We start from the raw sequence: 57,671 nt of genomic DNA, 5'->3' as shown, positions 1-57,671 counted from the left end.
CTCCAGCAGGCGGTGGGCCGTGTCGCGCCGGAAGCCCGCGGACTCGACGATCCGCTCGGCGGCGTGCCGCATGGCATCCGCGTCCTTGAGCCAGGCCTCGCCGGAGTCCAGTTCCTTGGTGGCGTCGATCGGGACCAGGCGGCGGGCGGCGTCCAGGACGTCGGCGACCGGGCCCTGGCCGGGGTCCGCGTAGCGGACGGCGTTGGCGAGCACCGGCCGGATGCCCTGCTCGGCGGCGAAGCCGACGGTGCGGGCGGCCAGGCGCAGGGAGCCGGGGCCGGTCCCTTCACGGCCGTGCCAGACGGCCTCCAGCCGCAGGGCGTCGCCGTAGACCTCCCGCCAGGGGGCGAGGAGCCGCGCCGCGCGGTCGGGGCGGCCGGCGGCGAGGGCGCGGCCGACGTCGGAGTCGGGGCCGAGCAGGACGGTCAGGCCGTCGGCGTGGTTGTCGGCCCAGGAGAGCAGGGGCGTGTCCGGCGCGGTGTGGGCGGCGGACACCAGCCGGCACAGGTCGGCCCAGCCGCGTGCGCCGTCCCGGGCGAGGAAGGTCACCCGCGGGGCCGACTCGTCGACGAAGGCGCCTCCACGCACGGGGACGCGGCGCCGGTCCCGGCGTACGGAGGTCTCCGTGCGGTCCGCTTCGGGCTGGGGGGCGGCCACCGCCAGCTCCGCGCCGAACAGCGGGCGGACGCCCGCCTTCGCGCAGGCCTTGGCGAAGCGGACCGTGCCCGCGAGGGTGTCGCGGTCGGTGAGGGTGAGGGCGTCCATGCCCCGCTCGGCGGCACGCTCGGCCAGCCGCTCCGGGTGGGAGGCGCCGTAGCGCGCGGAGAACCCGGAGACGGTGTGCAGATGCGTGAAACCCGGCACACGCACCTCCCGATCCCATGAACCCGACGCGCTTATCGAACGTCTGTTCCCAACTACCTCACCCCCACCATAGACCAATTTTCGAATGCGTGTGCGACATCCGTTCGGCCCCGCCCCACCTGCGCAAACGCCCGTCGGCCCGGACCGTGGGGACATGTCGCACACCCCGGTCACCGACCGTCGCAGCGGCTCCTTCCTCGGTGAGGTGAAGGACGCCGTCACCCCGCGGGCCACCCTGCTCGTGCTCGGCGTGATCGCGCTCCAGCTGCTGTTCATCGCCTCCTACGTGGGGGCGCTGCACGACCCGAAGCCGAGGGACGTGCCCTTCGGGGTGGTCGCGCCCCCGGCGGCCGCCGAGCAGACGGTGGGCAGGCTGGAGCGGCTGCCCGGGTCGCCGCTGGATCCGCGCACGGTGGCCGACGCGGCGAGCGCCCGGAAGCAGATCATGAACCGGGAGATCGACGGCGCCCTGGTCGTCGATCCCTCCGGCCGCACCGACACCCTGCTGGTCGCCTCCGGCGGCGGGACCGTCCTCGCCACCACCCTGGAGGGCCTGGTCGCCAAGGTGGAGCAGGCCGAGGGCCGCACGGTGCGGACCGTCGACGTGGCGCCGGCCTCGCCCCAGGACTTCGACGGGCTGTCGTCCTTCTACCTGGTCGTGGGCTGGTGCGTGGGCGGCTATCTGTGCGCCTCGATCCTGGCGATCAGCACCGGCGCCCGGCCCGCCAACCCGCGTCGCGCGGCGATCCGGCTGATCGTGATGGCGCTGGTGTCGATCGTCGGCGGACTCGGCGGCGCGGTGATCATCGGGCCGGTCCTGGGCGCGCTGCCCGGCAGTGTGGTGGACCTGTGGGGGCTGGGCGCGCTGATCACCTTCGCGGTGGGCGCCGCCACGCTCGCCCTCCAGGGCGTCTTCGGGATCGTCGGCATCGGGCTGGCGATCCTGCTGGTGGTGATCGCGGGCAACCCGAGCGCGGGCGGCGCCTTCCCGCTGCCGATGCTGCCGCCGTTCTGGAAGGAGATCGGCCCGTGGCTGCCACCGGGCGCGGGCACCTGGGCGGCCCGCTCGATCGCCTACTTCAAGGGCAACGACACGACCGTCTCCCTGCTGGTGCTGTGGGCGTGGGCGGTCGCGGGGACGGTCATCACGATCCTGGCGGCCGCACTGCGCCGCAGGCGGCAGGAGGCGGAGCTGCCGACGCAGGCCGGCTGACCCGCAGGCCGGCTGACCCGCGGTCCGGCTGACCCGCGGGCCGGCCGGACCGCCGTACGCACGCGAGCACGCGGAAGTCCCGCCCCTCGCGCGCGGGACGGGACTTCTGCTTGCGATGCGGGTGCGCTCAGCCGATCTGCGTACCGGTGGCCGACAGGGCCTCCGTCACCGACTGGAAGAAGGTCTCGCCGCCCGAGGTGCAGTCGCCGCTGCCGCCGGAGGTGAGGCCGACGGCCTTGTCGCCCGAGAAGAGCGAGCCGCCGCTGTCGCCGGGCTCGGCGCAGACGTCGGTCTGGATCAGGCCGTTGACGATGTCGCCGTTGCCGTAGTTCACGGTGGCGTCCAGGCCGGTGACCGTGCCGGAGTGCACCTGGGTGGTGGAGCCGCTGCGGGTCACCTCCATGCCGACGGTGGCGTCGGCGGCACCCGAGATGGCCTGCGAGGAGCCGTTGTAGAGGTTGACCTCGCTCGGGTGGTCCACCTGGCCGGTGTACTTGACCAGGCCGTAGTCGTTGTCAGGGAAGCTGGACGTCACGTTGTCGCCGAGCTGGTTGCCGGAGGAGTCCTGCCAGCTGGTGATGCCCTCGGTGCAGTGACCGGCGGTCAGGAAGTGCGGCTCCCCGCCCTTGGTCACGTTGAAGCCGAGCGAGCAGCGGCCGCTGCCGTCGGTGATGGCGTCGCCGCCCGCGATGAAGGGCTTGTACTCACCCTTGGTCCGCTTGAGCTCGGCCTTGGCGCCGAGCCCGTCGACCACCTTGGTCAGCTTGGCCCACTCGGCCTTCGAGACCGTGCGGTCGGCGGTGACGACGACCTTGTTGGTGGTCGGGTCGGTCGCCCAGGAGGTGCCCGGGATGGTGGCGTCCTCGGTGAGGGTGGTGCGGGCGCTCTTCAGCTCGGCGAGCGAGTTCTCGACGACTCTCGCCTCGGCGCCGGCCTCCTCGACGGTCTGCGCGGCGGCTTCGTCGAGCACGTTGACGACGAGGCTCTTCGCCTGCGCGTCGTAGTACGTGCCCGCCGCGTCGGTGCCGAGGTCGCCGAGCAGCGTGGAGGCGAGCTTTCCGGCCGCCGTGACCGACAGGGTCTCGGGGGCGGAGGCCTGCGGGGCCTCGCTGGCGTTCGCACTCTGGAAGGTGACTCCCGCGGCGACCAGTGCGGTGATACCCGCACCTACGACTGCGGCACGCCGCCTGGGTATGCGTCGGTGCTTCAACTCACGTCCTCCTGTGGGGGGTCGGCCCGGGAGATTGTGGGGACCTCACGGGCCGGAAGGCTGGTTGACGAGCGCTAACTCTTCCAACCCCACAGGGGGCACACAAGGTCGACTTCAGGACGTGCGCACGACAACTTCAGCGCGCACACACGCCCTTCACCATTCATGTCCCTTCCAGCAGGATTCGCGCGGCGAACACTCCAGCAAACGCTACGAGCGAGTAACCGGGGACCGGGCGACAAGGTCTGGCCATGTCTTGAATTCGCCCCTTGCGCTGCGGCCTCCGAGTGTGCGTCTACACGCGGTGGCGGCACCGGTCCTCGCAAAGGGGAGGACGAAGGGCGGACAAAGGGGAGCCCCCGCACACCGGTTGGTGTGCGGGGGCTCGTCGTGCTGCCGGCTGCGCTTCGGTGTACGGACCGATACGGACCGACGGACTAGTAGACGCTGACGCCGTAGGCGCTCAGGGCCTCCGTGACCGGCTGGAAGAACGTCGTACCGCCGGATCGGCAGTTGCCGCTGCCGCCGGAGGTGAGACCGTACGCGGTGCCGTTGCTGCCGTAGAGCGGACCACCCGAGTCGCCGGGCTCGGCGCAGACCGTGGTCTGGATCAGCCCGCCGACGACGTCGCCGCCGCCGTAGTTGACGGTGGCGTTCAGGGCGGTGACCCGGCCGCTGTGGGTGCCGGTGGTGGAACCGTCACGGATGACGGTGGTGCCCACGCTCGGAGTGGCCGCACGGGTGATGTCCACGCCGTTCGCGGTGCCGGGCCGGCTGACGGAGCCGGAGTACCGCACGATGCCGTAGTCGTTGCCCGGGAAGCTGGAGCCGGCCGTCGAGCCGATGACCGAGGTGCGCCCGGAGTTGGAGTACCAGGTGCCGGCGCCGTCGGTGCAGTGACCGGCGGTCAGGAAGTACTCGGCGCCGCTGCTGCTGCGGACGTTGAAGCCCAGGGAGCAGCGCCAGCTGCTCGCGTAGATGGCATCGCCGCCCTGGATGAGCTTGTTGAACGTGCCGGGGGTGCGCTTGATCGTGAGCGCGCCGGCCTTGTCGCCGGCCTGCTCCTTGATCTTCGCGATCTCGGCCTGGGAGACCGTGCTGTCGACCGTGAGAAGCACCCGGCCGGACTTGCTGTCGACGGCCCAGGCGGTGCCCGGGACGTCGGCCTGGAGCACCGCGCCGCTGGCACTGTTGAGCTCGGCGGCGCTGAAGGTGGCCGGGGTGGGTGCGGCGTTCGCGCTGGGGATCGCGATCGCGGCCGCGGCCACGAGGCCGGAGGATACGGCGATCAGCCGAGTCCGTCTCGTGATGCCGCTGCGGGGGGTGGTGCGCTTGATCCTCACTTTTCGTTCCTCCACAAAGGAAGTCGGGGGCCCTCTTGTGGGGTTGGGGGCCCGTGAGGCGCAGCCAGGGATGGACGCCCGGGTTCCGGATGCGTCGTGGCCCTGACAAGCGCTGAGGTTGGAGTATTCGGCCGAACGACCGGTCGGCGCAAGAGTGCCTTTCGGCCGTCAATCTTTGAACGACCTTTGTACGACCTCTGTGCGACCGCTGAGAGACTCTTCGACGACCTTCACCAACCCCGGCGGCGCTCAGCGCAGTTCGCGCTCCCCCGCCTCGATGCGGACGTCCAGGGTGTTCCCCGGCGGCGGGAAGGGACAGACGAAGTGGTCGGCGAACGCGCACGGCGGCAGCAGCGCGCGGTTGAGGTCCACGACCGTACGGCCCTCGGCGTCCGGCGCGGCCGGGCGCAGGAACCGGAAGCGGTAACTGGTGCTCCCGCTGGTGGCGTCGGCGAAGACGGCCCACAGCGAGCCGTCCGCCTCCACGCTCACCTGGAGCGTCAGGTGCCGCCCCTCCAGGGTGAAGGCCAGTTCACCGCCGAGACCGAGCCCGCGCTCCCGCCCGTCCGCGTTCGGCACCCGCACACTGCGCAGCCCGGTGTCGTACGGCGTGAAGTGCCCCGGCACCGACCAGCGCGGGTCGTAGGGCGTGGCCGCGATGCCCCGGAACGCCCGGCGCGCCCCGGCGGCCGGATCGAAGTCGCGCACGCCCCAGGCGCCCTCGCGCAGCAGGACGACGATCCGCCGCTCGCCGCAGGCCACCCGGGCCGCGCTCGCCGGTCCCGGGTCGGCCGTGAGCCGTACCTCGCCGTCGAGGGGCCGCCCGTCCACGGTGAGCCCGTCCGCCCCGGTGGCCGTCAGCAGTACCGCGTCGCCGTCCGCCGTCCAGTTCCCGGGGATGTCCGGAAGTTGCCCGTCCGGATAGTCCGCCGTCCAGTACGTGCCGGTCAGCGCGAGGGGCCCATAGGGCGCCGACACCGCCGCGATGCGCTGCTCGTGCCACCGCTTCCACTCGTCGGATGCGTCCGTCGTCATGGAGACAACCCTCGCACAACGGACCGCCTCAGCAGCTGCACCCGCAGTCGCAGCCGTCGCACCCGCACCCGTCGTCACCGCAGCAGTTGCCGCAGCACTCGCAGCAACTGCAGCAGTCACCGCATCCACTGCAGTCGTAGTTGGTGCACGAGCCCTCCCTGGGCTCCCCGCTCCAGGGGTCGTGGTACGTGCCGCAGCACAGCTGGCACGTACAGGCCAGCCCCAGCCATACGGCACACCCCGCGAGCAGCCCGCGCCGGTCGCGGCGGGGCGGCTCCGGAGGCGTCGGTCCGCCCGGCCCACCCGGGGCCCCCGGGGTGCCGGGCGGGGCGTACGGGTGGCTGCCGTGGGCGCAGGAGACGGTGCCGAAGGCGCGGTCGACGGAGTTGCCCAGCTCGTGCACGAGCAGCCGGTGCACCAGCCGGCCGTCACCGAACTCGGCCTCGCGCAGTGCGAGCCGCACCCCGCGCACGGCGTCGTCCGCCAGCCGCCGGGCCTCCGCGAGCGGGGTCCCGGTGGCGGTGAGCGGGTTCCAGGCGCCCGACGCGGCGTCAGCTTCCTTGTCCTCCACGGCGTCGAGGAGATGGGCGAGCCGGCCGAAGAGGCGTCCCGCCTCGGCGAGCGGCTCCGCGTTGTACGGCCGCCCGGCGAGGTACGCGGTGTGCGCGAACGCGGCCGCGGTCGCCGTCTCGGTCGGCTCGGTGACGGTGAGCAGGGGCGTGCCGGGCCCGGCGAGCGCCTCGATGCCGCCCTGCCGGTCGACGGCGTCGACCAGTACGCCGGTGTCGAACCCGACGGCACTGCCGCCGCGCGCTCCGGCCGCGTCCCAGCCCGTGGCGACCCGGCGGGCGGCGAGGGCCACCGGCCGGCGGGCCAGCAGCCCGTCCCCGTCGGCGACGTGGTCACGCACCTTGGCCGAGGCCAGCACCAGGGAGACCGCCGCCGCGAGCCGGGCGCCCTCACCGTGCGCGACGGACGCGGTGCGCATCCCGCGCAGCGGACACGGCCCGGCCTTGCGCCGCCCGGCGCCCCCGCCGGTCCCGGCCCCGCCGTGGGCCTGAGCCTCCGTCAAAACCGATATGAGAAGCCCGTCATAGTTCGTCACGATCCGCGCGAACTGTCCATGGTCCTTGCGCAGCGCGAGACACAACCCGCACAAATGCGCCATCCACTGGCTCGTGAGGCTTTCTCCGAGCCGGTGCCTGCACGGCCTGACGATTCCGAACACGACATTCCCCCGTGGTGCGTACGACGTTGAGCTGCGGCATCGTATCGATCGCCGCGTTCACCCGTACGCACCCTCCCTCACCCGTGTGCCGGGAAGAATCATATTTCACTCACAGTCAGCATCCGTTTGGGAAAGGACCCTTGGGACACAAGGACTCTCGACGGATTCGCTGTGCACCAGTACCGTCACAAACCCCCCGGGCGGCGTCTATCCACTTGGCGCGACGTCCGCATCATGGATGACCATAGGGATGCGGAAGCACGAAAGACCGCTGTGAGAGGAGGCGTCCATGGGATCGGTACGCAAGGCGAGTGCGTGGCTCGGCCTCGTCGACGACAACGATGACGAGCGTTACTACGACGACGACTACACCGAGGGCTCCGACTCCGGGGACGCCTGGGTCACGGACCCGCGGGTGAAGGTGGCCTCGGACGTGGCGGAGGAGAAGGGCCGCCGCATCGCGACCGTCACCCCGGACAGCTTCCGGGACGCACGGTCCATCGGCGAACTGTTCCGGGACGGGGTCCCGGTCATCATGAACCTGACGGCCATGGAGGCCACCGACGCCAAGCGCGTGGTCGACTTCGCGGCCGGACTGATCTTCGGTCTGCGCGGTTCGATCGAGCGGGTGTCCACCCGGGTGTTCCTGCTGAGCCCGGCCGACACCCAGGTCATCAGCGGCGAGCCGGCCGCGCACCGTTCCGACGGTTTCTTCAACCAGAGCTGAGGCGGGGCCGCACACCACGGCCCCGCCCCCGCCGCACTCCTACGCGCTCCTGCCGACCGACTACCGGAAGGCGTCGAGTCCGGTGAGCGCCTTGCCCAGCACCAGCTGGTGCATCTCGACGGTGCCCTCGTAGGTGAGCACCGATTCCAGGTTCGTCGCGTGCCGCATCACGGGGTATTCGAGGGAGATCCCGTTGGCGCCGAGGATCGTGCGGGCCGTACGGCAGATGTCGATGGCCTCGCGTACGTTGTTGAGCTTGCCGAAGCTGACCTGCTCGGGACGCAGGCGGCCGGCGTCCATGCGCCGCCCGAGGTGGTGGGCGAGCAGAATCCCCTTGTGCAGTTCGACCGCCATGTCGGCGAGCTTGGCCTGGGTGAGCTGGAAGCCACCGATGGGCCGCCCGAACTGCTCCCGCGACTTCGCGTACTCCACGGCCGCCTCGAAGGAGCTGCGGGCCGCGCCCATCGCGCCCCAGACGATGCCGTAGCGGGCGTGGGAGAGGCAGCTGAGCGGTCCGCGCAGGCCGGTCACCTCCGGCAGCACGGCGTCGGCGGGCAGCCGTACGTCGTCGAGGACCAGCTCGCTGGTGACGCTGGCCCGCAGCGACCACTTGTGCTTGATCTCGGGCGCGGAGAAACCGGGGCTGTCGGTCGGCACGACGAAGCCGCGGATCCCGTCCTCGGTCTGCGCCCAGACGACGGCGACACCGGCCACCGACCCGTTGGTGATCCACATCTTGCGCCCGTTGAGGACCCAGTCCCCACCGCCCTCGCGCTTGGCGTGGGTGCGCATGTTGGCGGGGTCGGAGCCGTGGTCGGGCTCGGTCAGCCCGAAGCAGCCGATGACCTCGCCGGCCGCCATGCGCGGCAGCCAGGTCTGCTTCTGCTCCTCGCCGCCGAAGCGGTGGATGGCGTACATGGCGAGGGAGCCCTGCACGGAGACGAGCGACCGGATGCCGGAGTCGGCCGCCTCCAGCTCCAGGCAGGCGAGCCCGTACTGCACGGCACTCGCGCCGGCGCAGCCGTAGCCGTCGAGGGACATGCCGAGGGCGCCGATGGAACCGAGCTCGCGGGCGAGGTCCCGGATGCCGGGCAGCTCGCCGTTCTCGTACCACTCCGCGATGTGCGGCAGCACGCGGTCCGTGGCCCAGGTGCGAACGGTGTCCCGGATCGCCAGGTCCTCCGGTTCGAGGAGGTCGTCGACGCCGAGGGGGTCGGCGGGGTCGAACGCGGGCAGCTTGGGGGACGAGGCCATGGGACACCCTCCGGAACGATAAAACTAGCAGTGCTAGTTACGGCTCGGAGCCGACGTTACGCGGCAGTGTGGCGCACGTCCACCCTGCTCTCCCACCCACGCAGCGCAAGCCGCCGACGGCGGCGGCGCACCCCCACGGGCGACGTCCACCTGGTGACGGACAGCAAACGGGTGGTGCGGGGGTGGGAGACCGATCGTTCACACCGAGACGCGGGACTCCACCGCGTCCCGAGGCGCAGGCACGGCCACCGCCTCACACTGCATGACCCGCGGCAACCGCAACGCCATCACCGCCCCCAGCAACAGCAACCCCGCACTCACCACCAACGTCACATGCAGCCCGTGCACGAACGCGTCCCCCGCGGCCCGCCGCAGCGCGACCCCCGCGGGCCCGCCGAGCTGCGCGGCCACCTCGTACGCCTCCCCCAGCGAAAGCCCCGCCGCCACCGACGCCGGCCCCGGCACCCCGGGCACACCTCCCGTCAGCCCGGGCGCGTACGCCGCGTTCATCACGCTGCCCAGCAGCGCGATCCCGATCCCGGCGCCCAGCTGGTACGACGTCTCCCCGATCGCCGCCGCCCCACCGGCCTGCTCCTGCGGAGCCTCGCTCAGCATCGACTCGTACGCCCCGAAGAGCGTCGTCTCCAGCCCGAAGCCGAGCAGCACGAACCCGGAGAGCATCAGCGCGCAGTTGTCGGTCCGCCCCAACGCGGTCAGCAGCACCACCGCGAAGGCGGTCAGGCAGAACCCGGCGCACACCATCCGCCGCGGCCCGAACCGCCGCAGCATCCGCGCGCCCGCCAGCCCCGCCGCCATCGCCGCGAAGGTCAGCGGCAGCAGCCGCAGCCCGGTCTCCAGCGGGGACAGCCCGAGCACCAGCTGCAGGTACTGAGCCGCGATCAGTTCCAGTCCCACCAGCGCCAGCATCGCCAGCACGATGCACCCCACCGACGTACTGAACGCCGGCCGCCGGAACATCTCCAGGTCCACCAGCGGGTGCGTACGCCGCCGCTGCCGTCGCACGAAGCCGACCAGCAGGGCCGCGCCCACCACCAGCGGCAGCACGGTGAGCACGCTCGCCACCGGCTCCCCGCCGCCCAGCCGCTTCACGCCCAGGACGACGCCGAACAGGCCGCCCGCCGCCATCAGCGCGCCGACGACGTCCCAGGGCCCGCGGCCGTCGCCCTTCGACTCGGGCAGCAGCAGTCGGCCCACCGGGAGGCTGACCAGCATCAGGGGGATGTTGACGAGGAAGACCGAGCCCCACCAGAAGTGCTCCAGCAGGAAGCCGCCGAGCAGCGGGCCGACCGCCGCGCCGACCGCGGCCACGGCGCTCCAGATGCCGATGGCCATCGCCCGTTCCCGCCGGTCGGGAAAGACCTGGCGCAGGATCGACAGCGTCGCCGGCATGATCATCGCGCCGCCGACGCCGAGCAGCGCGCGGGCCACGATCAGCAGCTGGGCGTTGTCGGCGAGGGCCGCCAGCGCGGAGGCGACGCCGAAGAGGGCGTAGCCGAGCAGGAGGATCCGTCTGCGGCCCACCCGGTCACCCAGCGTGCCGAACAGGATCAGCAGCGAGGCGCAGACGAGCGGGTAGATGTCGACGATCCAGAGCAGTTCGATCGCGCCGGGCCGCAGGTCCTCGGTGACGGCGGGGACCGCCACGTGCAGCACGGTCGCGTCGACGGCGACGAGCAGCAGGCTGACGCAGAGGACGACCAGAACCACCCAGCGGTTGGCACCGGCCCCGGCCGCCCGACGGCGCAGCGCGGCGGCAGCCGTGGTCGTCCCGGACATGTACGTACCTCCAAGATGTTCCCTCGCGTCCGGCGGGCCACGCGGGGTGGGGACTCCCCTGCGGCTCGGCCGGAGAGGAGCGGGGTCTCCGGGCCGTGCTACGGAACGCGAGTGACTCGCCAGAGTACGCGAGAGAGCGCACCGCACACGTGGCGGGCCTCACACATTCCGCGTGACCTGTGCGGCATCCACCACCGCGTCCGCCGACCCGCCCGCCCCGGCCTGCGGGGCCCCACCGCGCCCGGCAGATAATCGAGCCCGTGACCGATCTTGAAACGCGCACGGCGGGCCGCGCCGGTGCCCTGCGCCGGGCCGCCCCGGCGCTCCTCGGCTACGCGGCCGTACGCGCCCTGGGCCTGCTCGCCCTGGCCCTGTGGAGCGCCGCGCGCGACAAGAGCGCGTACACGCTGCTGACCGCCCGCTGGGACTCCCTCTGGTACACCAGGGTCGCCGACCTGGGCTATGGCTACGAGGTGCGCCTGCCGAACGGCGACGTCCACTCCAACCTGGCCTTCTTCCCGCTGCTGCCCTGGCTGGAGCGGTTCGGCGCGGCGATCTCGCCCCTGTCGTACGCGGCTGCGGGCTTCGTCGTGAGTCTGCTCGCCTCGCTCGCCGCGGCCTGGGGGATCTTCGCGGTGGCCGAGCACCTGTACGGCCGCCGGGCCGGGGTGTGCGCGGTGCTGCTGTGGGCCGTGCTGCCGGTCGGGATCGTGCAGTCCATGGCGTACAGCGAATCCCTGTTCACGGCGCTGGCCGCCTGGTCGCTGTACGCGGTGCTGACCGGGCGCTGGGTGACGGCGGGGGCGCTGGCCGCGCTGGCCGGGCTGACCCGTCCGGTCGGGCTCGCGGTGGCGGCTGCGGTGTGGGCGGCCGCGGTCGTGGCATTCGTGCGAAGCCGGAGCGACGCCGTCCCGGACGGCGCCCACGGCCCAAAGCGCGCCCCCGGTGACGGCGCGCGGCGTGTGCTCGGCATGCTCCTCGCGCCCCTGGGCGCCGCCGGGTACGTGCTCTGGGTCGGGCACCGCACCGGCCAGGGCCCGCTCGGCTACCTGGACGTCCAGGCCGGCTGGCGCAACGGGTTCGACGGGGGCGTGGCCTTCGCCCGTTTCGTCGCCGGGAGGTTCACGGGGTTCCCGTCGGCCCTGGCGGGCGTCGGGCTGGTCGTCGGGGTCGCGCTGCTGGTCTGGCTGTACGTCGTGTGCGTACGGCAGCGCCAGCCGCTCGCGCTGCTGGTGTACGCGGGGATCGTCACCGTCCTCGCCCTGTGCGCGTCGAGCTACTTCGGCTCGAAGCCCCGGCTGCTGATGCCCGCGTTCCCGCTGCTGCTGCCCCTCGCCGTCGCTCTCGCCCGGCTGCGAACGTCCAGGTCGGCGCTGATCGTGGGCGGTGTGGCGGTGGCTTCGGCGGTGTACGGGGCGTTCTGGCTGAACGGCTCCGGCCCGCCCTGACCGGCCCGGGCCGTCCGATGGCCGCCGGGAGAATTCCGTACCAGCATTCGGTTAACGAATTCATAAGCACGATAAAACCGCCGACCGGGCCGATCAAAGGAAATGAAGTCCACAGTCGCCCCGGATTGCGGATTCCTCGGAAATAAACCACTCCCTGAGAGGAATCCCACATCACATCGTCATCACAAAGCCGTTGATTCGGCCGGGATCACTCCTCACTCGCTGTAACGTCGATTGGGTGCGTACCGAACGGAACCTCACCCGTCTGGACCGGGTGTTCGCGAGACTGGACCGGGAGCCGGAACGACCGGCCCACCTAGATGTGCCGGTGATGAGCCGGCACAGGATTGCGCTGTTCGCCGGGACCCTCGCGTTCTATATCGCGATCGTGTGGGCCGTGCTCATCACCTCGTGGCTGGTCCGGCTCGACTGGCAGGTCATGTTCTTCCGGCCCTACCAGCAGTGGCCGGAGATCCACGCGTTCGTCGACTACTACGTGGTGCTCGGCCAGCGCGGTCCCACCGCAGTGATGGTCGCGGCGTGGCTCGGCTGGCGCTCCTGGCGGCAGCACACTCTGCGCCCCCTGCTCGCGCTCGGTGTCTCCCTGCTCCTGCTGAACGTCACGGTGGGAGCCGCCAAGATCGGCATGGGCCGGCTCGGGCCGCACTACGCGACCACGGTCGGCGCCAACGAGATGTGGCTCGGCGGCGATATATTTCCGAGCGGTCACACCGCGAACGCCGTCGTGACCTGGGGCATCCTGGCCTATCTGGCCTCGACGCCGAGGGCGCGGCGCTGGCTGTCGGCCCTGTCGGCGGTCGTTTCACTCGGGGTGGGCATGTCCACCGTCTACCTCGGTACGCACTGGCTCAGCGACGTGCTCCTCGGCTGGGCCGCGGGGCTGCTGATCCTGCTGGCGCTGCCGTGGTTCGAGCCGCTGATCACCCGGGCCGAGGCCTGGATCCTCGGCGTGCGCGACCGCTGGCTCGCCCGCCTCGGCCGTAGGGCGGCGACGAAGCCGCCGGTCAGCCCGCCCGCGGTCCCCACGCCACCCGTCGCCGACCCGGAGAAGACCCCGCTCCGCGAGCCGGTCGCCGCGCCCCGCACCCGGACCCCGGCATACCTCGCCCCGGGCCCGCACACGGCCCGCTCGGACCGTACGCCGGTGACCCCGGCCGGCAGCCGCAGGCCGCCGCACGCCGACCGCCACCCGCGAGGCGCGGCCCCGGCCGCACGCCCCGTGTCGGGCGGCTGACCCGGCGCGGGGGCCGGTACGCACAGCCTCTCCCCCGCGCGTCAGCCCTTCCAGGCCCGCGCCACGCGGCCGTCCTTCACCTCGAAGTTGAGGCGGCCCACGCGGTACTCCATGGTGATGACCGTCCCCGGCGCCAGTGACCGCACCGTCGACCAGCCCCGCTCCCGCGCGAGCCGTTCGGCCGCGCCGGATTCGAGGCCGACGTATGCGTCCGGACTGTCCTGGGGTTCGGCCGGTGGTGTCGGAATCGGTGCCATGCCGCCACGCTATGCCCTGCCCCACGACCGGGGAAGCCCAGGCCGGTAACACGGGCCACAGATGGACCTACGGTCACATTTCTGTCACAGGATCACGGGCCCTGTTTTGGTCGAACTCCGTCACCCGGACGGACGGTTTTGTACACCTTCCGTGGACCCGGCAGGTGAATTGCCGCGTGCCGCATCACCCCATCGAATAGGCGGACGGAAAAGGCCTCCAAAGCGACCCGGACGCTCCCCCGCATTTCACGTTCGAACACCCCCGAACGGACTTGCGGATGACTTGCGGAGATCGGACATCGGCACAGGAAACACATCGCCCGCTCACAGGTACGGCGGCTGTCCGCGGCCGTCAGGACTCCAGCGGGGTGACGGACAGCGACAGGTCGTTGTCCCGGGTGTAGTACGGCCCGGCCGCCACGGCGCCATGCGGCGTCCGCACGCGCGCGCGTGGATAGGTGAAGACGGGGTGCTTGTCGGCGACGTCGTCCAGCAGCCGCGCGAGGCGTACGACCGGACCGGGCTCGCCGGCGGGCCGCAGCCACAGGTCCCACTCGCCCGGCGCGAGGGTGTCGTAGGGCACGGTGAAGCCGAACTCCGCCCGGTCGGCCGCGACCTCCAGCCGGCGTACGGCGCCCTCGCCGACGCCGGACCGGGCCCGCACCTCGGCGTGGGCGCCGGAGGCCAGCTGCGTGCCGTACACCCGCCCGCGCACCGTCAGCCCGCCGTCCGCGAAGCCGAGCTCGCCCGTCTCCGCGTGCGGGGCGCGCAGCCAGCTGCGGACGGTGAGGTTGCCCTGCCGGGTGGCGTACGGGATGCGGACGGCGACGTGGCCGAGCAGTCCGCCCGGGGTGCGGTCGGCGAGGGAGCGCAGGTCGGTGACGCCGGGCACCAGGCGCCGCGGTTCACCGGCGGACACGCGCGCGTAGGCGTCCCAGCGGCCCTCGGGCAGGGCCACGCTGCTGGGCAGCGCGGCGCGCAGCCGGCCCTCGGCGGCCGGGGCCAGCGGCAGGCTGACCGTGTCGTCGGCGGAGTCGGCGGAGTCGGCGGAGTCCGCGCCGGCGGCGCGGCGGCGCAGTATGAGGAGGGCCGCCTCGGTCTCCCCGTGCGCGGCCACGTCGAAGGTCAGACCGCCCGCGGAGTCGCCGACGCAGTCGGCGCGCAGCGGGGCGGCCGATGGGGCCGACGGCGTCATGCGGTGCGGTTCCTCCCTGGGCTGCTCGTCGTCCGGTTAGACCCGGAACCCTGCCTTCTGGTTGTCCGTGTCCGATTGCGATGTGGTCACGACCGGAAGCGGGCCCACTGCCGGAGCGCCTTTTCCGGACACCCGCTTCATTCGCTGATTTCCTGATTTGTCGACCAACTGGTATGGCGATCCCCGACCCATCACACTGAGCCAACACCCTTGCGTCGCAAACGAGTTGCCGACGATTGGGCGGTTCCGCCCGGCGGATGACCGTGCGCGCCGGATGGTTCGATTCGGTTGGCCATGGGGCGTGACTCCCGCCACAGATCGCCCGTTGTCATCTGCATGAGCCGGGGATCCGCCCGGACCACGGCCCGGGAGCCACCCGGTCCGGTCACGCACCGCATCCCGAGGGAGCCACCCGTGCCGCGCATGCTCGACGTCAGCGACGACGTACGCGCCGAGATCGGCGACGAAGAAGCCGACCGCCTGCTCGCCGGGGAGTCCGCCCCGGGCAGCTACGACTGCACGTCCTGCCGCACCCCGGGCGACTGCGAGCAGGAGCGCACCAGCACCGTTCTCTTCATCGGGGACGAGACCGCCGTCCTCGCCTTCGCCCACGCCGGCTGTCTTCCCTCGCAGGTCGTGAAGGTCACCGAGGAACAGCTCCAGGGCGCCGTGAAGTCCATCCACGCCGACAACGCCCGCCCCGAGCCCGAGCAGGCCGCACCCGAGAAGGTCGCGTCCGAGCAGGCCGTGCTCGGCGTCACCAGCGGACTGATCCTGATCGCCGGGGAGCTGCACCCGGCCCTCGTGGTGGAGCCGACCGGCCCCATCGCGCGGCCCGGCACGTCCGGCGCCGGCGACGACTTCCTGCCGCTGCTCATCGAACAGGGCTTCATGCCGGTCACCGAGCTGTCCACCACGCCGGCCGTGCTGCACGGCTGGTCGGTACTGCTCGCGATGGGCCAGCTGCACGCGGTGCTCCAGCCGGGGACGAACGGCGGCCGGCCGGTGGCCTGGTGGCAGGCGCACCAGCCCCTCCAGGTCACCGAGGGCTGGCGCACGGCGGCCAACAAGCACCAGCAGGTGCTGATGTTCGCGGCGCCCGTCGGGACGATCGGACGGCAGCCGCGCGAGGACCTGCTGCGGGACGCGCTGGACAAGGCGGCGGCGAACGGGCAGCTGGTCGCGGCGGCGCTGCCGCTGGCGGGAACCTGAGCCTTCTCCGTGCGGGCGCCGGACGCCCACGGCCCGGGCCGCATCTCTTCCAGTGCAAGGTCGTTTGGACATACGTGTACGCATACGACGCCTTCCACCGCCAGGGCGGCCCCTCGGCCACGCCGATCTACGACGCGCTCTACGCCGAGTACGTCAGGTCCTTCCGATCACTGCCGGGGGATCGCAGCGGCGAGGAGGAGCTGGGGTTCACGTCCTTCCGGAGCATCCCGCGCAGCAGGGGCACGTACAGCGCCTACAGCGCGGGTGCCCACAGCGCCCGCGTCGGCCAGCAGTCGATGTGGCAGCGCGTCGGCACGCACCACGTCCCGGCCGCGCTGCCACCGGCTCCGCGCAGAGGTGCCTGACAGCCACCTGAGCGACGAGAGAGGGCGACCCCGGCCGGGGTCGCCCTCTCTCGTCGCTCTCATCGCTGTCTCAGCCGGTGCCGCTACTTCTTCTTCGCGCCGCGCTTCTCGCGCACCCGCACCGAGATGTGGATCGGCGTCCCCTCGAAGCTGAACTCCTCGCGCAGCCGGCGCTCGATGAAGCGCCGGTAGCCCGCCTCGATGAAGCCGGAGGCGAAGAGCACGAACCGCGGGGGCTTGGTGCCCGCCTGCGTACCGAACAGGATGCGGGGCTGCTTGCCGCCTCGCACCGGGTGCGGGTGGGCGGCGACCAGCTCACCGAGGAAGGCGTTCAGCCGGCCCGTCGGGACGCGGGTCTCCCAGCCGGCCAGCGCGGTCTCGATCGCGGGGACCAGCTTCTCCATGTGCCGGCCGGTCTGCGCCGAGACGTTGACCCGCGGCGCCCACGCCACCTGGCCGAGCTCGGTCTCGATCTCCCGCTCCAGGTAGTAGCGGCGCTCCTCGTCGAGGGTGTCCCACTTGTTGAAGGCGACGACGATCGCGCGTCCCGCCTCGACGGCCATGGTGACGATCCGCTGGTCCTGGACCGAGATCGACTCGGAGGCGTCGATGAGGATGACGGCGACCTCCGCCTTCTCGACGGCGGCGGCGGTGCGCAGCGAGGCGTAGTAGTCGGCGCCCTGCTGAAGATGGACGCGCTTGCGGATGCCCGCCGTGTCGACGAACTTCCAGGTGACGCCACCCAGCTCGATCAGCTCGTCGACCGGGTCGCGGGTGGTGCCGGCCATCTCGTTGACGACGACCCGGTCCTCGCCCGCCACCTTGTTCAGCAGCGAGGACTTGCCGACGTTGGGCCGGCCGATCAGGGCGATGCGGCGCGGACCGCCGACGGCGGTGCCGAAGGTCTGGGCCGGGGCCTCGGGCAGGGCCTCCAGGACCTTGTCCAGCATGTCGCCGGTGCCGCGGCCGTGCAGCGCGGAGACCGGCTGCGGCTCCCCAAGACCCAGCGACCACAGGTAGGCGGCGTCGGCCTCGCCGCTCGGGCCGTCGACCTTGTTGGCGCACAGCACGACGGGCTTGCCGGCCTTGCGCAGCAGCCGTACGACCGCCTCGTCGGTGTCGGTGGCGCCGACCTTGGCGTCCACGACGAAGACGACCGCGTCGGCGGCCTCGATCGCGTACTCGGCCTGCGCGGCCACGGAGGCGTCGATGCCGAGGACGTCCTGCTCCCAGCCGCCGGTGTCGACGACCTTGAAGCGGCGGCCGGCCCACTCCGCCTCGTAGGTGACGCGGTCGCGGGTGACGCCGGGCTTGTCCTCGACGACGGCCTCGCGGCGGCCGATGATCCGGTTCACCAGGGTCGACTTGCCGACGTTGGGGCGGCCGACGACGGCGAGGACGGGCAGCGGGCCGTGCCCGGCCTCCTCGATCGCGCCCTCGACCTCCTCGGCGTCGAAGCCCTCTTCCGCGGCGAGCTCCATGAACGCCTCGAATTCGGCGTCGCCAAGCGCCCCGTGGTCGTGCTCCTCGCCCGAGCCCTCGGAGTGGATGTGGTCGTTCATGAAGTCCGTACCTCGTTCATCGTGGTGATCGTGGCGCACCCTGCTTCGCCGGGCGGGCCACTACTCAGTGTCGCCTAGCGCCCGGTGAGGCGCCTGGCGTTTTCCAGGTGCGCGGTGAGCTGCTTCTGGATGCGTTCGGTCGCCTCGTCCAGCGCCTTGCGGGTCCGCCGTCCGCTGCCGTCGCCCGCGTCGAAGGGGCCGCCGAAGACGACGTCGATGCGGGAGCGCAGCGGCGGCAGCGCCTTTATCAACCGTCCGGGCCGGCCGGAACTTCCCAGCACCGCGACCGGGACGATCGGGGCTCCGCTGCGGACCGCGAAGTACGCGAGCCCGGCGCGCAGCGCGGCGAAGTCGCCCTCGCCCCGGGTGCCCTCCGGGAAGATGCCCAGCACGCCGCCGTTCTCCAGGACGCCCAGCGCCTGGGTGATGGCGGTGCGGTCGGCGGTCGAGCGGTCCACCTTCAGCTGGCCGATGCCGAGCAGGAAGGGGTCCAGCGGACCGATGAACGCCTCCTTCTTGATCAGGAAGTGCGTCGGCCGGGGCGCCACGCCCATGACCATCGGGCCGTCGACGTTGTGCGAGTGGTTGACGGCGTAGATCACCGGACCGGTCGCGGGCACCCGCCAGGCGCCGAGCACGCGCGGCCGGAACAGCCCGTACATCAGGCCGACGCCGATGCGCCGCCCGATCTCGGCACCCTTCTCGGAGGGTACGGGCGGGGTGGAGGGTGCGGTCACTTCCCCGCCCGCTTCTCCTCGACGAGGGTGACGACGCACTCGATGACCTGCGCGAGGGTGAGCTCGGTGGTGTCCACCTCGACCGCGTCGTCCGCCTTGGCCAGCGGCGACGTCTTGCGGCTGGAGTCGGCCGCGTCCCGCTTGATCAGGGCCTCGCGGGTGACGTCGACGTCGGCGCCCTTCAGCTCGCCGCTGCGGCGGGCGGCGCGGGCCTCCGCCGAGGCGGTGAGGAAGATCTTCAGGTCGGCGTCCGGCAGCACGGTCGTCCCGATGTCCCGGCCCTCGACCACGATGCCGAGCGGCGCGGCGGCGGCGATGGTGCGCTGCAGCTCGGTGATCCGGGTCCGCACCTCGGGGACGGCGCTGACCGCGCTGACCTTGGAGGTGACCTCCTGGGTGCGGATCGGGCCGGCCACGTCCGCGCCGTCCACCGTGATGGTGGGGCCCGCCGGGTCGGTGCCGGAGAGGATCTCGGGCTTTCCGGCCGCGGCGGCGATGGCGTGCGGGTCGTCGGTGTCGATGCCGTTGTTGACCATCCACCACGTGATCGCCCGGTACTGGGCGCCGGTGTCCAGGTAGCTCAGGCCGAGCTGTGCGGCGACGGCCTTCGACGTGCTCGACTTGCCCGTGCCGGAGGGGCCGTCGATGGCGACAATCACGGCCGGGACGGTCGGGGCGGCGCCGTTTTCCACGAGGGGACACCTTCCTGGTGCGGTGCGGTGGGTGGTGTGCGGGACGCGAAGGCGTCCCGCACAAGGTTACTGGCTCTCCGGGACCCGTCCGACAGCCGCCCGGAACCCGGGATCGGCGGCGGGACCCGGGTACCGCCCCGGGGACCACCCGCAGGACCCGGGGATCACTGCCGGATCGCCCAGCCCCGCTCCTTGAGGGCCGCCGTCAGCACCGGAGCGGCCTTCGGCTCGACCATGAGCTGCATCAGACCGGCCTGCTGTCCGGTCGCGTGCTCGATCCGTACGTCCTCGATGTTGACCCCGGCCCGTCCCGCGTCCGCGAAGATGCGGGCCAGCTGGCCGGGCTGGTCGTCGATGAGGACCGCGACGGTCTCGTAGACGCGGGGCGCGCTGCCGTGCTTGCCCGGCACCCGCACCTGCCCGGCGTTGCCCCGCCGCAGCACCTCCGCGATGCCGGTGCCGCCCTCGCGGCGCTTGTCCTCGTCGGAGGACTGCAGGGCGCGCAGGGCCCGCACCGTCTCCTCCAGGTCGGCGGCGACGTCGGTGAGCAGGTCGGCGACCGGCCCGGGGTTGGCGGAGAGGATGTCGATCCACATCCGGGGGTCGGAGGCGGCGATCCGGGTCACGTCGCGGATGCCCTGCCCGCACAGCCGTACGGCGGCCTCCTCGGCGTGCTCCAGCCGGGCGGCGACCATGCTGGAGACCAGGTGGGGCATGTGCGAGACGAGGGCCACGGCGCGGTCGTGGGCGTCCGCGTCCATCACCACGGGCACCGCGCGGCAGTGCGAGACCAGCTCCAGGGCGAGGTTCAGCACCTCGGTGTCGGTGTCCCGGGTCGGGGTCAGCACCCACGGGCGGCCTTCGAAGAGGTCGCCGGTGGCGGCCAGCGGACCGGACTTCTCGCGGCCGGACATGGGGTGCGTGCCGATGTACGCCGCGAGGTCGAGCCCCCGCGCCTCCAGCTCCCGCCGCGGGCCGCCCTTGACGCTGGCCACGTCGATGTACCCGCGGGCGGCGCCGCGCCCCATGACGTCGGCGAGCACGTCGGCCACCAGGGCCGGCGGGGCGGCGACGATCGCGAGGTCGACCGGCCCGTCCGGGGCCGCGTCGGTGCCGGCGCCCAGTGCGGCGGCCGTACGGACCTGCTCGGGGTCGCGGTCGGCCAGGTGGACGGTGACGCCCCGCTGGGTCAGGGCGAGGGCGGCGGAGGTCCCGATGAGGCCGGTGCCGATGACGAGTGCGGTTCTCACTGGGCGATGTCCTTGCGCAGGGCCGCGGCGGCGCCGAGGTAGACGTGGGCGATCTCGGCACGCGGCCGGTCGGACTCGATGTGGGCGAGGACCCGGACGACGCGGGGCATGGCGCCCTCGACGTCCAGTTCCTGGGCGCAGATCAGCGGCACGTCGGTGATGCCGAGCTTGCGGGCGGCGGCGGCCGGGAAGTCGCTGTGCAGGTCGGGCGTCGCCGTGAACCAGATGCTGATCAGGTCGTCGCCGGTCAGGTCGTTGCGCTCCAGGACGGCGGTCAGCAGTGCCGCGACCTGCTCGTCCATGTGTCCGGCCTCGTCCCGCTCCAGTTGGACGGCGCCCCGGACCGCTCGTACCGCCACGGCGATGCTCCTTGCTGACGTGCGTATCGGTTGTTGGTCCGTCCAGCCTAGTCAGCCCGCCGCGTACGGGCCCGGGGCGCCCGTCTCCTGAGACGCTGGCCCCGGCCGGAACCTCCCCTTCCCCGGAGCTGCGACATGACCCACACCCCGACCCGCCGTACGGTCCTCCTCTGCACGGGCGCCGCCGCGCTCTCCGTGGGCTGCGGCGGCCGGGACGGCGACGGCGGCGACTCCTCGGCCGCCTCGCCCGGACAGGAGCTGGCGCCGACGAGCGACATCCCGGTCGGCGGCGGCAAGATCTTCGCGGACCGGAAGATCGTGGTGACGCAGCCGGAACAGGGCGAGTTCAAGGCCTTCTCGGCGGTCTGCACCCACCAGAACTGCCTCGTGTCGGACGTGCGGGACGGCTCCATCGACTGCGCCTGCCACGGCAGCAGGTTCAGCATCACCGACGGCGCGGTGGAGCAGGGGCCGGCGACCGAGCCGCTGCCGGAGGAGCGGATCGCGGTGGACGGAAATTCGGTCCGGCTGGCGTGAGCCGCCCGCGTACGCTCCGGGCATGAAACCCGAGACCCTGGTACGCGACCACACCGTTTACGCCTGTGTCATGGGTTCGCGCGCCTTCGGTCTGGCGACGGAGGACAGCGACACCGACCGCCGGGGCGTGTTCCTCGCTCCGACCGAGCTGTTCTGGCGCTTCGAGAAGCCGCCGACGCACGTAGAGGGTCCCGCGCAGGAGCAGTTCAGCTGGGAGCTGGAGCGCTTCTGCGAGCTGGCCCTGCGCGCCAACCCGAACATCCTGGAGTGCCTGCACTCCCCGCTCGTGGAATCCGTGGACGACACGGGCCGCGAACTGCTCGCCCTGCGCGAGGCGTTCCTCTCGCGCCGGGCCTTCGAGACGTTCACCCGCTACGCGCACGGCCAACGCCGCAAGCTGGACGCCGACGTGCGCACGCACGGTGCCCCACGCTGGAAGCACGCGATGCACCTGCTGCGGCTGCTGGCCTCCGCCCGGGACCTGCTGCGCACGGGCACGCTCACCATCGACGTCGGCGACCGGCGCGAGTCGCTGCTCGCCGTGAAGCGCGGCGAGGTGCCCTGGCCGGAGGTGGAGGCGCGGATGAACCGCCTGACGGCGGAGGGCGAGGAGGCCGCCGCGCGCAGCCCGCTGCCGGCCGAACCGGACCGGCGCCGCGTCGAGGACTTCCTCGTCCGCGTCCGACGGACCTCAGCGCTCCAGCCGGATCCGTACGACGAAGTCGTGCAGGGCGTCGTACGCGGTGGGGGCGTCGGGCAGCGCTGACGCCGCCTGCGCCTCGTCCAGTACGCCGTGCAGCCGCTCCACGTCGGCGCGCACGCGCGCGTGGTCGACACCGGCGTCCCCGTGCTCGCGCTCCGCCTTGGCGGCGATCAGCTCGGGCAGGTAGTCCGGGGCGGCGTCGACCTCCCCGAGGAGCGTGGGCAGATGGGGCTGCACCTCGCCGCCGCGCATCAGGTGGATGCCGGTGAGCAGCACCCGGAAGGTGTACAGGAGCGGCTTCCCGACCAGGTCGGCGGCGGGCAGCAGGTGCACGCCGCGCAGATCGACGTCCGAGTCACGGGACGGGAAGCCGTAGAGGTGGGCGCCGGAGACGGTGGCGAACAGCACCGGGAAGGGCTGCTCGGCCACCACCGAAGCCAGGCCGGTATCCAGGGCGTCGGTCATGCGCTCAAGCGTCCCAGAGCGCTCCGAGGGCCAGCAGGTCGCCCCGGTACTCGATGCGGTCGGCCCACTCGGCGGGCCAGGCGTCGGCGCCCAGGTGCGCACCCGCGAAGGCACCCGCGAGGCAGGCGATGGAGTCGGAGTCGCCGGCGGTGCAGGCGCCGCGGCGCAGGGCGGTCAGCGGCTCGTCGACGAAGAGCAGGAAGCAGAGCAGCCCGGCCGCCATCGCCTCCTCGGCGATCCAGCCCTCGCCCACCGCCAGGCACGGGTCGGTCTCGGGCGAGACGGTGCGCACCGCCTCCTGGAGCCGGTCGAGTATCGCCAGGCACTCGTCCCAACCGCGGGCGATGAAGTGCTCGGGCGTGGGGTCCTGGGCGCGGGTCCACAGGTCGCCGAGCCAGCGCTCGTGGTAGCGGGTGCGGTTGTCGTAGGCGTACGACCGCAGCAGCCCGACCAGTCCGGTCGGCTCGGCTCCCTCGGCGAGCAGCCGCACGGCGTGCGCGGTGAGGTCGGAGGCGGCGAGCGCGGTGGGGTGCCCGTGGGTGAGCGCGGACTGCAGCTGGGCGGCGCCCGAGCGCTGTTCGTCGCTCAGACCGGGGACGAGCCCGACCGGCGCGACGCGCATGTTGGCGCCGCAGCCCTTGGAGTGGACCTGGCTGGCGTCCTGCCAGGGGCGGTCAGGGCGGTCCAGGAGGTCGCAGGCCGTGAGGCACGTGTTGCCCGGGGCCCGGTTGTTCTCCGGCGACCGGTTCCAGGCGATGAACTCCTGCCGTACCGGCTCCGCCATCGCCTCGGGCGCGAGGACGCCGCGGTCCATCGCCGTCCGCAGCCCCTTCCCCAGCGCCAGCGTCATCTGGGTGTCGTCGGTGACGATCGCGGGCCGGGGCAGTTCCATCTCCCGCCAGGGGCCGCACTTGGCGAGGATCGACGGGACGTCGTTGAACTCGGTCGGGAAGCCGAGCGCGTCGCCGAGGGCAAGGCCGGTGAGGGCCCCGGTGGCGGCGCGCTTGGTGACGGTGGTCGTGGTCATGCGGGGCGTCCTTCCCGAGGGGTGCGGAGCAGGGGCGGGTGCAGGGTGGTGGCCGGGCCGGAGCGGTACAGCGCGGCCGGTTTGCCGCGGCCGCCGGTGAGGCGGGCGGCGCCGGGGACCGCTTCGACGAAGCCCGGGGTGGCGAGCACCTTGCGGCGGAAGTTGGGCCGGTCCAGGGCCGTGCCCCACACCGTCTCGTAGACCTGCTGCAACTCGCCGAGCGTGAACTCGGCCGGGCAGAAGGCGGTGGCCAGGCAGGTGTACTCCAGCTTGGCGCCGACGCGTTCCCGGGCGTCGGCCAGGATCCGGTCGTGGTCGAAGGCGAGGTCGCGGGCCCCGTCGTACGGCACCCAGCGGGCCTCGGCCGCGTCACCGCCGCCGTGCGGTTCGGGAGGGTCGGGCAGCAGGGCGGCGAACGCGACCGACACGACCCGCATCCGGGGGTCGCGGCCGGGTTCGCTGTAGGTGCGCAGCTGCTCCAGGTGCAGCGCGCTCACGTCGGCCAGGCCGGTCTCCTCGGCCAGCTCCCGGCGGGCCGCCGCCTCCGCCGACTCGTCCGGCAGCAGAAAGCCGCCGGGCAGTGCCCAGCGGCCGGCGTACGGCTCCTGCCCCCGCTCGACGAGCAGCACGTGCAGCGCGTCCGCGCGGAGGGTGAGGACGGCGAGGTCGACGGTGACGGCGAAGGGTTCGAAGGCGTGCTTGTCGTAGCCGTGCAACACAGGCGGCCACCCCCTTAATAGTCATCTCGACTATAAAGGGGGTGGCCGGCCCGTCACAACCCTCGCGGCGCCTGAGCGCCTAGAGCTCGACCTCCTGCATCAGCATCCCGACCTCCGTGTTGGACAGCCGGCGCAGCCAGCCCGACTTCTGGTCGCCCAGGGTGATCGGGCCGAAGGCGGTGCGCACCAGCTTGTCGACGGGGAAGCCCGCCTCCGCGAGCATCCGGCGGACGATGTGCTTGCGGCCCTCGTGGAGGGTGACCTCGACCAGGTAGTTCTTGCCGGTCTGCTCGACGACGCGGAAGTGGTCCGCGCGCGCGTACCCGTCCTCCAGCTGGATGCCGTCCTTGAGGCGCTTGCCGAGGTCGCGCGGGATCGGGCCCACGATGTGCGCGAGGTAGGTCTTCTTCACGCCGTACCGGGGGTGGGTCAGGCGGTGCGCCAGCTCGCCGTGGTTGGTGAGCAGGATCACGCCCTCGGTCTCGGTGTCGAGCCGTCCGACGTGGAAGAGCCGGGTCTCGCGGTTGGTGACGTAGTCACCGAGGCACTGCCGGCCGTCCGGGTCCTCCATGGTGGAGACGACACCGGCGGGCTTGTTGAGCGAGAAGAACTGGTACGACTGCGTGGCCACGGTCAGGCCGTCGACCTTGACCTCGTCCTTCTCCGGGTCGACCCGCCTGCCCTGCTCCAGCACGATCTCGCCGTTGATCTCGACCCGGGCCTGCTCGATCAGCTCCTCGCAGGAACGCCGGGAGCCGTAGCCCGCGCGCGCGAGGACCTTCTGCAGCCGCTCGCCCTCCTGCTCGGCGCCGGGGAAGGTCTTGGGGGGCTTGACGTCCTTCTTGCCCGCGTACCGCTCGCGGTTGCGCTCCTCGGCACGTGCCTCGTACTCGCGGGACGTGGCCGGGACCGAGCGTCCCCGCTGCAGGGGCTTCTTCGGCCCGCCCTTGGCGCCGCCGCGGGCCGCCGGGCCGCGGCCCGACTTCGGGCCCTCGTGGGTGGCGCCGGGACCCACGTCGTAGCGCCGCTCCTCGGGGCGCGGGTTCTTCGGACGGCCGCCCTGCTTGTTGTCGCGGTTGCCACCGGCGCCGCGGGGGTTACCGCTGCTCCCGCCGCGGGGGTTACCGCGGCCACCGCTGCTCCCGCCGCGGCCGCCGCTGTTGCCACCACGGCTCCCGCCGTTGTTTCCGCTGCTGTTCCTGCCGCTGCTGCTTCGCATCAAAGTTCCGTCTTGTCGTCTGCGTCCTCGGAATCCGGGGCGTCCGGATCGAACGACGGGACCCCTTCCAGTGTCTCGGCCTCGATCGCCGCCGCCTCCGGGAGGAAGGGCGCGAGCTCCGGGAGCTCGTCCAGGCCGCGCAGGCCCATCCGCTCCAGGAAGTAGTTCGTCGTCACGTACAGGATCGCACCTGTTTCGGGTTCCGTGCCCGCCTCCTCCACCAGGCCCCGCTGGAGGAGGGTGCGCATCACGCCGTCGCAGTTCACGCCGCGCACCGCGGAGACGCGGCCGCGGCTGACCGGCTGGCGGTAGGCGACCACGGCGAGGGTCTCCAGCGCGGCCTGGGTGAGGCGGGCGTGCTGGCCGTCCAGGACGAAGCCCTCGACGGCCGCGGCGTACTCGGGGCGGCTGTAGAAGCGCCAGCCGCCCGCGATCAGGCGCAGCTCGAAGCCGCGGCCCTGGACGGTGTACTCGTCGGCCAGCTCGCGCAGCGCGTCGGCGATCTGCCGCCGGGGCCGCTGGAGTATCCGGGCGAGGTGCTCCTCGGTCGCGGGCTCGTCGACGACCATGAGGACGGCTTCGAGGGCGGGCCCCAGTTCGAGGCCGGCGACGGCCTCCGGCCCGCCCACGGCCTCCGTGGTCTCCTCACTCACGCCTTCCGCTCCTCCTCGGTCTTCTCCGGCGGCCGGTCGAACTCGTCGGTCACCACCGGCTCGGTGTCCGCGTTCCCGCCCGTCCAGCGCACCAGCAGGTCACCGAGCGCGGTCTCCTGGTCCAGCTCGACGGCCTTCTCCCGGTACAGCTCCAGCAGGGCGAGGAAGCGGGCGACGACGGTCAGCGTGTCCTCGGTGTCCTCGACCAGGAGGCGGAAACTGGCCTGTCCCAGCTCCTTCAGGCGGGCGACGACGATCCCGGCCTGCTCCTGCACGCTGACCAGGGGCGCGTGGATGTGCTCGACGTAGACCTGCGGCTTGGGCTTGGGCTGCATCGCCTTGACGGCGAGCTTGGCGAAGCCCTCCGGCCCGATGCTGATGACGACCTCGGGCAGCAGCTCGGCGTGGTGGGGCTCCAGCCCGACGGTACGGGGGTAGCGGCGGGCCTCGGCCTCGAGCCGTTCGTTGAAGATCTCCGCGATCTGTTTGTACGCGCGGTACTGCAGCAGCCGCGCGAAGAGCAGGTCGCGGGCCTCCAGCAGCGCCAGGTCGGCCTCGTCCTCGACCTCGGCGGCGGGCAGCAGCCGGGCCGCCTTCAGGTCGAGCAGCGTGGCCGCGACCACCAGGAACTCGGTCGTCTCGTCGAGGTCCCAGTCCGGCCCCATCGCCCTGATGTGGGCCATGAACTCGTCGGTCACCTTGGAGAGCGCGACCTCGGTGACGTCCATCTTGTGCCTGGAGATCAACTGGAGGAGCAGATCGAACGGCCCCTCGAAGTTGGCGAGCCGCACCTTGAAGACACCGTCGCCGCCGTCGTCGTGCGGGCCCTCGGGGAGCGCGTGGGTGGACTGCGCCGCCGCCGCCGCGGCGGGCGGCTGCGGGGCGGTCTGCGGACGAGGGCCCGTCAGGGCTTGCGGTTCGACCCGGGCACCGGTCCGTGGTGAGGCGTCCGACGCCGGGGTTCGCGGCGGCTCCTCGGAGGGCGCCGCCCGCGCGACCGCGGGCTCGGGGCCGGACGGCACCGGCTCTGGTGCCCCGGGCGTCTCGGGGAGCGGCGGAACCGGCGGAGCCGCCCGCTCCCCCGGACCTCGCCCCAGCGCACGCCGACGGCCGGCGTGGGCGCCGGGGCGGGGGGCGTCGTTCGAGGTCATGGCCCCCGCAGGCTACCGCTAGCGCCCGCGCAGCCGTCGTACGAGGATGCTGGCGTCCCCGCGGGTCTCCAGATCGGCGAGGACCACGGCGACCGCCTCGCGGACGATGCGGCCGCGGTCGACGGCCAGTCCGTGCTCGCCCCGGAGCACCAGGCGGGCGTGCTCCAGGTCCATCAGCTCCTCGGCGGAGACGTACACGGTGATCTTCTCGTCGTGGCGCTCACGACCGCTGGGGCGGCGTGAGGGGGACCGCCCACGCTTGCGCGGCTGGGCGGCGGCAGAACCTTCCTGCGCGCCCACGCCCGGCACGGAGCCCCGCGCGGAGCGCTCGGCGCCCCGGCTGCGCGACTCGCCCGCCGAGCCCGGTTCCGCGTCCGCCGCGGCGTGCTCCGCGCCCTCGCCGTCACCGCCCTGCGCGGGCACCGACTGCGGTGCGTCCTCGGCGGCGGCCTGGTCGCTCTCCCCCGCCGGCGCCGGCACCCGGGCCTCGCCGTTGGCCGGTCGCCGCGGAGAGGACGCCTGGAGCCCCATCCCCCCTGTCGTACGGAAGAGTTCGTCGGCCCCCGGCAGACTCACTCGGCGTGACACCGGGCGAGCACCTCCCTGGCGAGCTGGCGGTAGGCGGCGGCACCGACGGAGTTGGAGGCGTACGTGGTGATCGGCTCACCGGCGACCGTGGTCTCCGGGAAGCGGACCGTACGTCCGATGACCGTGTGGTAGACGTGATCGTCGAACGCCTCGACGACACGCGCGAGCACCTCACGGCTGTGGACCGTGCGCGAGTCGTACATCGTGGCGAGGATGCCGTCGAGCTCCAGGTCGGGGTTGAGCCGCTCCTGGACCTTCTCGATCGTCTCGGTCAGCAGCGCCACACCGCGCAGCGCGAAGAACTCGCACTCCAGCGGCACGATCACCTTGTGCGCGGCCGTCAGCGCGTTGACCGTGAGCAGGCCGAGCGAGGGCTGGCAGTCGATCACGATGTAGTCGTAGTCGTCCATCAGCGGCTTCAGCGCCCGCTGCAGCGTGGACTCGCGCGCGACCTCGCTCACCAACTGCACCTCGGCCGCCGACAGGTCGATGTTGCTGGGCAGCAGGTCCATGTTGGGGACCGCGGTCTTCAACAGCACCTCGTCGGCCGCCATGCCCCGCTCCATGAGCAGGTTGTAGACGGTGAGGTCGAGCTCCATCGGGTTGACGCCGAGACCGACCGAGAGCGCGCCCTGCGGGTCGAAGTCGACGAGCAGCACCCGGCGCCCGTACTCGGCGAGCGCGGCACCCAGGTTGATGGTCGACGTGGTCTTGCCGACGCCGCCCTTCTGGTTGCACATCGCGATGATCTTCGCGGGGCCGTGCTCGGTCAGCGGGCCCGGGATCGGGAAGTAGGGCAGCGGGCGTCCGGTCGGTCCGATGCGCTCACGGCGCTGGCGGGCCGCGTCGGGCGCGAGCGTGGCGGCGTACTCGGGATCGGGCTCGTACTCCGCGTCCGGGTCGTAGAAGTGCCCCTCGGGCAGTTCGTCGTAGTCGGCGAAGTGGTTGCGGGACGCGCCACTTCCGTTGCCGGCCATGGCGTTCACGTGTTGGCCATCCATACTCATGTGTGCTGTCTGAGTTGCCTGCGGACTCTGGTGGGCTGCGAAGGTGCGTACAGCGACGGAGCCGACAGCCTCGAGACGCCCGGGGCCGTGGGCCCGTGCAGGCGTTCCTGGTTGACCACCCCCGGGAGTAAATGTCGACTCATTCACAAGTCGTCTTACCTCCTTGGTGACCAGGAAACTTCTAGACAGGTCAGCGTGGCACCATGCCGACGTTCGGCGACTCTATGGCGTGTCGGGCGTCCGCAGCAACACAATCCGCCGGACCCGGCCCGATGTGTCGGCAATGAAACATCCCTCTGTCAAGGGCGTACGGCCGTCGCACAGCAGGTTTCACCGGTGCGCGAATCGGTTGAAGCGTTACGTTCGAGGCGAGTTGGCCGAGAATCGCAAAGTGACCATACACACACCCGGCCGGACCTTGTCGGGCAAGGTCCGGCCGGGCGTGTGGGGTTGACGGCGACTGTTGACGTATCGCCTTTTCCGGTTGGTGACTTAGCCGAGCAGGGTGGCCGGGTCGACGTACTCCAGACCGTGCGCCTCGGCGACCTCGCGGTAGACGACCTTGCCGTCATGCGTGTTGAGGCCCTTGGCGAGGGCGGGGTCGCGGCGCAGCGCCTCGACCCAGCCGCGGTTCGCCAGCTCCACGATGTAGGGCAGCGTGGCGTTGGTGAGGGCGTTGGTGGAGGTGTTCGGCACCGCGCCCGGCATGTTGGCGACGCAGTAGAACACCGAGTTGTGGACCTTGAAGGTCGGCTCGGCGTGCGTGGTCGGGTGCGAGTCCTCGAAGCAGCCGCCCTGGTCGATCGCGATGTCGACAAGGACACTGCCCGGCTTCATCCGGGAGACCAGCTCGTTGGTGACCAGCTTCGGGGCCTTGGCGCCCGGGATGAGCACCGCGCCGATGACCAGGTCGGCGTCGACGACGGCCTTCTCCAGCTCGAAGGAGTTGGACATGACGGCCTTGACCTTGGTGCCGAAGATCTTGTCGGCCTCGCGCAGCTTGTTGATGTCGCGGTCGAGCAGGGTCACGTCGAAGCCCATGCCGACGGCGATCTGCGTGGCGTTCCAGCCGGAGACGCCACCGCCGATGACGACGGCCTTGGCCGGGGTCACGCCGGGCACGCCACCCGGAAGCACACCGCGGCCGCCGTTGGGGGCCATCAGGTGGTAGGCGCCGACCTGGGGGGCCAGCCGGCCCGCGACCTCGGACATCGGGGCCAGCAGCGGCAGCGCGCGGCTGGGCAGCTCGACGGTCTCGTAGGCGATCGCGGTGGTGCCGGACTCGACGAGCGCGTCCGTGCACTCCTTGGAGGCGGCCAGGTGCAGGTAGGTGAAGAGCGTCTGGTCCTTGCGGAGGCGGTGATACTCCTCCGCGATGGGCTCCTTGACCTTCAGCACCAGGTCGGCGGTGGCCCAGACCTCGTCGGCGGTGTCGAGTATCCGCGCGCCGGCGGCGACGTACTCGGCGTCCGGGATGGAGGAGCCGACGCCGGCCTCGCGCTCGATGACGACCTGGTGACCGTGGCGCACCAGCTCGTGCACGCCGGCGGGGGTGATGGCCACCCGGAACTCGTTGTTCTTGACCTCGCGGGGGATACCGACCTTCACGTCGATCACGGTCCTTGGCTCAGAGGGTTGGGCTATTTCTACACGTACCCGCGTACACGTGGGCACAACGGGAGAGACCGCAAGAACGTGCGGCAGAGCCAGTCTAATGAAGGTGTTCCCGCTGTCCAGCCTTTCAAAGCATCAATCTTCAGACGATGCGCTGCGGATTTCGCAGGCCTCGGCGGGATCTTCCCTCAGCATGCGATCCGCAGCGCTCCGCTGCAGGCCGGCAGCGGTGGGATCGCCGAGGTGGTCGAGCGTGTCCGCCAGCCGCAGGTGCAGCGCGGCCTGGAGCCGGACGTCCTCGGCCCGGCGGGCCCACTCGACGGCCTCCTGGCAGGTGCGCAGCGACTCCTCGGGGCGTCCGGCGTACTCCTGCACGCGGGCCAGCTCGCTCAACGCCCGCGCGTGCGCGGCCACGTCGCCCGCCTTGCGGTACCCGGCGACCGCGGCGCGCCAGCCCCGCTGCGCCTCGCCGTAGCGGCCGGCGTAGGTGTGGGCGGTGGCGAGCCGGCCGTAGACGCGGGCGGCGTCGGCGCGCTCGGCCCGAGCGAGGCGCTGGGCGAGCGCCCGGCCGAACCAGTCGGCGGCCCGGTCGTAGTCGCCGAGCTCCAGATGGGCGCCGCCTACGGATTCCATCGCGCGGCCGGTCGCGTACGGGTCGTTCGCCTCGCGTCCGGCGTCCAGCGCGGCCCGGTAGCGCACCAGGGCCTCGGCGGTGCGGCCGGTACGGGCGTCCAGGTCGGCCAGGTTCAGCAGGGCCGCCGCCTTCTCCCGGGGCAGCTCCCGGCGCTCGGCCACGTCGAGGACGAGGCGGTGGATGCCGTACAGGTCGGGCGCCGCCGCCTCGGTGCCGAAGTGGGCCACCATGGTCCGCACCAGCTGGGACATCAGCCTGCGGGCGAGGGTGTCCAGCTCCCCGTCGGCGACCGCGAGCCGCGCCGCGGCCAGCAGGGCGGGCCGGCGGACCCGCAGCCACTCGGCGGCGGCCCTCGGGTGGGGGAAGCGCAGGGCCCGCGGCATGCCGAGGAGCTTCTCGCGGGCCTGCGGGCTGTCGGTCTCGGTGACCGCCCGGCAGGACTGGAGCAGCCGCACCGTCCGCTCCAGCATGCGGGCGCGGGCGAGCTGGAGTTCGGCGGGCCGGTCGTGGGTCTCGGCGAGGGCCTTCAGCTGGGCGTGCAGGCAGCCGGGGACCTCGTACTCGGGCAGCGGCGAGTCGACCGCCCGCAGCACGCCGAGGGCGACGAAGTCGTCCAGGGTGGTGCGGGCGCCGTTGACCGAGCAGCCGGCGAGCGCGGACGCGGTGTGCGGGTCGACCAGGCCGGCCGGGGCGAGGGAGAGCAGGCGCAGTATCCGGGCGGCGGGGCTGGGCAGGGACGCGTAGGCGAGGCGGAAGACGCGGCTGAGGGCGGTGCCCTCGTCACCCTCCGCGTGCACGTGCTTGGCGAGGTCGGCGACGGCCGCCTGGGGCCGGGCGGCGAGCCAGCCGCCGGCCAGGGTCAGCGCGGCGGGCTGGGCCTGGCAGACCTCGACCAGGTGTTCGGCGGCCCGGGGGTCGACGGTGATGCGGACCGAGCCGGTGTGCCGGGACAGCAGCTCCACGGCCGACTTGGTGTCCAGGCCGCCCAGCGTGCACGGGCGGACGTCGGCGATGCCGGTCAGCGGGCCCTCGGCGACGACGACGGCCAGGCAGTCCGGGGTGTCCGGCAGCAGGGCGTCGACCTGCTCGGTGTCGGCCGCGTCGTCGAGCAGGAGCAGGACCTTGCGGTCGGCGAGGGCGGTGCGGAGCGCCTCGGTGAGGTCGTCCTCGTCGGCCCCGGGCGGGTTGGGGCGGTCCAGCTCGCTCAGCAGTTCCCGGGCGAGCCGCCCGACGGGCACGCGCGTGCCGTCCGGTTCGCTCAGCCGGGCGCGCAGCACGCCGTCGGGGTAACCGTCGGCGACCTGGGCGGCCAGCTCCTCGGCGAGCGCGGTACGGCCGGAACCGGGCCGGCCGGCGATGAGCAGCACGCGCGCGCGGGGTGCCTTGCGGCCGGAGAGGGTGTCCAGGCCCGCGCGCTCGATGTCGGCGCGCAGCTCCTTCAACTCCCGGGTGCGGCCCAGGAACCGACTCTCCTCAGCAGGGTCCTCCGACAGCCGTACGCCGTCCGTGTCCACCGCCTGATCCGTCACGGGCCACACTCCCGATCCCACCGCACGCCGGCGCCCGCCGGAACCCCGGTTCGGGCGTTTCCAGAGCCTAGTTCACGCTCTGCTACGTTCCCTGCGGAGCGCGGCGGGCACATCCCTCGATCGGATCAACCGATGGTCACACCACGGCGGGCGAGAGAGTGGTTCTCAGGCCTCGAACGGCCGCGCCGGCCACGGCGCCTGAGCCGGGCGGAGCGCGTCGAGCCCGTCGCCCTGCTCCGCCGCGACCAGCGAGAGCACGCCCACGACCAGGCAGTTGTTGTGCAGCTCGCCCGCGAGCACGCCCCGGACCAGGTCCGCCACGGGCACCCGGGCCAGCTCCATGTCGGCCTCTTCGTCCTCGACCTCGAAGCGCTCGCCCTCGGCCTCCGACAGGTTCCGGGCGAGGAAGATCCGCACGGCCTCGTCGCAGCCGCCGGGGGTGGTGTAGACGTCGGTCAGCACCCGCCAGTCCTCGGCCTTGACGTGCGCCTCCTCGTACAGCTCGCGCTGGGCGGCGTGCAGCGGGTTCTCGCCGGGGACGTCGAGCAGACCGGCCGGAATCTCCCACAGCTTCTCGCGCACGGGGTGCCGGTACTGCCGGATGACCAGGGCCCGCCCCTGGTCGTCCAGGGCGAGGACGGCCACGGAGCCGGGGTGGACCTGGTAGTCGCGGGTCACCACGGAGCCGTCGGGCATGACCACGTCGTCCGTGCGGACGGAGGTCTTCTTCCCCCGGAAGGGGGTCTCGGTGCCCCGGACCTCCCACTCCTCGGGGATGTCCTTGATCGTGCTGCCCGTCATGCCTGACCTGCCCTTCCAGACGTACGCGAAAAGCCGGGGCCCGCGCCGTTGAATGCGCGCGCCCCGGCCACCGTACAACTGGTGTGTTACTTCGACGTCTTCCGCTCGACCGCGGCCTTGACCAGCCCGGCGAAGAGCGGGTGCGGGCGGGTCGGGCGCGAGCGCAGCTCCGGGTGCGCCTGCGTGGCGACCAGGTAGGGGTGCACGTCGCGCGGGTACTCGACGTACTCGACGAGCTTGCCGTCCGGGGAGGTGCCCGAGAAGAGGATGCCCGCCTTCTTCTCCAGCTCCGCGCGGTAGGTGTTGTTCACCTCGTAGCGGTGGCGGTGCCGCTCCTCGACGTACTCCTTGCCGTCGTAGACCTCGCGCACGATGGAGCCCTCGGCCAGCTTGGCCGGGTACATGCCGAGCCGCATCGTGCCGCCCATGTCGCCCTCGCCGGCCACGATGTCCAGCTGCTCGGCCATCGTGGAGATGACCGGGTGGGCGGTGGCCGGGTCGAACTCGGTGGAGTTGGCGTCCGTGATGCCGGCCAGGTTGCGCGCGGCCTCGACCACGATGCACTGCAGGCCCAGGCAGAGGCCGAGCAGCGGGATCTTGTTCTCGCGGGCGTAGCGGATCGCGCCGACCTTGCCGAGCACGCCCCGGTCGCCGAAGCCGCCCGGGATGCAGATGGCGTCGACGTCACCGAGCTGCGCCTTGGCGCCGGCCGCCGTCTTGCAGTCGTCGGACGTGACCCACTTGATCTTCACGCGGGCCTTGTTGGCGAAGCCGCCCGCGCGCAGCGCCTCGGTCACCGAGAGGTAGGCGTCGGGCAGGTCGATGTACTTGCCGACCAGGGCCATGGTGATCTCGTGGTCGGGGTTGTGGACGCGGTCGAGCAGGTCGTCCCAGGTCGTCCAGTCCACGTCGCGGAACGGCAGGTCCATCTTGCGGACGACGTAGGCGTCCAGGCCCTCGGTGTGGATGACCTTGGGGATGTCGTAGATCGAGCGGGCGTCGGGGCAGGCCACCACGGCGGCCTCGTCGACGTCGCACATCAGGGAGATCTTGCGCTTGATCGCGGTCGGCACCTCGCGGTCGCAGCGCAGCACGATCGCGTCCGGCTGGATACCGATGTTGCGCAGCGCCGCGACCGAGTGCTGGGTCGGCTTCGTCTTCAGCTCACCGGAGGGGCCGATGTACGGCAGGAGCGAGATGTGGACGACGAAGACGTTGTCGCGGCCGACCTCGTGCCGCACCTGGCGGACGGTCTCCAGGAACGGCAGCGACTCGATGTCGCCGACCGTGCCGCCGACCTCGGTGATCACGACGTCCACCTCGTCCGTCGCCATGCGGCGGATGCGGTGCTTGATCTCGTTGGTGATGTGCGGGATGACCTGGACCGTGTCGCCCAGGTACTCGCCGCGCCGCTCCTTGGCGATCACCGTGGAGTACACCTGGCCGGTGGTGACGTTGGCGGAGCCGTCGAGGTCGCGGTCGAGGAAGCGCTCGTAGTGGCCGATGTCCAGGTCGGTCTCGGCGCCGTCGTTGGTGACGAACACCTCACCGTGCTGGAAGGGGTTCATCGTGCCAGGGTCGACATTGAGGTACGGGTCGAGCTTCTGCATCACGACGCGCAGACCCCGTGCCTTGAGCAGCATGCCGAGGCTGGAGGCGGTCAGCCCCTTGCCGAGCGAGGAGGCGACACCCCCGGTGACGAAGATGTGCTTGGTCGTCGAAGCTGTGCTGTTTCGAAAAGCAGCGGGCGGCATGGCCAAAGGGGGGCTCCCGTGGTCGCGGTCTGGGGTGCGGTGCGCTCGTCGTCCGACCCGGTCGTACCGGGTTGTCGTCGGTGGCGCCGTCGCTGCGGTTCCGGGGTTTTTCTCCCACCGGTCCACGGGCTACCAGCGTATCAGCGCCTCGGGGCGATGGCTTCCGGCCACCCTCCGCGCACGCTCGGACACTCAGGCGCGCGGCTCACCGTTTCCTCACCCGTTGGTCACTCGTTCGGCGGACCCGGGTTGCCCGGAGCGGCACACAGATCATCTACGTGCGACGTATCCTGCTCGGACGTTCGCTGCCGAGCCTGCCCGGCGACACGGCACCACCCCTCGCCCGTCAGCGCCGGAACAACGAGAGCTCGTCAGTTCGTTGAGCAACAATTGTCGTTTGCGGCACAGCGTTTGGCTTCACGGCCGAACGGCTGCTTTGCTTCATGGCTCAACGACGCATGACAAACCCCCCTTGACCGCACCAGCGACCGCCCCCTCGTGGGGGTGACGTGGCCGTTCGACTGGAGTTGCACGTGGCCGGGCGCATCGAAGACTACGCACTCATCGGAGACATGCAGACCGCCGCCCTGGTCTGCCGGGACGGCACAGTCGACTGGCTGTGCCTGCCCCGCTTCGACTCGCATGCCATCTTCGCCGGTCTGCTGGGCACCGGGGAACACGGCTTCTGGCGGCTCGGACCCGCCTACGCCCCCGGCGCCGAACCGCCCACCGCGGCCCGGCGGACCTACCGCGGCGACTCGCTGATCCTGGAATCCGAGTGGGACACCCCGCGCGGCACGGTGCGAGTGACCGATTTCATGCCGCCGCGCGACGGCGCGCCGCAGGTGATCCGGATCGTGGAGGGTGTCTCCGGCCGGGTGCCGATGCGCTCGGAGCTGCGGATGCGGTTCAGCTACGGCCGCGTCGTCCCGTGGGTGCACAAGCACGAGGGCCGCACGGTGGCCGTCGCGGGCCCCGACTCCGTGTGGTTCGACACAGAGGCCGAGACCTACGGCAAGGCGCTCACCACGTACGCGGACTTCACGGTCTCGCCGGGTGAGCGGATCGCCTTCACCATCTCCTGGGAGCCCTCGCACAAGGAGCCGCCGGCGCTGCCGGAGCCCGAGCAGTCGCTGGAGGCCACCGAGGACTTCTGGCGCGACTGGGTCGAGCACTGCACGTACCACGGTCCCTACCGGGAGGCCGTGGTCCGCTCCCTGATCACACTGAAGGCCCTCACCTACGCCCCCACCGGCGGCATCGTCGCCGCGCCGACCACCTCCCTGCCGGAGGACATCGGCGGCGTCCGCAACTGGGACTACCGCTACACCTGGCTGCGCGACGCGGCGATCACCCTCTCCTCGCTGCTGCGCACCGGCTACCGCGAGGAGGCCCGCGCCTGGCGCGAGTGGCTGCTGCGCGCGGTCGCGGGCGACCCGGAGAACCTGCAGATCATGTACGGCATCGCCGGCGAGCGCGAGCTGGGCGAGGCGGAGCTGGACTGGCTGCCCGGTTACGAGAACTCCACCCCGGTCCGGGTCGGCAACGGCGCCGCCCACCAGCTCCAGCTGGACGTCTACGGCGAGGTGACCGAGGCCCTGCACCTGGCCCACATGACGGGCCTGTCCCGCAACGACTACGCCTCGCTGCTCCAGCTCAAGCTGATCCGCTACCTGGAGGACCACTGGCAGGAGCCGGACGAGGGCATCTGGGAGGTGCGCGGCCCGCGCCGGCACTTCGTGCACTCCAAGGTGATGGCCTGGGTCGCCGTCGACCGCACCATCAAGCTGATCGAGTCCGGCGACGCCGACGGCCCGCTGGAGCGCTGGAAGCAGCTGCGCGACGACATCCACCGGGACGTGTGTGAGAAGGGCTACGACAAGGAACGCAACACCTTCACGCAGTCCTACGGCTCCCAGGAGCTGGACGCCTCGCTGCTGCTGATTCCGCAGATGGGCTTCCTGCCGCCGGACGACAAGCGGGTCATCGGCACCATCGAGGCCATCCAGCGTGAGCTGTCCACGTCGGACGGCTTCATCCTGCGCTACCCGACGGAGGGCGGCAGCGAGGGCGTCGACGGCCTGCCCGGCGACGAGGGCGCCTTCCTCGCCTGCTCGTTCTGGATGGCCGACGACCTGGCGATGATCGGCCGGGTGGACGAGGCGCGGAAGCTCTTCGAGAAGCTCCTCTCCCTCCGCAACGACCTCGGCCTCCTGGCCGAGGAATGGGACCCCCGCCTCCAGCGCCAGGTCGGCAACTTCCCCCAGGCCTTCAGCCACGTCCCCCTGATCGACACGGCACTGAGGCTGACGGCGAGCGGGGCGTACGGAGGCTGACACAACCGACTGCCCGCCGCCGCGCTGCCGCCGCCGCGGGCAGTCGTACGCCGCCGTCCCCGCTGCGGGCAGTCGTGCCGCTGGGGCGGCACGGGTGGGCGCAGCGGCACCCGGCCGGCGCCGGTACGCGTCACCCACCCCGGCCCACACCCACGCCGGGTACGCAGCTCACACAGCTCACACAGCTCACGCCAAAGGCACAAGGCACTAGGCACCGAAGATGTGCCCGCCCCACACCCCCAGGTACCGTCCGCTCCATGAACAGCCCCAGCGCACCCCCACCCTCGGGGATCACCGTGCAGCGCGCCCTGGAACTCCCCGGCCTCCGCAGCGGCCTCCCGGAGATCCTCGCCGGCGCCGACCGCCTGCACCGCACCGTGCGCTGGGTCCACGCCGGCGAGGTCCCCAACATCGCCTCCCTCCTCAAGGGCGGCGAACTCCTCCTCACCACCGGCTACGGCCTCGGCACCCGCCCCGCCGAGCAGCGCGCCTTCGTCCGCACCCTCGCCGAGCGCGGCATCGCGGCCCTCGTAGTGGAACTCGGCCCGCGCTTCACCCGCCTGCCCGCCGCCCTCGTGGACACCGCCCGCGCGGCCGGACTGCCGCTGGTCCAGCTGCACCGCGAGGTGCCGTTCGTGACGGTCACCGAGGAGATCCACACCGAGATCGTCAACGGCCACTACGCGCTGGTCCAGCGGGCCGAAGAGGTGCACCGCCGTTGCACGGAGGCCCTCCTCGGCGGCGGCGGGGTGCCCCAGGTACTCGGCATCCTGGCCGACTTCGGCGGCAACCCGGTCTTCCTGGAGACCACCGACGGCCGCCTGCTGTACGCCGCCGGCGCCGGCCCCGAGGGCGCCGACCCGCTCCAGGTGTGGGAGGGGCTGCGCGGCCCGCACAAGGAAGCCCCGCCTCCGGCGGGCTCGGTCCTGGTGGACGTGCCCGGCGGCGGCCCCGGCACCGGTTCGGTACGCGCCCGGCTCGTTCTCCTGCCCGTACGGTCCCCGCTGGCGCCGGTGCACCGGATGGCGGCCGAGCGGGCGGCCGGCATCCTCGCCGTGGTGCTGATGCAGGCCCGCCAGGAGGAGGAACTCGCGGCGCGCGGGCGCGGCGACTTCCTCACCGACCTCGCCGAGGGCCGGATCGCCCCGGAGGACGCCCCGGCGCAGGCCCGCGTCCTGGGCTTCAAGCCGGGCGCCGGCCCGCTGCTCCCGGTGGTGATGCGGCTCGGCGACACCTTGTCCCCCGCCGGTGGCGGCTGGGCGGTGCTGGCTCGCGCGGTCGCCGAGGAGCTGGCGTCGGTCGGGGTGCCGGTCCTGCTGGGCGTACGGCCGGTGGAGGGCCGGGTGCCGCTTCTGCTGGGCCTGCGCACGGAGTCGGAGCGGACGGCGGTCGCCGACCGGGTCGCGGTGGCGTTGCGGGCGGGTGTGGAGCGGGCCGGGATGCAGCCGCCGGGGGCGCAGCCGCCCGTCGTGGTCGTCGGAGTGGCCGGCGGCTGGGCGGCGGCGTCCGCGAGTCTCAGGCACGCGGCGGAGACGGCGACCGCGGCCCAGGGCCTCACCGACCGGCCCTGGTACGACGCCCGGCGCCTCGACATCGACCTGCTGCTGTGGCGGCTGCGCGAGCATCCGGACCTCGCGGCCTTCGTGGACCGGGCGATCGGTCCCCTGCGCGACCACGACAACCGCTCCAAGCCGCCCCTGCTGCCCACCCTCCAGACGTACCTGGCGCACGCGGGCCGCAAGGCGGAGACGGCTCGCGAACTCCACCTCAACCGGCAGACGCTCTACAACCGCCTGGCACGGATCGGGGAGCTGCTGGGCACCGACCTCGACGACCCGCAGACCGTCCTGGCGTTGAGCCTGGCCCTGCGCGCCCGCCGGCACGTGCCCTAGACCAGGGCGCCTAGGGGGTGTCGTTTGGATCAGGCCGGCTCCGGGCAACGGGGCCTTGCGACTGACCCGCGACCCCGGCAAGATCCAAACGACACCCCCTAGAGCAGCGGCGTGGGCTGCGTCAACTCGTCGTAGACGCTGAGGACCTGGGCGACGGTCTCGTCCTCGGTCGGCCAGGTGGCCGCCTGCCGTACGCCCCGGTCCTTCAGCTCCTCGCACCGGCCCGGGTCGGCGAGCAGCCCGACGACGGTGTCCGCGAGGGCCTCCGCGTCCCCGTCCGGGACGAGTTCGGCGGCGTCGCCGACGAGTTCGGGGATACCGCCCACCTCGCTCGCGACGAGCGGCACGCGCGCGTGGAGCGCCTCCTGGGCGAGGACGGAGCGCGACTCCCGGCGGCTCGGCAGCAGGGCGAGGTCGGCCGCGGCCAGGAGGTCGGTGACGTCGTCGCGGCTGCCGATGAGCACCACCGGCAGGCCCTCGTCCTCGATCCGCCGCTGCAACTCCGCGCGCAGCGGGCCCTCCCCGGCGACGACGACCAGCGGTACCGGGTCGAGCCGGCGCCAGACACGGGCGGCGTCGAGCAGGACGTCGTAGCCCCGGTGCCGCTCCAGGGAGCCGACGGCGATCAGCAACGGGCGGCCGATGGCGCCGAGTTCGGCCCGGATCTTCGGGCGCCGCCGGTCGGGGTCGTCGGGTTCGGCCGGCCGGCACGGGCGGGCGGGGAGCGCGACGGGGCCGAGCCGGGCGTCCCGCGCGCCGGTTCGCCGCGCCCGGTCGACCAGTTCCGAGGTGGCGCCGAGCACCACGGTGGCGGCCTTCATCACCCGTCGTTCCAGGACGCGCAGCAGTTGGGCGCGCGCTCCTTCGGCATGGACCCGGTCGTGCCAGGTGACGACGAGCGGAGTGCGGACCCGGCGGCCGCCGAGGGCCAGTGCGGCGCGGAAGGAGGCGTGCAGCCCGTGCGCGTGCACCAGGTCGGCGTCCGCGCACACCGCCCGCAGCGCGGCAACGGAAACGGGGTCGCTGCTGCGCGGCACGTGCACGTGGTCGGCTCCGGCGCCCGTGAAGTCGTAGGTGCGTTCCGCATCGGCGGGGGCGCACACCGTCACTTTCACGCCCCGTGCGACGAGCCCCGCGGCCAGGGAGCGCACGTGCGTGCTACTGCCGGCGTTGCCGCCGCCCAGCACCTGCACGGTGCGCAGCGGCGAGTGGCCGTGCGGTGAGTGGCTGCTCACGGGGGTCACGTGGCCGGGAACTCCTGGTTCGGCTGGGGACGGTCACGAAGAACGTACAGAAGGACGGTGCGGAGAGGGCGCGCCGCGCGGTTTCCAGCGCGTTACTCCGTCAAGGATGCCAGGCCGTACGGGTGTTCCGGGAACGACGACCGTCCCGTGCGGGCGGCCCTCGGGGCAACGGGACGGGGTCGGTTCACTCACACGAGTGAGCGTGCCGCCTCGCTCACCCTCTCCCCGTACGCCGCCGCGGCCACGAGTGCGACGGCGTGCGCGGCGAGCGCCGCCCGGCCGTTCCCGGCCACCACCGCGACGCCCAGGGCCGCGCCCAGCGCGTGCGCTCCCGTGTCACCGAGCATCGTCCGCTCGGCGATGTCGTCCGGCAGTACGGCCGCGGCGGCACCCATGGCGGCGGCGGCCGTCTCCGCTTCGGGTCCCTTGCGCAGCATCCCCGGCGCCCCGAGCGCGAGGACCGCCGCTCCGGCCCGCCCGGGGCGTACGTCCACGAGGTTGACGAAGTGCGCGGCCCCCGCGATGACGACGCCCGCGAGCACCTTGTCCAACGGCCGTTCCTTCAGCACCGCGCCCGCGGCGAGCCCGGCCGCGGAGATCCCCAGCAGCTTCACCGCCCCGCTGGTGACCTCGCCGTCCCGCAGCGCCGACAGATGCGCCCGGAACCCGCGCCGGGGGTCCCCGGCGCCCACCGCGTCGTCGTAGGCCCCGCAGGCCCCGGCGGCGAGCACGGCGAACCCGGCGACGGGCCGCACCCGCGCCGTCCCCACCGCCGCCGCCACGGCGGTCGCGGGCCCGGCGTACAGATCCACGGTCCGCCCGGCGTGGTTCTTCCGTTCCCAGCGTTCCCGGCCGCCCGGCGCCGTGGCGCGCAGCGCGGACAGGCCGGTCCGCGCGAGCACGGTGGCGAGGGCGAAGGAGGAGCCGTTCCGGCGAGCGCGGTCGATCATCGGGCCACCCTACGGGACCCCGGCGACCCCCCCTTCCGCCGAAAGCACCCCAGCACCGAACCAGCGAACCGGCACCGTGCCCATCCGGAGCGGACACCCCGGAAGGGCGGCCCCGGCCCCCGAAGCCGACACTCCGAAAGCAGCCCCGGACCAACGACCAGGACCGGGCGCAGCCACAGAAATCCCAGCCATCCCGCGAAACCGGGCGCCGGATCAGCAGACCGGCACCGCCCCAATGCGGAGCCGACACCCCCAAAACGCGGCCCCGGCCCCCGAAGCCGCAGCCGCAGCCGCAGCCGCAGCCACGGAGAACCACCCCGGCCGCCCCACACCACCGGCCGCCGGAGCGGCAGCCCGCCCGGAACCCCACCCCAATCCGGCACCCGGCGCCCGAAGACGGCCCAGGCCAACACCGACAACCGGGCGCAGCCACCGGAAGGCACTGTCGCCCCACAGCCCGGTCACCGGACCCAGCGGCCCGACGGCCACCGGGCCCGACGGGCGTACCGGCTCGGCGTCGACCGCACCGCGCCGCCCGCCCCGGCGGCTGACGCCATCGCCGGCTCCACCCTGCGGGTGCGTGCACCCGGTGCCGTCCACCCGCGGCGCCGACGGGCCGCCGACCAGGCGCCGCCGACGTCCCGCGCCCCAGCCCGCCGGCCAGGCCTACGCGTCCGACCGTGCCGTCGCGAGCAGTTCCTCCGCGTGGGCCCGGGCCGTCTCCGAGTCCTCCTGGCCGGCGAGCATGCGGGACAGTTCGCGGATCCGGTCCTCGCCCTCCAGTACCTTGACGCCGGACCGGGTCACCGAGCCGTCGTTCGTCTTCTCCACCAGCAGCTGCCGGTCGGCGAACGCGGCCACCTGCGGCAGATGCGTGACGACCACGACCTGCGCGCTCCTCGCGAGGCGCGCGAGGCGCCGACCGATCTCCACCGCCGCCTTGCCGCCGACACCGGCGTCCACCTCGTCGAAGAGGTACGTCGGCACCGGGTCCGTGCCCGCGAACACGACCTCCACGGCCAGCATCACGCGCGACAGCTCACCGCCGGACGCCCCCTTGGCGATCGGCCGCGGCGGCGCGCCGGGATGCGGGGCGAGCAGCAGCTCGACCTCGTCGGCGCCCGACGGCCCGTACGCGACCGTGCGTCCGCCGACCTCCACGCCCTCCGGGTCCTCGGTCTGCCGGATCTCGAACGACACACGCGCGTGCGGCATGGCGAGCGAGGCCAGCTCGGCGGTCACCGCGGCAGCGAACCGCTCGGCGGCGTCCGTCCGCGCGTCCGTCAGGGCCTGCGCCAGTCCGCCCAGTTCCGCCCGGAGCGCGTCCCGTTCGGCGGTCAGCTCGCCGATCCGCTCGTCGTCGCCGTCCAGCTCGGTCACCCGCGCGGCGCTCTGTTCGGCCCAGGTCAGCACGGCGGCGACGTCCTCGCCGTACTTCCGCGTCAACGCGGTGAGCGCGGCCCGGCGCTCCTCGACCGCCGCCAGCCGCAGCGGGTCGGCGTCCAGGTCATCGGCGTATCCGGCCAGTTCCCCGGCCACGTCGCGCAGCAGGATCCCGACCTCGCCGATCCGCTCGGCGAGCGCGGCCAGCGCCGGGTCGTGCGACCGCACGGCGTCCAGGGCCCGCTGCGCGCCCGCGACGAGCGTCGCCGCGTCCACGCCCTCGGGGTCCTCCGGATTGCCCGCCAGAGCGGCGTGAGCGGCCGTGGCGGCCGACGCGAGCGCCTCGGCGTGGCCCAGCCGCTCCGCCTCCTCGGCCAGCTCCACGTCCTCGCCGGCCCGCGGCTCGACGGCCGACACCTCGTCGAGGCCGTAGCGCAGCAGATCGGCTTCCTGGGCGCGCTCACGCGCGCGCGTGGTGATCTCGTCCAGCTCCGTGGCGACGGCCCGCAGCCGCCGGTAGGCCTCGGCGTACTTGGCGAGCGGTCCGGCGACCGCGTCACCCGCGTACCGGTCCAGGGCCTGCCGCTGGCGGGACAGTTTGAGCAGCCCCTGCTGGTCGGTCTGCCCGTGCACGGCCACCAGTTCGTCGGCCAGCTCGGCGAGCATCCCCACGGGCACGGACCGCCCGCCCAGGTGCGCGCGCGACCGCCCCTCGGCGGAAACGGTACGGCTGATCAGCAGCGCCCCGTCGTCCAGCTCGGCCCCGGCCTCCTCGGCCCGGACGGCGACCGCTGCGTCCCCGGGCACGGCGATCCGCCCCTCGACGACCGCGTTCTTCGCCCCGATCCGCACGAGCGCCGCGTCCGCGCGTCCGCCCAGCAGCAGCCCCAGGCTGGTGACCACCATGGTCTTGCCGGCACCCGTCTCACCGGTGACAGCGGTGAACCCGGGCGACAGCTCGACCACGGCGTCGTCGATGACTCCGAGCGACCGTATCCGCATCTCCTCAAGCACGGACACGACCATACGAGGTCCGAGCGGGGAAGCGCACACAGGCCGCCCCTGTCACGCCGGGGCAGTGCACGCAGCCAGGGGCGCGGGACTGTGCTGATAGCGGCTGCGCCGCGGGGCGCGACCAGCCACGACGCGCCCGCGGCCCGCGATGTACGGAACCACCCCATCGAGTCCGCTAGTGCGGCGCCCCGCGCCACCCCGACACCGGCAACGCGAACTTCGCGACCAGACGATCCGTGAACGACGCGTGGTGCAGCCGCGCCAGCCGCACCGGCACCGCTCCCCGCCGCACCTCCACCCGGGCCCCCGGCGGCAGGTCCACCGTCCGCCGCCCGTCGCACCACAGCACGCCCGGCGGAATATGGGGCAGCACCTCCACCGCGAGCACGGAATCCGGCGAGGTCACCAAGGGCTTCGCGAACAGCGCGTGTGCGCTGATCGGCACCATCAGCAGCGCCTCGACCTCGGGCCACACCACCGGCCCTCCGGCGGAGAAGGCGTACGCCGTCGACCCGGTCGGCGTCGACAGCACGATGCCGTCGCAGCCGAACCCGGTCACCGGCCGCCCGTCGATCTCCAGCACGACTTCGAGCAGCTTCTCGGCGCCGGCCTTCTGCACGGCGGCCTCGTTCAGCGCCCAGTCGGTGTGCACGATGTCGCCGTTGCGGTGCACGACGACGTCGACGGTCATCCGCTCCTCGACCTCGTACGCCCGGTTCACCACCCGGTCGACGACCTTGTCGAGGTCGTCGCGCTCGGCCTCCGCGAGGAAGCCGACCCGGCCGAGGTTGACGCCGAGCATCGGCACCCCGGACGCGCGGGCGAACTCGGCGCCGCGCAGCAGGGTCCCGTCACCGCCCAGCACGATCAGCAGCTCGCACCCGTCGAGGCACTGCGGGGTGGCCTCCCCGACCAGCTCCACCTCGCCCGGCAGCGGCAGGTCGCACGCCTCGGCCTCCAGGACGCGCACCCCGAGCCCGGCGTTCAGCAGCCCCTTGACCACGAGCTCCGCGCTGCGGATGGCCGCGGGACGCCCGGTGTGGGCGAGCAGGAAAACAGTACGAGCTCGGTTCTGTGTCAACGCGGCCCCTCCGCCACTGCACGGTCAACGTCGGCCGGGTCCAGTTCACCGGCCCCGGCCCGCAGCCACAGAAAGTACTCGACGTTCCCGGAGGGACCGGGCAGCGGACTGGCGGTGACCCCCTTCACTCCGAGTCCCAGTTCCCAGGCCCTGCGGGCGACTCCCCGTACGGCCTCGGCCCGCAGCTGCGCACTGCGTACCACTCCCCCGCTGCCCAGCCGCTCCTTGCCCACCTCGAACTGCGGCTTCACCATCATCACCAGATCGGCGTCCGGCCGCGTGCACCGCACCAGGGCGGGCAGTACCAGCCCGAGCGGGATGAAGGACAGATCCCCCACGACAAGGTCCACGGGCTCCCCATCGATCGCTTCCGGCGTCAACTCGCGTACGTTCGTACGGTCCTTGACGGTGACGCGTTCATCCTGCTGGAGAGACCAGGCGAGTTGTCCGTAACCGACGTCGACGGCGACGACGTGCGCGGCGCCCGATCGCAGCAGTACGTCGGTGAAGCCTCCGGTGGACGCGCCGGCGTCCAGCGCCCGCCGCCCCTCGACGACGAGCCCCTGCGGTACGAAGGCATCGAGGGCGCCGGCGAGCTTGTGGCCGCCGCGCGAGACGTAGTCGGGGTCGCTGTCGTCGGAGGTCACCACGATCGCGGCGGCGGTCTCCACCTGCGTGGCGGGCTTGGTCGCGACGGCCTTGCCGACGGTGACCCGCCCGGCGGCGATCAGCTGGCTGGCGTGCTCGCGCGAGCGCGCCAGCTTGCGGCGGACCAGCTCCGCGTCGAGACGGCGGCGTGCGACTCCTGCCACGTTCGGTTCAGCTCCTGTTTTCGTGCTGCGATGGGGGCACCGGAGGTCCCGGGCGGGCGTCGAGCGCGGTGAGCGCGTCGCGCAGCCCCCGGTGTACATCCTCGTACACCTCGACATGTCCGTCCGTGGCCAGGTGGTCGGCGTCGGCCAGCCGCGCCAGCCGGGCGTCCACCTCGGCGTTTCCGGTGGGGGCGCGGGGGACGTCGAGGGGGGCGGGCGCGGCGGGGTCGTGCTCCGGCGCCCGCGCCTCGGACGGGCCCCCGTCGGTTTCCCGTGCCACCGGCTCCGGTACTGCGTCGCTCATGCCCCGACGCTACCGCGTACCGCTGCGGTACGGTCGGTCCCGATGGCGACGACTGAGGAGTGCCGCGCCGCACTCGACAAGCTCTCGGACAACATGCGCAGCGCCGAAGGGGACGCGCGGTCGGCCGCCGAGCTGGACCGCTCGGTGAGCTGCCACATCACCGACCTGGACGTCACCTTCGCCGGACGCATGGCGGACGGCCGGATCGACGTGCGCGAGACCGTTGAGGGGCCGCCGCGGGAGAAGGCCGAGATCAGGCTGGCGATGACCGGCGACGACCTGGTGGCCCTGGTCGGCGGCGAGCTGAACTTCGCCAAGGCCTGGGGCTCAGGCCGGGTGAAGCTGGAGGCGGGCCTGCGCGACCTGTTCCGTCTCAGGAAGCTTTTGTAGCCGCCACCTTCTCCGGCCGGCCGCCCGCTGCCGCGCCCCGCGTCCCGCGCGCGGCCGGCACCACGAGCGGCGTACCCGTCTCCGGGTCGTCGATGACCTGGCAGCGCAGCCCGAAGACGCGCTCGACGAGTTCGGCCGTGACGATGTCCTTCGGCGCGCCCTCGGCGATGATCTCCCCGTCGCGCAGGGCGATGAGGTGGGTGGCGTACCGGGCGGCGTGGTTGAGGTCGTGCAGGACGGCCACGAGCGTGCGGCCCTGCTCCTCGTGGAGTTCCGCACAGAGGTCGAGGACGTCGATCTGGTGCTGGATGTCCAGGTACGTCGTCGGCTCGTCGAGCAGCAGCAGCGGGGTCTGCTGGGCGAGCGCCATGGCGATCCACACGCGCTGGCGCTGACCGCCGGAGAGTTCGTCGACGTACCGCTCGGCGAGTTCCGAGATGCCGGTCTGGGCCATCGACTCCTGGACGACCCGCTCGTCCTCGGTCGACCACTGGCGCAGGATGCCCTGGTGCGGGTAGCGGCCCCGGCCGACGAGGTCGCCGACGGTGATCCCGTCGGGCGCGATGGACGACTGCGGCAGCAGGCCGAGGGTCCGCGCGACGTGCTTGGCGGGCATCGACTGGATGACCGATCCGTCCAGCAGCACACGGCCCTGGGTGGGCTTGAGCATCCGCGACAGGGCCCGCAGCAGGGTGGACTTGCCGCACGCGTTGGGGCCGACGATCACGGTGAAGGAGTTGTCGGGTATCTCCACCGACAGCTTCTCCGCGATGACCCGCTGGTCGTAGGCGAGGGTGACGTTCTCGGCGGTCAGGCGGCTCACGTTGCTCCTTTGGTTGTTCAGGCCGCTGCGGGTCCCGTGGTTGTTCAGGCCGCCGCGGGTACCGGCACCGGCGCTCATATCCGGCCCGCCTTGCGCTCGGTGACCAGCAGCCACAGCAGGTAGACGCCGCCGAGTACGCCGGTGACCACGCCCACGGGCAGCTGGTCGGCGCCGAAGGCCCGCTGCGAGATCCAGTCGGCACTGACCAGCAGGGCGGCGCCCATGCACACGGACGGCAGCAGGTTGGGGCCGGGCGAGCGGGTCAGGCGCCGGGCGAGCTGCGGCGCGGTCAGCGCGACGAAGGCGACCGGCCCCGCGGCGGCGGTGGCGGCGGCGGTGAGCAGCACGGCGGCCACCATCAGCAGCGCCCGTACGCGCTCGACGCGCACTCCCAGGGCGTACGAGACGTCATCGCCCATCTCCATCATCCGCAGCGCCCGTCCGTTGGTGAGAACGAGCGGGACGAGCACGGCGCACAGCGCGAGCAGGGGCCAGACATGGTCCCAGTCACGGCCGTTGAGGGAGCCGGTCATCCAGACGACGGCGCGGGAGGCGTCGACGATGTCCGCACGGGTCAGCAGATAGCCGTTGACCGCCGTGACGATCGCGGACATGCCGATTCCGACCAGGACCAGCCGGTACCCGTGCACGCCCCGCTTCCAGGCGAGCAGATAGATGGCGAGGCCGGTCACCAGGCCGCCCACGAGCGCACCGACGGTGACCTGCGCCGAGCTGCCGGAGAACAGGACGATCATCGTGAGGGCGCCGGCCGTCGCGCCCTGTCCGAGGCCGAGCACGTCCGGGCTGCCGAGCGGGTTGCGCGAGATGGCCTGGAACAGCGCACCGCCCATCCCCAGCGCGGCGCCGACCAGCAGCCCGACCAGGACCCGCGGCAGCCGCAGTTCGTTGACGATGAACTCCTGACTGGCGTTGCCCTCGCCGACGAGAGTCCTGAGCACGTCGGCGGCCGGTATCTCGAAGTCGCCCGTGCCGATGAGTACGACGCTCGCCGCCAACGCGACGACCAGCAGCAGCGCGACGACGACGGTGGCCCGGACGTCCAGCCGGAACGAGAGCCCACCGGGGCTTCGCACCGCACGGTTGGTCTTCACGGTCTTCCCGGTCTTCACAGCTGTGCCGTCCTCCGCCGTCGTACGAGATAGATGAAGACCGGCCCGCCCAGGACGGCGGTGACGATGCCGACCTGGAGCTCCGAGGGCCGTGCGACGATCCGGCCGAGGACGTCCGCGCCCAGCAGCAGTACGGGCGACAGGATCGCGGCGTACGGCAGGATCCAGCGCATGTCGGGCCCGGTGAAGGAGCGGACGATGTGCGGGACCATCAGTCCGACGAACACGATCGGCCCGCAGGCGGCGGTCGCTGCCCCGCACAGCACCGTCGCGGCGAGCATGGACAGCGCCCGGGTGCGGTTGAGATTGGCGCCGAGGGCCCTGGCGGTGTCGTCGCCCATCTCCATCGCGTTGAGCGGCCGGGAGAGCGCGAGGGCCAGGACCGTGCCCGCCACGAAGAACGGGAGCACCTCCTTGATGGTGCCGTTCGTCGCCGACGAGAGCGAACCGACCGTCCAGAAACGCATCCTGCCCAGCGCCGCGTCGTCCATGATCATCACGGCCTGGAGGTAGCCGAAGAGCGCGGCGCTGATCGCGGTGCCGGCCAGCACCAGCCGCACCGGCGTGGCCCCCCGGCTGCCGCCCAGGAACCAGACCAGCGCGCCGACCCCCGCCGCACCGGCGAAGGCGAACCACACGTACCCGGTCAGCGAGGTGACGCCGAAGAAGGTGATGGCCGTGACGACCGCGGCGGAGGCGCCCGCGTTGATGCCGAGCAGCCCGGGATCGGCCAGCGGATTACGGGTGAGCGCCTGCAGTACGGCGCCCGCGAGGCCGAGCGCGGCACCGGCGAGCAGACCGAGCACGGTCCGCGACAGCCGTTCGCTCACCACGACGTCGCCGTACGTGCCCGAGTCGTGGAACAGGCCGTGCCAGACCTGCGCCAGCGACAGGTCCTTCGCGCCGATCGCGATACTCGTCAACGCGATGAGCACCAGGACCGCCGCCGAGACGGGCAGCCCGACGGCACGCAGGACACGGCGCTTGGGGGGCGGCGCGGGGGCGGTCTCCGCGCGCTGTTCGGGGGGACTGTCGACCAACACGCAGTTAGGTTAGCCTACCCTGCCAATCGATCACGATCCCGAGGATCTTTCCTCGCTCCGCCCGCGGCCGGGCTCCTGCCCCGTACGACGGCTCACAACCCCAGTCGCGCCAACGCCTTCCCCGAGTCCAGTCCGCACCCGGCCTCCCCGCCCGCCGTCCAGGCCGCCGCGCACAGCGCACGCAACCCGTCCAGCGCCGCGCCGTCGCCCTCCAGCTCCAGCCGCTCCTCGCCGGCCGTGGCCGTCCAGCCACCGCAACGGAACCCGGCGTCCCCGTCTCCGCCGCCCGTGACCTCCGGCTGCCCGGTGAGCAGCCCGCGCAGATCGGCGTCGACATACGTCGGCCGGTGCTGCGGCGGTGCCGCCAGGAGCTGTGCCCCGTCGGTCACGCCGGTCAGGACGAGCAGCGAGTCCACCTCGCCGTTGAACGCGCCCTCGATGTCCGTGTCCAGCCGGTCGCCCACCACCAACGGCCGCTGCGCGCCGGTGCGCAGGATCGTCTCCCGGTGCATGGGAGGCAACGGCTTCCCCGCGACCTGCGGATCGGCGCCGGTGGCGATCCGCACGACCTCCACCGCCGCGCCGTTGCCCGGCGCGATCCCGCGGGCGCCCGGGATCGTCAGGTCGGTGTTGGAGGCGTACCACGGCACACCGCGCGCGATGGCGTAGCAGGCCTCCGCGAAGCGCCCCCACGGCAGCTCGGGCCCGCCGAATCCCTGCACGACGGCCGCCGGATCGTCCTCCGCGGACTCCACGGGCTCCAGGCCGCGCTCCCGCAGCGCCACCCGCAGCCCGTCGCCGCCGATCACCAGCACCCGCGCCCCCGACGGCACCTGCTCGGCGATCAGCCGGGCCACCGCCTGGGCCGAGGTGATGACGTCGTCGGCACCCGTCGGTATGCCCAGCTCGGTCAGATGCTCGGCGACCGCGTCAGGGGTCCGGAGCGCGTTGTTCGTGACGTACGCCAGACGCATGCCGCCCGCGCGGGCCGTGGCGAGCGAGTCGACCGCGTGAGCGATCGCGTTACCCCCTGCGTACACCACGCCGTCCAGGTCGAGCAGCGCCGTGTCGTACGCCTCGCTCAGGCCCCGCCCACTGCCCTCGGGCCTCGTCCTGACGCTCCGGCTCATTGCACATCGCTCCTCGTTCGACGCCTTTCCCCCGATCATCCCCCATGCCACTGACACACGTACGATGCCGGGATGAACACTGCAGGTCACCCGGAAGCAACGGCGCGCCGGGGCCTGGAACTCACCCCGTTCCGAGGCCTCCGCTACGACCCCGACCGGGTCGGCAGCCTGGCCGCCGTGACGTCCCCGCCCTACGACGTCGTGGTCCGCCCCGACGGCCTGCTCCACCTCGAGTCCGCCGACCCGTACAACATCGTCCGGCTGATCCTGCCCCAGGCCGCCACCCCCGAGGCGCGCAACGACCAGGCCGCCCACACCCTGCGGCGCTGGATGGCCGAGGGCGTCCTGACCGCCGACCCCGAACCGGGCCTGTACGTCTACGAACAACGCGACGGCGACGGCATGCTGCAACGCGGCATCATCGGCGCCCTGCGCGTGTCGGACCCGTCGGAGCAGGTCGTCCTGCCGCACGAGGACGTCATGCCGCACGTCGTCGCCGACCGCGCGGCGCTCATGCGGGCCACCTGGGCGAACCTCGAACCCCTGCTCCTCACCTACCGCGGTGGCGGCCCCACCGCGGCCACGACCACCGTCGTGGAACGCACCGCCGAACAGCCCCCGCTGCTCTCGACGACCACGGAGGACGGCTTCTGCCACCGCCTGTGGTCGGTGACGGACCCCGACGACCTGTCCCGCGTCCGGTCCGAGCTGGCGCGGCACCAGGCCCTCATCGCCGACGGCCACCACCGCTGGGCGACCTATCGCACGCTCCGCGCGGAGCACCCTTCCCCCAGCCCCTGGGACCACGGCCTGGTCCTCCTGGTCGACACGGCCCGCTACCCGCTCCGGGTCCGCGCCATCCACCGCCTGCTGCACGACCTCCCGGTGAGCGACGCCGTGGCGGCCCTGGACGGCCACTTCCGCGTCCGACGCCTCGACACGCCGCGGGCCGAGTCCATGGACGCCCTGGCGAAGGCGGCCGAGGCGGGCAACGCCTTCCTGCTCGCCGGCGACGGCGCCTTCCATCTCGTCGACCGGCCGGACCCCGGCCTGCTGGCCCGCACGGTCCCCACCGACCGCCCCGAGGCCTGGCGCACCCTGGACGCCACGGTCCTGCACGCCACCCTCCTCGCCCACGTCTGGCACATCCCGGACGACTCCGCCGCCCACATCTCCTACATCCACCACACGGCGGCCACCGTCGAGAAGGCCGAACGCGACGGCGGCACGGCGGTACTGATGCACCCGGTCCGTGAAGAGGTCGTCCGCGAACTGGCCCAACAGGGCGTCACGATGCCCCGCAAGTCGACGTCCTTCGGCCCGAAGCCGGCCTCCGGCCTGGTACTGCGCACGCTGGACCGGTGAGCCGACACGACGAAGGGGCGGGACCGTACGCCGGTCCCGCCCCTTCGTCATCACGCCATGGACGTCAGTCCTTCTCGCCGTCCACGTCCTTGTCCGCGTCCCTGTCCTCGGCGGAGGGGCTCTCCACGCCGCGCTCGCCCTCGCGCTCCTCGTCAAGGGCGTCCATGAACTCGACGCCGTCCAGCTCGGCGAGGCGGTCGGAGGCATCCGTGCTGCCGTCCCGGTCGGACTCGACGGCCTTCGCGAACCACTCCCGCGCCTCCTGCTCCCGGCCCGCGGCCAGCAGCGCGTCGGCGTAGGCGTACCGCAGTCGCGCGGTCCAGGGCTGTACGGAGTTGGAGGCCAACTCGGGGCTCTGCAGCGTCACGATGGCCGCGTCCAGCTGCCCCATGTCACGCCGGGCGCCGGCCGCGACAAGCCGCATCTCGACCTGACCGGCCTTGTCCAGCTTGTGCACCTCGGCGGCGCCGGCCATGTCCAGCGCCTTCTCCGGCCGGCCGAGCCCACGCTCGCAGTCGGCCATGACCGGCCACAGCTCGACGGACCCGGTCATCCGCCGCGCGGCCCGGAACTCGGCCAGAGCCTCGCTGTACTTCTGGTTGGCGTACGCGGCGAACCCGCCCGCCTCCCGTACGGCGGCGACACGGGACGCCAGCCGCAGAGCGATCTTGGAGTAGGCGTACGCCGCCTCCGGGTCCTCGTCGAGAAGCCGGGCGACCATCACCAGGTTCCTGGCGACGTCCTCCGCAAGCGTCTTGGGCAGACTCTGAAGCTCCTGCCGTACGTCCTTGTCGATCTCGTCGCCCGTGACCTCGTCGGGAATCGGCAGGCGCTTGATCGGCTCACGGTCCCGGTCCCGCTCCTCACGGAAACGGCCACCGCCGCCGTGCCGGTCGTCACGCCCACGGAAACCACCGGGACGCCCGCCGCGGTCATCACGCTGCGGCCCACGGCCCCCGCGGTCGTCCCGACCGCGGTACCCACCACGCTCACCACCGCGACTGTCGTCACGCCGACCGAAGCCGCCGCGCTCGCCACGATTGTCATCCCGCCGGAAGCCACCACGATCGCCACGGTCGTCCCGGCGGTCGTCTCGGCGGTCGTCACGACGGTAAGGGGGCCGATCACCGCGGTCGTCACGACGGAAGGACGGACGGTCGCCGCGGTCACCGCGGTCGTCACGACGGAAGGACGGACGGTCGCCGCGGTCGCCGCGGTCGCCGCGGTCACCGCGGTCACCGCGGTCGTCACGGCGGAAGGACGGACGGTCTCCACGGTCGCCGCGGTCATCGCGGCGGAAGGGCGGCCGGTCACCGCTGCGCTCATCGCGACGGAACCCACGGTCGCCACCACGGTCACGGTCGTCACGACGCGGCCCACGGTCACGGTCGCGGTCGTCACGACGCGCGAACCCACCACCACGGCTGTCATCCCGACGATCGTCCCGACGGTCGTCCCGCCGGTCGTCCCGACGGAATCCACCGCGCTGCCCGCCACGGTCGTTGCCACGGCTGTCGTCACGCCGGCCGAAGCCGCCACGGTCGTCGCGACGGTCACCGCGATCGCCGCGGTCGTCACGGCGGAAGGGGGGACGGTCACCGCGATCGCCGCGGTCGTCACGGCGGAAGGGGGGACGGTCACCGCTCCGGTCGTCGCGGCGGAAGGAGGGGCGGTCACCGCGGTCGCCGCGGTCATCGCGGCGGAAGGGCGGCCGGTCACCGCTGCGCTCATCGCGACGGAACCCACGGTCGCCACCACGGTCACGGTCGTCACGACGCGGCCCACGGTCACGGTCGCGGTCGCGGTCGTCACGACGCGCGAACCCACCACCACGGCTGTCATCCCGACGATCGTCCCGCCGGTCATCCCGACGGAAACCACCGCGCTGCCCGCCACGGTCGTTGCCACGGCTGTCGTCACGGCGGAAACCGCCACGGTCCCCGCGCTGACCGCCCCGGTCGCCGCGGTCACCACTGTCCCGTCGCCGCTGGTCGCGCTCCGGTCGGTCGTCGGGAGAGTTGGTGGACATCGGTGACTCCTGTCTTCGGTACTGCAAGTCATTCTCGCGCAACCGGGTACCCGGTGCGTCCTGGAAAAACGAAAGGACCCCTGGTCCCCAGCTGAACGCTGGGGACCAGGGGTCCTTTCCAAAGATTGTTCGGCGGCGTCCTACTCTCCCACAGGGTCCCCCCTGCAGTACCATCGGCGCTGTAAGGCTTAGCTTCCGGGTTCGAAATGTAACCGGGCGTTTCCCCTACGCTATGACCACCGAAACCCTAATGGTTTCGAGCGAACAAGCACACTCTTCAATTGTTCTGTTCAGCTCGAAAGCCGGCAACTGTTCGTTGCCTCAGAACTAACACAGTGGACGCGAGCAACTGAGGACAAGCCCTCGGCCTATTAGTACCGGTCACCTCCACACCTTGCGGTGCTTCCAGATCCGGCCTATCAACCCAGTCGTCTACTGGGAGCCTTAACCCCTCAAGGGGGTGGGAGTCCTCATCTCGAAGCAGGCTTCCCGCTTAGATGCTTTCAGCGGTTATCCCTCCCGAACGTAGCCAACCAGCCATGCCCTTGGCAGGACAACTGGCACACCAGAGGTTCGTCCGTCCCGGTCCTCTCGTACTAGGGACAGCCCTTCTCAAGACTCCTACGCGCACAGCGGATAGGGACCGAACTGTCTCACGACGTTCTAAACCCAGCTCGCGTACCGCTTTAATGGGCGAACAGCCCAACCCTTGGGACCGACTCCAGCCCCAGGATGCGACGAGCCGACATCGAGGTGCCAAACCATCCCGTCGATATGGACTCTTGGGGAAGATCAGCCTGTTATCCCCGGGGTACCTTTTATCCGTTGAGCGACGGCGCTTCCACAAGCCACCGCCGGATCACTAGTCCCGACTTTCGTCCCTGCTCGACCCGTCGGTCTCACAGTCAAGCTCCCTTGTGCACTTACACTCAACACCTGATTGCCAACCAGGCTGAGGGAACCTTTGGGCGCCTCCGTTACTCTTTAGGAGGCAACCGCCCCAGTTAAACTACCCATCAGACACTGTCCCTGATCCGGATCACGGACCCAGGTTAGACATCCAGCACGACCAGACTGGTATTTCAACGACGACTCCCCCTGAACTGGCGTCCAGAGTTCACAGTCTCCCAGCTATCCTACACAAGCCGAACCGAACACCAATATCAAACTGTAGTAAAGGTCCCGGGGTCTTTCCGTCCTGCTGCGCGAAACGAGCATCTTTACTCGTAGTGCAATTTCACCGGGCCTATGGTTGAGACAGTCGAGAAGTCGTTACGCCATTCGTGCAGGTCGGAACTTACCCGACAAGGAATTTCGCTACCTTAGGATGGTTATAGTTACCACCGCCGTTTACTGGCGCTTAAGTTCTCAGCTTCGCCCCACCGAAATGGAGCTAACCGGTCCCCTTAACGTTCCAGCACCGGGCAGGCGTCAGTCCGTATACATCGCCTTACGGCTTCGCACGGACCTGTGTTTTTAGTAAACAGTCGCTTCTCGCTGGTCTCTGCGGCCACCCCCAGCTCAGGAAGTAAATCCCATCACCAGGAATGGCCCCCCTTCTCCCGAAGTTACGGGGGCATTTTGCCGAGTTCCTTAACCATAGTTCACCCGAACGCCTCGGTATTCTCTACCTGACCACCTGAGTCGGTTTAGGGTACGGGCCGCCATGAAACTCGCTAGAGGCTTTTCTCGACAGCATAGGATCATCCACTTCACCACAATCGGCTCGGCATCAGGTCTCAGCCACAAGTGCGACGGATTTACCTATCGCACGGCCTACACCCTTACCCCGGGACAACCACCGCCCGGGATGGACTACCTTCCTGCGTCACCCCATCACTCACCTACTAACCGCTTGGTCCGGCGGCTCCACCACTTTCCTTTCCCCGAAGGGTCCGGAACGGCTTCACGGCCTTAGCATCACGATGCTCGATGTTTGACGCTTCACAGCGGGTACCGGAATATCAACCGGTTATCCATCGACTACGCCTGTCGGCCTCGCCTTAGGTCCCGACTTACCCTGGGCAGATCAGCTTGACCCAGGAACCCTTAGTCAATCGGCGCAAACGTTTCTCACGTTTGTATCGCTACTCATGCCTGCATTCTCACTCGTGAACCGTCCACAACTCGCTTCCGCGGCTGCTTCACCCGGCACACGACGCTCCCCTACCCATCACAGCCGGCGTTGGCCGTATTGCTGCAATGACACGACTTCGGCGGTACGCTTGAGCCCCGCTACATTGTCGGCGCGGAATCACTAGACCAGTGAGCTATTACGCACTCTTTCAAGGGTGGCTGCTTCTAAGCCAACCTCCTGGTTGTCTGTGCGACTCCACATCCTTTCCCACTTAGCGTACGCTTAGGGGCCTTAGTCGATGCTCTGGGCTGTTTCCCTCTCGACCATGGAGCTTATCCCCCACAGTCTCACTGCCGCGCTCTCACTTACCGGCATTCGGAGTTTGGCTAAGGTCAGTAACCCGGTAGGGCCCATCGCCTATCCAGTGCTCTACCTCCGGCAAGAAACACACGACGCTGCACCTAAATGCATTTCGGGGAGAACCAGCTATCACGGAGTTTGATTGGCCTTTCACCCCTAACCACAGGTCATCCCCCAGGTTTTCAACCCTGGTGGGTTCGGTCCTCCACGAAGTCTTACCTCCGCTTCAACCTGCCCATGGCTAGATCACTCCGCTTCGGGTCTTGAGCGTGCTACTAAAATCGCCCTGTTCGGACTCGCTTTCGCTACGGCTTCCCCACCCGGGTTAACCTCGCAACACACCGCAAACTCGCAGGCTCATTCTTCAAAAGGCACGCAGTCACGACGCAAGGACAAGTCCTTGCGCGACGCTCCCACGGCTTGTAGGCACACGGTTTCAGGTACTATTTCACTCCGCTCCCGCGGTACTTTTCACCATTCCCTCACGGTACTATCCGCTATCGGTCACCAGGGAATATTTAGGCTTAGCGGGTGGTCCCGCCAGATTCACACGGGATTTCTCGGGCCCCGTGCTACTTGGGTGTCTCTCAAACGAGCCGCTGATGTTTCGACTACGGGGGTCTTACCCTCTACGCCGGACCTTTCGCATGTCCTTCGCCTACATCAACGGTTTCTGACTCGTCCCACGGCCGGCAGACCGTAGAAGAGAGATCCCACAACCCCGCACACGCAACCCCTGCCGGGTCTCACACGTATACGGTTTGGCCTCATCCGGTTTCGCTCGCCACTACTCCCGGAATCACGGTTGTTTTCTCTTCCTGCGGGTACTGAGATGTTTCACTTCCCCGCGTTCCCTCCACACTGCCTATGTGTTCAGCAGCGGGTGACAGCCCATGACGACTGC

The 57,671-nt window shown here is 71.8% G+C and carries 50 protein-coding genes and 2 rRNA genes (2 of these 52 only partly in view); 13 read left to right on the top strand and 39 right to left on the bottom strand.

Annotated elements, in window-relative coordinates; genetic code table 11:
• Positions 1-864, bottom strand: the 5' end (the start) of a protein-coding gene (locus RI578_RS30770) for a DNA polymerase III subunit alpha (protein WP_310874111.1). 2,685 nt of this gene lie to the left of the window's left edge; the window shows 864 of its 3,549 coding nt (coding positions 1-864); its start codon is at positions 862-864; its stop codon lies off the left edge, out of view.
• Between the two features lie 154 nt (positions 865-1,018).
• On the opposite strand from RI578_RS30770, the gene RI578_RS30765 reads away from it, so the two are divergent.
• Positions 1,019-2,077, top strand: a complete 1,059-nt coding sequence (locus RI578_RS30765) for a DUF3533 domain-containing protein (RefSeq protein WP_310874110.1) — start codon at positions 1,019-1,021, stop codon at positions 2,075-2,077.
• 127 nt (positions 2,078-2,204) lie between these two features.
• Here RI578_RS30765 and RI578_RS30760 read toward each other — a convergent pair whose 3' ends face one another.
• The 4 genes from RI578_RS30760 to RI578_RS30745 all read right to left on the bottom strand — a co-directional run bounded on the left by RI578_RS30760 (position 2,205) and on the right by RI578_RS30745 (position 6,893).
• Entirely contained in the window at positions 2,205-3,287 is a 1,083-nt protein-coding gene (locus RI578_RS30760) for a S1 family peptidase (RefSeq protein ID WP_310874109.1), read from the bottom strand.
• A gap of 437 nt (positions 3,288-3,724) precedes the next feature.
• Positions 3,725-4,630 carry a S1 family peptidase gene (locus tag RI578_RS30755; RefSeq protein ID WP_310874108.1) on the bottom strand — a complete coding sequence of 302 codons (906 nt, stop codon included), beginning with the start codon at positions 4,628-4,630 and terminating at the stop codon, positions 3,725-3,727.
• A 249-nt stretch (positions 4,631-4,879) separates the two neighbouring features.
• Positions 4,880-5,665, bottom strand: coding sequence for a DUF1684 domain-containing protein (locus RI578_RS30750; protein ID WP_310874107.1), 786 nt, complete (start codon positions 5,663-5,665; stop codon positions 4,880-4,882).
• A gap of 28 nt (positions 5,666-5,693) precedes the next feature.
• The gene (locus tag RI578_RS30745) at positions 5,694-6,893 is read right to left on the bottom strand and encodes a DUF5685 family protein (RefSeq protein WP_310874106.1); all 1,200 of its coding nucleotides are present in this window, start codon (positions 6,891-6,893) and stop codon (positions 5,694-5,696) included.
• Between the two features lie 289 nt (positions 6,894-7,182).
• Here RI578_RS30745 and RI578_RS30740 point away from each other — a divergent pair, with 289 nt between their 5' ends.
• The gene (locus tag RI578_RS30740) at positions 7,183-7,620 is read left to right on the top strand and encodes a cell division protein SepF (protein ID WP_121746110.1); all 438 of its coding nucleotides are present in this window, start codon (positions 7,183-7,185) and stop codon (positions 7,618-7,620) included.
• A gap of 60 nt (positions 7,621-7,680) precedes the next feature.
• Here the strand turns inward: RI578_RS30740 and RI578_RS30735 are convergent, their stop codons facing one another.
• Positions 7,681-8,874, bottom strand: a complete 1,194-nt coding sequence (locus RI578_RS30735; protein ID WP_310874105.1) for an acyl-CoA dehydrogenase family protein — start codon at positions 8,872-8,874, stop codon at positions 7,681-7,683.
• 198 nt (positions 8,875-9,072) lie between these two features.
• The gene (locus RI578_RS30730) at positions 9,073-10,671 is read right to left on the bottom strand and encodes an MFS transporter (protein ID WP_310874104.1); all 1,599 of its coding nucleotides are present in this window, start codon (positions 10,669-10,671) and stop codon (positions 9,073-9,075) included.
• Positions 10,672-10,931: 260 nt separating this feature from the next.
• On the opposite strand from RI578_RS30730, the gene RI578_RS30725 reads away from it, so the two are divergent.
• Both RI578_RS30725 and RI578_RS30720 read left to right on the top strand, forming a co-directional pair.
• Positions 10,932-12,119: a glycosyltransferase family 39 protein gene (locus RI578_RS30725; RefSeq protein ID WP_310874103.1), complete on the top strand. Its 1,188-nt coding sequence runs from the start codon at positions 10,932-10,934 to the stop codon at positions 12,117-12,119.
• A gap of 238 nt (positions 12,120-12,357) precedes the next feature.
• Positions 12,358-13,374: a phosphatase PAP2 family protein gene (locus tag RI578_RS30720; RefSeq protein WP_310874102.1), complete on the top strand. Its 1,017-nt coding sequence runs from the start codon at positions 12,358-12,360 to the stop codon at positions 13,372-13,374.
• Between the two features lie 41 nt (positions 13,375-13,415).
• Here RI578_RS30720 and RI578_RS30715 read toward each other — a convergent pair whose 3' ends face one another.
• Together RI578_RS30715 and RI578_RS30710 are read right to left on the bottom strand one after the other, a co-directional pair.
• Positions 13,416-13,631, bottom strand: coding sequence for an I78 family peptidase inhibitor (locus tag RI578_RS30715; protein WP_121746112.1), 216 nt, complete (start codon positions 13,629-13,631; stop codon positions 13,416-13,418).
• Positions 13,632-13,983: 352 nt separating this feature from the next.
• Positions 13,984-14,826 carry a hypothetical protein gene (locus RI578_RS30710; RefSeq protein WP_310874101.1) on the bottom strand — a complete coding sequence of 281 codons (843 nt, stop codon included), beginning with the start codon at positions 14,824-14,826 and terminating at the stop codon, positions 13,984-13,986.
• Between the two features lie 414 nt (positions 14,827-15,240).
• Between RI578_RS30710 and RI578_RS30705 the strand changes: the two genes are divergently transcribed.
• Complete coding sequence (locus RI578_RS30705; protein WP_310874100.1) at positions 15,241-16,038, top strand: hypothetical protein; 798 nt, start codon at positions 15,241-15,243, stop codon at positions 16,036-16,038.
• A 74-nt stretch (positions 16,039-16,112) separates the two neighbouring features.
• Positions 16,113-16,403 carry a hypothetical protein gene (locus tag RI578_RS30700; RefSeq protein WP_310874099.1) on the top strand — a complete coding sequence of 97 codons (291 nt, stop codon included), beginning with the start codon at positions 16,113-16,115 and terminating at the stop codon, positions 16,401-16,403.
• 83 nt (positions 16,404-16,486) lie between these two features.
• On the opposite strand, the gene der is transcribed toward RI578_RS30700, so the two are convergent.
• The 5 genes from der to aroH form a co-directional block, all read right to left on the bottom strand.
• Positions 16,487-17,965 carry a ribosome biogenesis GTPase Der gene (gene der, locus RI578_RS30695; protein WP_210964352.1) on the bottom strand — a complete coding sequence of 493 codons (1,479 nt, stop codon included), beginning with the start codon at positions 17,963-17,965 and terminating at the stop codon, positions 16,487-16,489.
• Between the two features lie 74 nt (positions 17,966-18,039).
• On the bottom strand, positions 18,040-18,702 hold the full coding sequence (locus RI578_RS30690) for a lysophospholipid acyltransferase family protein (protein WP_310874098.1): 663 nt from the start codon (positions 18,700-18,702) through the stop codon (positions 18,040-18,042).
• The gene (gene cmk, locus RI578_RS30685) at positions 18,699-19,394 is read right to left on the bottom strand and encodes a (d)CMP kinase (protein ID WP_310874097.1); all 696 of its coding nucleotides are present in this window, start codon (positions 19,392-19,394) and stop codon (positions 18,699-18,701) included. Before cmk ends, RI578_RS30690 begins: the two co-directional genes overlap by 4 nt.
• Before the next feature lie 164 nt (positions 19,395-19,558).
• Positions 19,559-20,644 carry a prephenate dehydrogenase gene (locus RI578_RS30680; protein WP_310874096.1) on the bottom strand — a complete coding sequence of 362 codons (1,086 nt, stop codon included), beginning with the start codon at positions 20,642-20,644 and terminating at the stop codon, positions 19,559-19,561.
• A complete protein-coding gene (gene aroH, locus RI578_RS30675) occupies positions 20,641-21,003 on the bottom strand; it encodes a chorismate mutase (RefSeq protein ID WP_210964356.1) in 363 nt (120 codons plus the stop codon). The genes RI578_RS30680 and aroH overlap by 4 nt, the downstream gene beginning before the upstream one ends.
• A 135-nt stretch (positions 21,004-21,138) precedes the next feature.
• Between aroH and RI578_RS30670 the strand changes: the two genes are divergently transcribed.
• The gene (locus tag RI578_RS30670; RefSeq protein ID WP_310874095.1) at positions 21,139-21,540 is read left to right on the top strand and encodes a Rieske (2Fe-2S) protein; all 402 of its coding nucleotides are present in this window, start codon (positions 21,139-21,141) and stop codon (positions 21,538-21,540) included.
• 22 nt (positions 21,541-21,562) lie between these two features.
• Positions 21,563-22,306: a DNA polymerase beta superfamily protein gene (locus RI578_RS30665; protein ID WP_310874094.1), complete on the top strand. Its 744-nt coding sequence runs from the start codon at positions 21,563-21,565 to the stop codon at positions 22,304-22,306.
• Here the strand turns inward: RI578_RS30665 and RI578_RS30660 are convergent.
• From RI578_RS30660 to RI578_RS30605, 12 genes are all read right to left on the bottom strand, one after another.
• A complete protein-coding gene (locus tag RI578_RS30660; RefSeq protein WP_310874093.1) occupies positions 22,232-22,708 on the bottom strand; it encodes a DNA polymerase beta superfamily protein in 477 nt (158 codons plus the stop codon). The two genes, RI578_RS30665 and RI578_RS30660, sit on opposite strands and share 75 nt — an antisense overlap.
• A 4-nt stretch (positions 22,709-22,712) precedes the next feature.
• Positions 22,713-23,735 carry an ADP-ribosylglycohydrolase family protein gene (locus tag RI578_RS30655; RefSeq protein WP_310874092.1) on the bottom strand — a complete coding sequence of 341 codons (1,023 nt, stop codon included), beginning with the start codon at positions 23,733-23,735 and terminating at the stop codon, positions 22,713-22,715.
• Positions 23,732-24,451 (bottom strand): NUDIX domain-containing protein, encoded by a 720-nt coding sequence (locus tag RI578_RS30650; protein WP_310875904.1) that lies wholly within the window; start codon positions 24,449-24,451, stop codon positions 23,732-23,734. The genes RI578_RS30655 and RI578_RS30650 overlap by 4 nt, the downstream gene beginning before the upstream one ends.
• 82 nt (positions 24,452-24,533) lie before the next feature.
• A complete protein-coding gene (locus RI578_RS30645) occupies positions 24,534-25,673 on the bottom strand; it encodes a pseudouridine synthase (RefSeq protein ID WP_310874091.1) in 1,140 nt (379 codons plus the stop codon).
• Positions 25,673-26,326, bottom strand: a complete 654-nt coding sequence (scpB, locus tag RI578_RS30640; RefSeq protein WP_310874090.1) for an SMC-Scp complex subunit ScpB — start codon at positions 26,324-26,326, stop codon at positions 25,673-25,675. The genes RI578_RS30645 and scpB overlap by 1 nt, the downstream gene beginning before the upstream one ends.
• Positions 26,323-27,477, bottom strand: coding sequence for a segregation/condensation protein A (locus RI578_RS30635; RefSeq protein WP_310874089.1), 1,155 nt, complete (start codon positions 27,475-27,477; stop codon positions 26,323-26,325). Before RI578_RS30635 ends, scpB begins: the two co-directional genes overlap by 4 nt.
• Before the next feature lie 18 nt (positions 27,478-27,495).
• Positions 27,496-28,053: a hypothetical protein gene (locus RI578_RS30630; protein WP_121746128.1), complete on the bottom strand. Its 558-nt coding sequence runs from the start codon at positions 28,051-28,053 to the stop codon at positions 27,496-27,498.
• Positions 28,050-29,072 carry a ParA family protein gene (locus RI578_RS30625; RefSeq protein WP_079160517.1) on the bottom strand — a complete coding sequence of 341 codons (1,023 nt, stop codon included), beginning with the start codon at positions 29,070-29,072 and terminating at the stop codon, positions 28,050-28,052. Before RI578_RS30625 ends, RI578_RS30630 begins: the two co-directional genes overlap by 4 nt.
• A gap of 492 nt (positions 29,073-29,564) precedes the next feature.
• The gene (gene ald / locus RI578_RS30620; protein ID WP_193776156.1) at positions 29,565-30,689 is read right to left on the bottom strand and encodes an alanine dehydrogenase; all 1,125 of its coding nucleotides are present in this window, start codon (positions 30,687-30,689) and stop codon (positions 29,565-29,567) included.
• A gap of 132 nt (positions 30,690-30,821) precedes the next feature.
• The gene (locus tag RI578_RS30615; RefSeq protein ID WP_310874088.1) at positions 30,822-32,849 is read right to left on the bottom strand and encodes a tetratricopeptide repeat protein; all 2,028 of its coding nucleotides are present in this window, start codon (positions 32,847-32,849) and stop codon (positions 30,822-30,824) included.
• A 165-nt stretch (positions 32,850-33,014) separates the two neighbouring features.
• A complete protein-coding gene (locus RI578_RS30610) occupies positions 33,015-33,650 on the bottom strand; it encodes an NUDIX hydrolase (RefSeq protein WP_310874087.1) in 636 nt (211 codons plus the stop codon).
• An 86-nt stretch (positions 33,651-33,736) separates the two neighbouring features.
• Positions 33,737-35,404, bottom strand: coding sequence for a CTP synthase (locus RI578_RS30605; protein ID WP_310874086.1), 1,668 nt, complete (start codon positions 35,402-35,404; stop codon positions 33,737-33,739).
• 533 nt (positions 35,405-35,937) lie between these two features.
• Here RI578_RS30605 and RI578_RS30600 point away from each other — a divergent pair.
• Positions 35,938-37,740 (top strand): glycoside hydrolase family 15 protein, encoded by a 1,803-nt coding sequence (locus RI578_RS30600; RefSeq protein ID WP_310875903.1) that lies wholly within the window; start codon positions 35,938-35,940, stop codon positions 37,738-37,740.
• A 257-nt stretch (positions 37,741-37,997) separates the two neighbouring features.
• On the top strand, positions 37,998-39,632 hold the full coding sequence (locus tag RI578_RS30595) for a PucR family transcriptional regulator (RefSeq protein WP_310874085.1): 1,635 nt from the start codon (positions 37,998-38,000) through the stop codon (positions 39,630-39,632).
• Positions 39,633-39,730: 98 nt separating this feature from the next.
• Here the strand turns inward: RI578_RS30595 and RI578_RS30590 are convergent, their stop codons facing one another.
• The 6 genes from RI578_RS30590 to RI578_RS30565 form a co-directional block, all read right to left on the bottom strand.
• Positions 39,731-40,876, bottom strand: coding sequence for a glycosyltransferase family 4 protein (locus RI578_RS30590; protein WP_310874084.1), 1,146 nt, complete (start codon positions 40,874-40,876; stop codon positions 39,731-39,733).
• Between the two features lie 188 nt (positions 40,877-41,064).
• Complete coding sequence (locus RI578_RS30585; protein ID WP_310874083.1) at positions 41,065-41,826, bottom strand: hypothetical protein; 762 nt, start codon at positions 41,824-41,826, stop codon at positions 41,065-41,067.
• Positions 41,827-42,492: 666 nt separating this feature from the next.
• On the bottom strand, positions 42,493-44,235 hold the full coding sequence (recN, locus tag RI578_RS30580) for a DNA repair protein RecN (protein WP_310874082.1): 1,743 nt from the start codon (positions 44,233-44,235) through the stop codon (positions 42,493-42,495).
• Between the two features lie 163 nt (positions 44,236-44,398).
• The gene (locus RI578_RS30575) at positions 44,399-45,304 is read right to left on the bottom strand and encodes an NAD kinase (RefSeq protein WP_121746136.1); all 906 of its coding nucleotides are present in this window, start codon (positions 45,302-45,304) and stop codon (positions 44,399-44,401) included.
• Complete coding sequence (locus RI578_RS30570) at positions 45,301-46,116, bottom strand: hemolysin (RefSeq protein ID WP_310874081.1); 816 nt, start codon at positions 46,114-46,116, stop codon at positions 45,301-45,303. Before RI578_RS30570 ends, RI578_RS30575 begins: the two co-directional genes overlap by 4 nt.
• A gap of 7 nt (positions 46,117-46,123) precedes the next feature.
• The gene (locus RI578_RS30565; protein WP_310874080.1) at positions 46,124-46,420 is read right to left on the bottom strand and encodes a hypothetical protein; all 297 of its coding nucleotides are present in this window, start codon (positions 46,418-46,420) and stop codon (positions 46,124-46,126) included.
• A 42-nt stretch (positions 46,421-46,462) separates the two neighbouring features.
• Here RI578_RS30565 and RI578_RS30560 point away from each other — a divergent pair, with 42 nt between their 5' ends.
• Positions 46,463-46,810 (top strand): SCP2 sterol-binding domain-containing protein, encoded by a 348-nt coding sequence (locus RI578_RS30560; protein WP_310874079.1) that lies wholly within the window; start codon positions 46,463-46,465, stop codon positions 46,808-46,810.
• On the opposite strand, the gene RI578_RS30555 is transcribed toward RI578_RS30560, so the two are convergent.
• The 4 genes from RI578_RS30555 to RI578_RS30540 form a co-directional block, all read right to left on the bottom strand.
• A complete protein-coding gene (locus RI578_RS30555) occupies positions 46,794-47,711 on the bottom strand; it encodes an ABC transporter ATP-binding protein (protein ID WP_310874078.1) in 918 nt (305 codons plus the stop codon). The genes RI578_RS30560 and RI578_RS30555 overlap by 17 nt on opposite strands.
• The gene (locus RI578_RS30550; protein WP_310875902.1) at positions 47,708-48,745 is read right to left on the bottom strand and encodes an iron chelate uptake ABC transporter family permease subunit; all 1,038 of its coding nucleotides are present in this window, start codon (positions 48,743-48,745) and stop codon (positions 47,708-47,710) included. The genes RI578_RS30555 and RI578_RS30550 overlap by 4 nt, the downstream gene beginning before the upstream one ends.
• 14 nt (positions 48,746-48,759) lie before the next feature.
• Positions 48,760-49,806 carry an iron chelate uptake ABC transporter family permease subunit gene (locus RI578_RS30545; protein ID WP_310874077.1) on the bottom strand — a complete coding sequence of 349 codons (1,047 nt, stop codon included), beginning with the start codon at positions 49,804-49,806 and terminating at the stop codon, positions 48,760-48,762.
• A gap of 92 nt (positions 49,807-49,898) precedes the next feature.
• Positions 49,899-50,936 (bottom strand): HAD hydrolase-like protein, encoded by a 1,038-nt coding sequence (locus RI578_RS30540; protein WP_310874076.1) that lies wholly within the window; start codon positions 50,934-50,936, stop codon positions 49,899-49,901.
• Positions 50,937-51,008: 72 nt separating this feature from the next.
• On the opposite strand from RI578_RS30540, the gene RI578_RS30535 reads away from it, so the two are divergent.
• Positions 51,009-52,301 carry a DUF1015 domain-containing protein gene (locus RI578_RS30535; protein ID WP_310874075.1) on the top strand — a complete coding sequence of 431 codons (1,293 nt, stop codon included), beginning with the start codon at positions 51,009-51,011 and terminating at the stop codon, positions 52,299-52,301.
• 64 nt (positions 52,302-52,365) lie between these two features.
• On the opposite strand, the gene RI578_RS30530 is transcribed toward RI578_RS30535, so the two are convergent.
• A complete protein-coding gene (locus tag RI578_RS30530) occupies positions 52,366-53,130 on the bottom strand; it encodes a tetratricopeptide repeat protein (protein WP_310875901.1) in 765 nt (254 codons plus the stop codon).
• Between the two features lie 57 nt (positions 53,131-53,187).
• Between RI578_RS30530 and RI578_RS30525 the strand changes: the two genes are divergently transcribed.
• Positions 53,188-54,336 (top strand): hypothetical protein, encoded by a 1,149-nt coding sequence (locus RI578_RS30525; protein WP_310875996.1) that lies wholly within the window; start codon positions 53,188-53,190, stop codon positions 54,334-54,336.
• 121 nt (positions 54,337-54,457) lie between these two features.
• On the opposite strand, the gene rrf is transcribed toward RI578_RS30525, so the two are convergent.
• Positions 54,458-54,574: ribosomal RNA gene (gene rrf / locus RI578_RS30520) — 5S ribosomal RNA — on the bottom strand.
• Positions 54,575-54,681: 107 nt separating this feature from the next.
• A 23S ribosomal RNA gene (locus RI578_RS30515) occupies positions 54,682-57,671 on the bottom strand; it runs 131 nt beyond the window's last position.

Source organism: Streptomyces sp. BB1-1-1, from assembly GCF_031597775.1.
GTDB lineage: Bacteria > Actinomycetota > Actinomycetes > Streptomycetales > Streptomycetaceae > Streptomyces > Streptomyces thinghirensis.
The sequence above is the reverse complement of the archived record's forward strand: the minus strand, read 5'-3'. Positions and strand labels throughout refer to the sequence as shown.

Excerpts from the sequence above, each read along its gene's own strand:
- RI578_RS30595 (WP_310874085.1), top strand. The coding sequence starts at position 37,998 with ATGAACAGCCCCAGCGCACCCCCACCCTCGGGGATCACCGTGCAGCGC.
- der (WP_210964352.1), bottom strand. The coding sequence starts at position 17,965 with ATGAACGACCACATCCACTCCGAGGGCTCGGGCGAGGAGCACGACCAC.
- recN (WP_310874082.1), bottom strand. The coding sequence starts at position 44,235 with ATGGTCGTGTCCGTGCTTGAGGAGATGCGGATACGGTCGCTCGGAGTC.
- RI578_RS30585 (WP_310874083.1), bottom strand. The coding sequence starts at position 41,826 with ATGATCGACCGCGCTCGCCGGAACGGCTCCTCCTTCGCCCTCGCCACC.
- RI578_RS30660 (WP_310874093.1), bottom strand. The coding sequence starts at position 22,708 with ATGACCGACGCCCTGGATACCGGCCTGGCTTCGGTGGTGGCCGAGCAG.
- RI578_RS30625 (WP_079160517.1), bottom strand. The coding sequence starts at position 29,072 with ATGAGTATGGATGGCCAACACGTGAACGCCATGGCCGGCAACGGAAGT.
- RI578_RS30560 (WP_310874079.1), top strand. The coding sequence starts at position 46,463 with ATGGCGACGACTGAGGAGTGCCGCGCCGCACTCGACAAGCTCTCGGAC.
- RI578_RS30750 (WP_310874107.1), bottom strand. The coding sequence starts at position 5,665 with ATGACGACGGACGCATCCGACGAGTGGAAGCGGTGGCACGAGCAGCGC.
- RI578_RS30730 (WP_310874104.1), bottom strand. The coding sequence starts at position 10,671 with ATGTCCGGGACGACCACGGCTGCCGCCGCGCTGCGCCGTCGGGCGGCC.
- RI578_RS30610 (WP_310874087.1), bottom strand. The coding sequence starts at position 33,650 with ATGACGGGCAGCACGATCAAGGACATCCCCGAGGAGTGGGAGGTCCGG.
- RI578_RS30655 (WP_310874092.1), bottom strand. The coding sequence starts at position 23,735 with ATGACCACGACCACCGTCACCAAGCGCGCCGCCACCGGGGCCCTCACC.
- RI578_RS30535 (WP_310874075.1), top strand. The coding sequence starts at position 51,009 with ATGAACACTGCAGGTCACCCGGAAGCAACGGCGCGCCGGGGCCTGGAA.
- RI578_RS30665 (WP_310874094.1), top strand. The coding sequence starts at position 21,563 with ATGAAACCCGAGACCCTGGTACGCGACCACACCGTTTACGCCTGTGTC.
- RI578_RS30715 (WP_121746112.1), bottom strand. The coding sequence starts at position 13,631 with ATGGCACCGATTCCGACACCACCGGCCGAACCCCAGGACAGTCCGGAC.
- RI578_RS30765 (WP_310874110.1), top strand. The coding sequence starts at position 1,019 with ATGTCGCACACCCCGGTCACCGACCGTCGCAGCGGCTCCTTCCTCGGT.
- RI578_RS30710 (WP_310874101.1), bottom strand. The coding sequence starts at position 14,826 with ATGACGCCGTCGGCCCCATCGGCCGCCCCGCTGCGCGCCGACTGCGTC.
- RI578_RS30605 (WP_310874086.1), bottom strand. The coding sequence starts at position 35,404 with ATGCCGCCCGCTGCTTTTCGAAACAGCACAGCTTCGACGACCAAGCAC.
- RI578_RS30555 (WP_310874078.1), bottom strand. The coding sequence starts at position 47,711 with ATGAGCGCCGGTGCCGGTACCCGCGGCGGCCTGAACAACCACGGGACC.
- RI578_RS30740 (WP_121746110.1), top strand. The coding sequence starts at position 7,183 with ATGGGATCGGTACGCAAGGCGAGTGCGTGGCTCGGCCTCGTCGACGAC.
- RI578_RS30565 (WP_310874080.1), bottom strand. The coding sequence starts at position 46,420 with ATGAGCGACGCAGTACCGGAGCCGGTGGCACGGGAAACCGACGGGGGC.
- RI578_RS30645 (WP_310874091.1), bottom strand. The coding sequence starts at position 25,673 with ATGCGAAGCAGCAGCGGCAGGAACAGCAGCGGAAACAACGGCGGGAGC.
- RI578_RS30635 (WP_310874089.1), bottom strand. The coding sequence starts at position 27,477 with ATGACCTCGAACGACGCCCCCCGCCCCGGCGCCCACGCCGGCCGTCGG.
- RI578_RS30670 (WP_310874095.1), top strand. The coding sequence starts at position 21,139 with ATGACCCACACCCCGACCCGCCGTACGGTCCTCCTCTGCACGGGCGCC.
- RI578_RS30540 (WP_310874076.1), bottom strand. The coding sequence starts at position 50,936 with ATGAGCCGGAGCGTCAGGACGAGGCCCGAGGGCAGTGGGCGGGGCCTG.
- RI578_RS30735 (WP_310874105.1), bottom strand. The coding sequence starts at position 8,874 with ATGGCCTCGTCCCCCAAGCTGCCCGCGTTCGACCCCGCCGACCCCCTC.